Here is a 57,671-nt window from a genome sequence, read left to right as displayed (position 1 = left end):
AATTGCCAATGCACGACTTAAAGAAGCAATTAATATGAAATAAAAAAGCTGCATAGAAAATAGGTTAATGAATATGTGCGCCCACACAAACTGAAAGCACATATTCATTAATCATAAGATCTAAGCAGTAACAGCTGTTTGATATAAAATTCTTTTTCTGTAATAAATTAGATTTTTTATTGCCGAAAATACATTTTTTAGTTGAGTAGAAATACAAAATTATAAACAAGAGTTGTAATAAAACTAAACTCAAAAAATTAAAAAAAACATAGTTGATCAAGCAGGATTTTTGGTCAACTATCTTCATCAGTAATCTAGAAAGTATCATGATAGAAGATGATGAAGAGACATTGAGCTCACAGAATAGTAAACTAAAAAAAAGCATCAATAAATCTGTCTCATTTAATGCGATTAAAAACTTAGCCTTTGATATTTTTTCTACAGAGTCAGACATAGACTGCATTATGGATCGACTATCACAGTTATTTTTGATGAACACTTTAGTGGTGAGAAAAGGGAGAAGAGTTGATCGTCATAAGATATCTGATATTCGTTCACTCAACTACCAGAAAAGAGCTAGAAAACATGTGTTTTAAATTCAAGATATCTTTTCAGTATCATTGCATTAGTACATTCTTTGCAAAATAACCTGCAATTATTACTTTTTTAAATAACTTGCACTTTTCAGACTCCCTTTTCTTAAAAATTCACCCTAGTATTTACCATAATTATCAATCACTTCAAATTTTTTGTCCAATCTTAACTTCTCTTTCCCTTAACTTAATGGCAGTGGGTCTGATCTTACCCCCTCCGTTAAATTAAGTTGGTCTATTATCTGATTCATGTAGTCGAAAACTAATTGTAACTTTATTCCATACTTAGTATTGCTTTCATAGCCACTGTAGCTAGTACCATAACCTTTATACATCTCTTCCATACTGTTAGGTAGAGTAATATAGCTACTGTCCAATAATTTAACACTATTAAATTGCTGTAAGATTTTGCAATCAACTTGCAAGATATTTTTAAAGAGAATCACAGATTCATTATACATCCTTTTCATAAATTCCACTGCTTCTTCAGTAAATCTAAAATCCAAACCTTGTTTTGTTATATCTATCGAGTCCTCGTTTAGTAATTGACACATTGTTTCTACGCTACAATTATCAACTCCTATATTACCCAAGACCATGGCTTTTACGAATGATGAACCTTTTAGCTTTCTCTTTCTTTTTATAAACCTTGTTGTAATTGAGATTTTCTCTGCTTTTTCATTAAAAAATTCTTTGAGCTTTTTTGATAAGCTAGTTATTTTATTCATTGGTTCTCTCACTAAAAGTATATCTGGGAGAACTTATACCTTATTATTCTATCTCTTTCATACCTTTATTTCCTTAACTTGACGCGTATGATCTCAGTTACAGTCTTAAGCTGACAAAACAGTTTCACCATTGGCACTACATATAGATTCAGTAATAGATTTGGTATATCTTTTTTTAGAGTGATGAGAACTGTAGGGTGGACTCTAAGTTTATCTATAGTTAAAAATATCGCATCAGTACAAAAATCAAGGATTATTAGATTTACAATACGACCTTGATTACAAATATAATAAACTCCTTGTTCCACTTTTTCCCACATAAGTCTTGAATCATTCAACTTTGTTTCAAACCAGTCTATGACCTTTTCTGTATTTAAGTATATGGATAAGAGATGAAATCTCTGTTTTTGATAAGTGTTAGGTAAAATATGACGAGAACAGTTTTCACAAATAGCGTCATCACATGCTTCATCAAAGTCTGAATCAATAAAAATCTCATTACTACAACTTGGATCAACTACATTTGGCCAATCAAGACGATCTTCCTCACGAGAACAAACAATATAATACCTTTCTTGAATTTTTATCCATCCAAGATCAAATAAGTATCTTGCTGCTTTAATATGATTTTGGCTTGGATTTACCCAAGAACTATTTGAACTTAAAAGATCAGCAATTTGCTCGTGAAAGAATTTTAAGACCATAAGATTGTTCCATATGTTTCTTCAGGTCCTCTCTTTCTTTTTTATTGAGTGGATGCTCTGAATAATAAACTTCCCCACTTATTTTGAAAGAAAATGTTACCTTTTTGTTTTGGAACATTACTTTAGCTGATTGAATAGATTGTAGTATGTTGCCAATAGCTGGCTTTAAAATATGTAACTCTGGTGCAATAGGATCATATGGCTTTACACTCAAAGTAAGATATGTATTACTATTTTTAAAATAATCTGACTTAAAATTTAACTCAAATATACAAATGTCAGAGTCAGAACCATCTATACATGCTTGAAGAAATTTGTGCACTTGTAATGGAAAGTTCTTATCTTGTATACTTACAAAAGTACATTCGCAGTCAAAATACCCACTTACAATGCTATTTGCTATTTCCACAGCCTTGTTAGTATTTTTAGCACAGAGATTAACCTGAGTGCCATCAAGAGAAAAGTCTAAAATCATCCACTCAGGTTTATGACCATGAACAACTTTGTTTGAATTAAGCAGTAAATCCATGTCACTTCCTCGACGTACAAACATATATATTCGATCTTGATGATGGAAAAAACCCTGCAACTGGTCATCATCCTTAAGTATCTGCTCTACGGCTTCTCGTGACATAAATTCCTTAAATGAAGTATGTATTTGTCTTGGTGATTTCTGTAAAGCAAATGATACGAAACCTTTCTTTTGTACTTTATCAAAGTGATAGACAGATTTTAGAAGTTCACAATTTATGTGAAATAGTAAAAACAATAAGGATCTTTTATCATACTTGGTATTGTTTTTTACCAGGTACGATCTCATTAACTTCTCAGTCAGAGCAAATCTTGCTACTTCACTAACTGTAGCCTCAAGTTTTGTACGATCAAAGTAGCTAATGAGATAATAGTCAAAAAGAGAGTCAGAGTAACTGGTAAGTATCTTACGTTTTTGTTGAGTGGATCTATCGTCATAATTTCCGTCCTGAAAAAGTTGCCCATTTAAATGATTTTTAAAGCAATGCTGAAAAATGATGCTAAGTTGTTTACCAGAAAGGGAATCTAACCAAGATTGACGTACATTAGAATCCTGAAAACGTTCTAGTAAGAGGTTAACAGGAACTTCTAAATCACTCTCCCAGAATTCATTACTTGGATAAACATTCATGATACTTTAAATAAGCTATATCATATATAATATGATAATTTAAGCAAAGATTTTTTGGACATAATTTTTTCAAATCTTGTATATTTATTAGGGAGAATTTGTGTGAACTAGACAGCTACCTTGAATAAGGTATCCATTGGTTTAGTCTAAAATGGTAAAAGTTTTCTTTTAGCTGTTGATAAGAATTCTCCCAACCTATTAGAAAATTCACAGGAAGAAAAACATGCAAAAAGGGGATTTAACTATTTATTGCCGTTATGAACCTCATAGGTTAGCGGGTACATATTTGGCAGATGCTTATGAACAATTATTGAAATATAGAACTAAGGAGGTGAAAGAAAATGACAACGGTAAGCTTGTATGCAAGAGTTTCATCAAGACAACAAGCACAAGAGAATACGATAGAGAGTCAGATTGTAGAATTGGAGCGTCGCATTAGTAGCGATGAACATGAGTTATTAGATGAGCATAGGTTCATCGATAATGGCTACAGTGGATCAAACTTAGAACGTCCTGGCTTAGAGAGTTTACGTGATAGAGTAGCAGAAGGTAAGATTGATAAGATATACATTCATTCACCTGATCGGCTATCACGGAAATTTTCATATCAAATGATCTTACTCGAAGAGTTTAAAAAGGCTGGATCTGAAATAGTATTTTTGAATCATAAGTTTGATGATAATCCTGATTCCCATTTATTTCTACAGATTCAGGGAGCAATAGCAGAGTATGAACGTGCAAAGATTATGGAACGAAACCGTAGAGGTAAACTTCATGCGGCCAAAGCTGGGTGTATAAGTGTGATGGGTAGGGCGCCTTACGGTTATCGCTACATAGCAAAACACGTAGGTGAAGGAAGTGCTAAATTTGAGGTTGATGAAGAAGAGGCAAATATAGTGCGTAAAATATTTAGTTGGGTTGGCCAAGAAAGAGCAAGTATAGGAGAAGTTGTACATGAACTGAATAAGATACCGGTAATAACACGAACAGGAAAAAGGTATTGGAAAAGGAGCACTATTTGGAACATGTTAAAAAATCCTGCTTATATAGGACAAGCAGCTTATGGTAAAACTAGGACATGCTCAAAACCACAAGTAAAAAAGTCAAAAAAAGGAACTTGTGGTAAACTTAAAAGTGGTCGCTTTAACAGTGATAAAGAGAACTGGACTTATATTCCAGTACCAAAAATAATCAATGAAAATTTATTTGATTCAGTGCAAACACAATTAGCTGAAAATAGACAAAGAGCAAGAGTACGACAAAGAAGAGAAACATATTTATTGCAAGGTTTAATGGTATGTCAACGTTGTCAATATACTTATTGTGGTACAAACCACGTTCATAAAAAGTCGACATATTATTACTATCGTTGCTCTGGTACAAACTCTAGCAAATTCAATGGCAATAAAATCTGCGATAATAAATCAATACGCACTGATGTATTAGATGGAGTGATATGGGAAGAAGTCAAGAGTATCTTGAAAAAGCCAGATAGGATTGCAAATGAATATCAACGTAGATTATCAGAGAACAAAAAACCTTTACATAATCAAACACGTGAAAAGCAAGAAAGTAAGCTAAGATTAAGTATCAAAAAATTTATTGATAGCTATGCCAAAGGGTTTATAAGCCAAGAAGAATTTGAACCAAGAATCACAACAATGAAACAGCATTTGAAAGAAATTGAAGAAGAGAAAGAAAGAACGATTGATCAAAAAAAACTACAACAAGAATTGAGCCTTGTTACAGATAGCTTGAAAAACTTTTCCTCAAGCGTTGAGTCAAAGCTTGATCAAGTGGATTGGCAGACTAAACAAAATATTATTAGAATGTTGATTCATCAAATTGAAATCAATCACAATCACTTGTATATAGTATTTCGCATAAAAAATCTTGCACATTTTGATCAAAATAGCCATAATAGAATTATGCAATGTTGTACTAGTAGTCAATATTGTTGGACTGCCGGATAAAACTGTTGCAGAATCCAGAGAGCGCATCAGAGCAGCGTTAAATTCAATCAATCTTCTGTTACCTCCAAAAAGGATTACGGTTAATCTTTCCCCTGCGGATTTGCTTAAAGAAGGTAGTCATTATGACTTAGCTATTGCTGTTGGATTACTTGTTGTAATGAATGTGATACCAGTTGAAAAAGTTCAGTCTTATATAATTATGGGCGAGCTTGCACTAGACAGCAGAGTCATACCAATCTCAGGAGTACTTCCAACAGCAATCAGTGCAAAACAGGTAAATAAAGGAGTAATTTGCCCAAGGGGAAATGGAGTACTTTATGGGTAAAGAATGTTTCTATTCTGGCTATAGAGAAATTAACCGATATTATCAGACATTTTAAGGGTGAGCAGTTAATTCAGCCGGTAACTTTTAACTATAGCGCTGCACCCAAAGAAAAAAATTCAGTTCCAGATATAAAGGATATTAAAGGTCAAGTTGTTGCAAAAAGAGCAGCTGAAATTGCAGCAGCAGGTGGACACAATATGCTTCTTGTTGGACCTCCTGGTACTGGAAAATCAATGCTTGCTAAGCGATTTATAGGGCTATTACCCGATTTGACTGAACAAGAGATGATTGATGTTAATATTATCTCTAGCATAACAAAAGCCGGTAACGAAACATTTAAAGTAACTCGTCCCTTTCGTGAACCTCATCACTCATGCTCGATGTCAGCGATGATAGGAGGAGGGAAAAATGCAAAGCCTGGGGAAATCACCATGGCTCACAATGGTGTGTTATTTCTTGATGAGCTACCTGAATTTCCAAGGCTTGTGCTTGATTCTCTACGTCAACCACTTGAAGATAGAAAAGTTACTATTGCACGTGCAAATGCTCACATTACTTATCCAGCTAATTTTCAACTTATAGCTGCAATGAATCCCTGCAGGTGCGGTTACTTAGGTGATGCAAGTAGATCGTGCAACAAAGCTCCAAAATGCGGCACAGATTATAGAAATAAAATATCAGGACCTTTGCTTGATAGAATAGACATATGCATTGAAATGCCAAACGTTAGCATACTTTCTCCTGAAATCTCTGTGGAGGGAGAAAGTACCGAGGTTATAAGAGGAAGGGTGATAGCAGCGAGAAAAATTCAAACTGAGCGTTATAGTAAATTTAATATTCGTTGCAATGCAGAAGTCAGTGGTGAAGCATTAAATAAATTCACTGAACCAGATCAGGAAGGGTTAGAATTGCTAAAATACGTACTGAAAGAAAATTACATTTCCAATCGAGGCTATACACGTGTATTAAGAGTCGCAAGAACCATTGCAGATCTTGCGAAAAGTGAAGAGGTAAAGAAAGCACACATTGCAGAAGCGCTGAATTACAGAATAAGAATGTATAAATAAATTAATTTACTTGACAGGTAACTCTTTTTTGCCACATACTATCCCCTTAGTGAAATTTTAATATTTTAGGAGTATAGTTATGCCGATAGTAGAAAAAATCAAAAGTAAAGCTCAAGACGTTTATGGTAAGGGTCGTGATTTTGTAAAAGAACATCCGTATAAAACAGCTGCTACTTTTGCAGCAATTGCAGCAGTAGCTTCGCTTACGGCTGCTTATTTCTTAAGTCCAGCTTATGCAACTTTTGTTGGTACAGTTGGAACAAAGGCTGCAACACTTGTTAGTCCTGCTATTACTGCAATGTCTGCATTTGCAGTTGCTCATCCACTTGTTGCTAGTTTGGTAGTTCTTGCTGCATTAGCAGCTTTAATAACTGCACCTGTGTATGCATATAAAAACAGTAATAAGGCAAGTCAAATTGAGGAAGTAAAGCAAAGTGTACTTAATGCTTGTGAAAAAAATAGTGATGGTAATCCTATAATGAGTAATGAGGGTAATCTAACACTTGTTAGTAATAAAGATCCATCAACAATATTGAACGAAGTTGCGAAAGCAGTTAGATTGGTAACAGCACCAGCAAGATAAGTAATTTCAACAAAGAAAAAGGGATAGGCTTCTATCACTGCCATTAAGTTAAGGAAAAGTGATGAACTGTATTATAAAATCAGGTAAGATTCACAAATTAAAAGAAGTAATGACATGAGTAAAAAAAAGAATAATCATGTTTATAAAAAATAAATTGATGAGTTTAAACTTTATAAACGCACACAGAGCATCCTCAAAAGACTTCTCACGAAAAAGAAAGCTGCCCTTCGTTAATGTATTTCTCCTGATTTTTAGAAAGAGTGTAAAGTCATTACAAGTGATGCTTAATGAGTTTGTTCTGCATACAAGAAAAGATTATACAATTACGGCAAGTGCATTTACTCAAGCAAGAAAGAAGCTAAAACATACTGCGTTTTCAGAGTTAAATGATGATATAGTTTCCCTATACTACCAAGATCAGGAATTTAAAACCCACCATGGCTTCAGAGTACTTGCATTTGATGCTTCAATACTGATTCTGCCAAAGAGCGACAAAATAATAGGTGAGTTTAGCTCAAGAGCAGTATGGAATGGAATCCAGAGATTTGAAGACTATACAAGTGCAACCTTTGAAGTTTGCTACGATATGCTAAATAATATTGCAATAAAATCTGTGCTAAGTAGAGGTGACAGCTATGAGGTTGATTTAGCAATCGGTATGCTTGAATCCATAAAATCAGACGATTTGTTAATCTGTGATAGAGGATACGTATCTTATCGATTTCTTGCTGAGCTTACAGGAAGGAAAATCAATTATATAATTCGCTGTTCAAGTTCGTCTTTCAATGAAATAAACGCTATGTTTAAGCCGGAAAGCCCATCTAGTACGGTGGTAGTGTCTACCGCACCTATTAAAGTAGCAAGACAGCTACGAAAGCTAGGATTACCTGATGAGATGAAATTCAGGTTAGTCAAAATAATACTTTCTTCTGGCGAAGTTGAAGTGTTAGTAACATCTCTGTTAGATGAGAAACGTTTTACAGTTGAAGAGTTTGAGAGATTATATTACTTGCGCTGGGGAGTAGAAACATTTTTTTCTAGGCTGAAGGGAAGATTAAATTTAGAGAATTTCACAGGAAAAAGTATTGAAACTATCAAGCAGGATTTTTGGTCAACTATCTTCATCAGTAATCTAGAAAGTATCATGATAGAAGATGATGAAGAGACATTGAGCTCACAGAATAGTAAACTAAAAAAAAGCATCAATAAATCTGTCTCATTTAATGCGATTAAAAACTTAGCCTTTGATATTTTTTCTACAGAGTCAGACATAGACTGCATTATGGATCGACTATCACAGTTATTTTTGATGAACACTTTAGTGGTGAGAAAAGGGAGAAGAGTTGATCGTCATAAGATATCTGATATTCGTTCACTCAACTACCAGAAAAGAGCTAGAAAACATGTGTTTTAAATTCAAGATATCTTTTCAGTATCATTGCATTAGTACATTCTTTGCAAAATAACCTGCAATTATTACTTTTTTAAATAACTTGCACTTTTCAGACTCCCTTTTCTTAAAAATTCACCCTAGTATTTACCATAATTATCAATCACTTCAAATTTTTTGTCCAATCTTAACTTCTCTTTCCCTTAACTTAATGGCAGTGGGTCTGATCTTACCCCCTCCGTTAAATTAAGTTGGTCTATTATCTGATTCATGTAGTCGAAAACTAATTGTAACTTTATTCCATACTTAGTATTGCTTTCATAGCCACTGTAGCTAGTACCATAACCTTTATACATCTCTTCCATACTGTTAGGTAGAGTAATATAGCTACTGTCCAATAATTTAACACTATTAAATTGCTGTAAGATTTTGCAATCAACTTGCAAGATATTTTTAAAGAGAATCACAGATTCATTATACATCCTTTTCATAAATTCCACTGCTTCTTCAGTAAATCTAAAATCCAAACCTTGTTTTGTTATATCTATCGAGTCCTCGTTTAGTAATTGACACATTGTTTCTACGCTACAATTATCAACTCCTATATTACCCAAGACCATGGCTTTTACGAATGATGAACCTTTTAGCTTTCTCTTTCTTTTTATAAACCTTGTTGTAATTGAGATTTTCTCTGCTTTTTCATTAAAAAATTCTTTGAGCTTTTTTGATAAGCTAGTTATTTTATTCATTGGTTCTCTCACTAAAAGTATATCTGGGAGAACTTATACCTTATTATTCTATCTCTTTCATACCTTTATTTCCTTAACTTGACGCGTATGGTTTATTTAACACTCCCCAACATTCTATCGGGATGCCAGTGTCAGCTACTTGCATGACATCCTCTTGCTTCTATAGGTGTCTTTATCTCGTCTACTTTATTTTGCCACACAGATACAATGGTTTCACATGCACTTGGTAGGCTATCTATTTTGACAAAGAAGGACTACCAACACCTTCAGCGTTTGCATCACTTTAAACTTACTTGCTACTTTATCAATAGTCCAAACGAGTGGCGTAACAACGAGCGCAGCAGCCCAAATGACAGCACTAACAGCATAACTCAAAACTGTGTTAACAAATGTAGCTAATGCATTACTATGGTCCCACGCCTTTTTTGACAACATGGATGAATAATCTATCAATGATTCTGTATTATCTTTAAGATCACCAAATCTATCTGTTATTTTTGTTAACCCTTTCGCTGGCCAATATGATAAATATGCCAATGCCAGATATAAAGTTTGTAGAACTACATGAGTTAATGCCCAAACAGCAGTACAAATTATACCTAAACTTCCATTTTTCCTACCACCTAAACAAACTTGACTAGATTTAACACCAGAAACTGCATCCTTCACTGGCCCAATAACACTATTAATATAATGAACGGATTTATAGAAACTATTTTGTGGAACTTCGTTACCTCGGACGCTTTTGGTAGGAACAATTCCATATTTAGCATATCTATTAAAATTCTTAAATAAACTTGACATATTACCCCTCTAAAAATAAAAACATAATTATCTTACCAATATAGCTTGTTTTAGAATAAATGCAATCACTACCTAACTAAATTATCTGTTGCGCAAAAGCACATATTACCATACCATCGAAAATAAAGAGGTCAGCATGAGTTTTACTTTACCTGAGTTGCCATATGATAAAGCAGCTTTAGAACCTTATATATCTGCAAAGACATTGGATTTTCATTATGACAAGCACCATAAGGGATATTTAAATAAACTCAACGAACTGGTTGAAAACACAGATTATCAACATATGGAAATTGAGGAATTAGTAACGAAAGTTCATGGAAATAATAATACAGTTCCTATTTTTAACAATGCAGCACAAGTTTGGAATCACACTTTTTATTGGAATTCAATGAAAAAAAATGGTGGTGGTGAGCCTAAAGATGATGGTCTTCTAGCAAAAAAAATTCAAGATGATATTGGTGGCTTTGACAAATTTTGTGAAGAATTTTCAAATTATGGAGTAAGCCAATTTGGCAGTGGATGGGTGTGGTTAGTGCTTGAAAAAGGAAAACTCAAAATCACTAAAACTCCAAATGCGGATCTACCGCTAATTTATGGCCAGGTGCCACTACTTACTATGGATGTATGGGAGCATGCATACTATTTGGATTGCCAAAATCGCAGAATTGACTACATAAAAGTTTTTCTTGATCATTTGATCAATTGGGATTTTGTAGAAGAGAATTTAAAGAAGAATATATAAGATGAATATACCACAAGTAACAAAACTAGATAATGGTCTGCGCATAATAACTGAGCGAGTGTATGAAGTTGATTCCGTAGCTTTAAATATACGAGTTGGTGTTGGCAGTAGAGCTGAAAGTGCAAGTCAAAATGGAATATCTCATTTCCTAGAGCACATGGCTTTCAAAGGAACAAAGACAAGAACTGCTTTTGAAATTGCAAAAGCTTTTGACGACATAGGTGGAGCCTTCAATGCCTGCACCGGTAGAGAAAGCACCAGTTATTACGCAAAGGTTCTTAAAAAAGATATAAAAACTGGCATTTATATATTAATAGATATATTAATGAATTCTACATTTCCAGAGGATGAATTGGAACGCGAAAAGGGTGTTGTAATACAAGAGATTTTTCAAACTAATGATTCACCGAGCGATATCATTTTTGATAAGTATTTTGAAGCAGCTTATAAAGATCAACCATTTGGTAGGTCAATCTTGGGTACGCAAGATACTGTCAAATCTTTTACTCGAGCTAATCTAGATAACTACATAAATGAGCATTACTTTGGCGAGAACATTATATTTGCTGTTGCAGGAAATGTTGAACATGAGGAAGTTGTTCAATTAATCAAAGACTTTCTCTCAAAGATTCATTCAAGAGAGCTGAAAAAAAGCGAGAATGCAAGTTATACCGGTGGTGAGTATTTAGAACATCGTAAATTAGATCAAGTACATTTATTAATTGGTCTACCTAGTGTTTCTCGTGATGATAATAGATATCACACATTCAAAGTTCTTGATGCCATACTGGGAAGCGGAATGTCATCACGCCTATTCCAGGAAGTAAGAGAAAAGCAGGGGCTTGCTTACTCCATTTACTCATTTAACTCTAGTTATGCTGATACAGGAATGCTTTCGATTTTTGCTGGTACAGATAGCAGTAATCTAGATAAGCTTTTGAAAGCCATAACGACAGAGTTGAAGAAATTGTCCACAGACGATCTGAAGGAAGAAGAAGTAAATAGAGTAAAAGAGCGAGTAAAATCCCAAATTTTAATGTCACGCGAAAGTGTTAGCTCGCGTGCTGAAACGTTAGGACACTACTACGGTAACTATAATAAATACATCAGTAAAAATGAATTAATAGAAAAAATTAGTGCTGTTACTATTTACGATATAAAAAAAGCAGCAGAAGAATTGCTATCTCAGCATGAAAGAATTACTTTAGCTGCGATTGGAGAAATCAAGTCACTGCCAAGTTACGATAAAGTGGTTTCTATGCTTAGTGTACTTTAATTATGTTGCTTATGCTCACTAAAAAGTTCAATGAATGGTTGCAAAATCCTTTCTATAAAAAGTTTGCTCTCTGGTTCATCGCATATACCACTAATCATTTTATTGAAAGTTTTTTCGCTGTTTTGTAAAAATAAATAGCTTTCTACTGATTGCACAATAGACAAGGCAGTTAAAATTCCTCCTATCACTAAACAAGAAGCTATAGCAGGTACAGTACCCACTGCAATTCCAGTTGCGATTAATGATAAACCAGCTAAGAGTGTAAAGGCTGAAACGCAAAACGCTATTTGATGTTTTTCTTTATTTTTAACCATAAATGCCTCACAAAAATTATATTTCTAGTATATCCGTATATATAATGTACTGTCAAGTTTTTAAAGAAGATTAAAAAATGCAACGCACATGTGCAAAATATGAACTAGGTATATAATTCACAATGCAGCGGTATTTCACTAATCCAATTATTTTTTTCCTGATCTAGCCTATCATTCAATATTGCTTGTCTTATTGATTCCATCAACTTATTCATGAAGAAAACATTGTGAATGGTAACGAGTGTATAAGCCAGCAACTCTTTAGCTTTCAGTAGATGGTGTATATAAGCTCTTGAATGTTTTCTGCAGGTAAAACACAAACAGTCATTTTCAATTGGGTTATCATCTAGTTCGAATCGTTGATTTCGCAAATTAATATGCTCTTTGCACTTTGAAGAAATAGAATCTCTATTTTTTACTTTAACAAGCGCGCCACCATGTCTTGCGAGGCGAGTTGGATGCACGCAATCAAATGTATCAACTCCAAGCTCTACTCCACGAAAAATGTCTACAATTCCACCAATACCAAGCAAATGAGTAGGCCTATCTTTTTTTAAATGTTCCATAGTAAAGGAAACTACATCATACATCTGCTCTTTACTTTGACCAAGTGATCCACCTATTGCTTGACCAAAAAATGGCAAATCGTTGATAAAATCACAACTTTCTCTACGCAAATCTTGATACACTCCGCCTTGACTAATTCCATAAAGCACCTGTTTGCCATTATTATTTTTTTCAAATTCATTTAAAGAACGTTCAGCCCATCTATGGCTCATGAGCATCGATTTCCTTGTGTACTCCTTGCTGACGTGAAATGGAGTACATTCATCTAAAACTAAGATTAAATCTGCACCTAATTTTTGTTGAATTTGTATCGACTTTTCAGGAGTTAGACAATAAGTTTTACCATTTATGTAAGAACGAAAAATTGCCCCATCCTCGTTAATTTTGATCAGAGTTTTTTGTTTCTGTCTTACTCCCTTTATCTCTTCTGAAACTGATCCGTGTCCTAAACTAAATATCTGGTATCCACCAGAATCAGTGAGCATTGGCCCACTCCATCCCATCATCTTGTGCAAGCCACCAAGCTTTGCCACAGTAGCCTCTCCCGGTTGGAGCATTAGGTGATAGGTGTTGGAAAGTATTATCTGAGTACCTGCTTCTCTGATTCTCTCGATATCTGCAGCTTTAATAGCAGCTTTGGTTGCACAAAATATAAATGCTGGTGTTTCTATACTTCCATTTGGAGTTTTGATCGTTCCAACTCTTGCAGAACCTGATTGCTTGGTTATCCTAAACGAGAACTTTTCCATCTATTTACTTGAAAGTTCTGCTATGATATTTTCCACTTTTTCAGGAGTGAGGTTTTCATAAAAATCGTTATTGATCTGTACAACAGGGGCATTAACACATGCACCAAGACATTCAACTTCCTTTAAAGTAAATAGATTATCTTTAGTGGTTTCACCGATATTGATTCCAAGCTTCTTTTTAAAGGTACTTAAAACTTCCTCGCTATTGCATAACCAGCAAGGAGTTGTTCTACAAACTTGTATTAGATATTTACCTACTGGCTTTAAATTATACATGGTATAAAAATTTGCCACTTCATACACGCGAATATGTGGAATATGAAGCATGTCAGCAACGTAGCGCATGGCAGATTCAGGAACCCATCCGCATTGTTCTTGTACTAGATACAGTAAAGGCATAACAGCGCTTCCTTCTCTACCTTTAGGATACATCTCTATAGACTTTTTTGCTTTGCTAAGATTGTCTGGTGTAAAACTAAACTGCTCTTCTTTCTCTTTCATCTAATAAGGTTCATGTAAATCTCAACAAATTATACTTGAAGAGTTAACAATTGCAATTAGACTTCTTGCATAATCTAAGACCTACTGTAAACCAAGCTTAGTATAATCCAATTTGACGTACCTTATTATTTTTTTTACTTTGTAATTGATCTACATGAGAAACTTTTTCACCACTTTGTAATCTTTCTCCCTGGAAAATTCCTGCAGGCCTTTCAAAGTACCCACGTTCAATAGCATTGTAAACTGAGTAACCACCAAATAAGCAATTTTTTCCTATTTCTTCTCCACAATCTTTTAATTCTTTCAACCTCTCTTGATCTCTTACTTCTACCTTTATCCAGTTTTTATTTTGCTTATCAGGATATAACCTAACGTCTAACTCTCCCTTAGTGGTAGGGAAAGTCAACACTATATCACTATCGTCCGCAAGATTGGTGTAATTCCTTATACCATTCTTTGTTATAATTGCTACCTCACTTTTACCAATCTTTATTATATCTCTTTCATAGTCTATGTTTCCCTGAGCTCGCCTTAACTCACTAGCTTTTTCTGTGAGCCTTGCAACATTTATTGTGCTATCCTCAGAATATTCTGAATACAAAGTGGTGTTATCCATTTTTGCATTTCTTACCACACCATTAATAACTGCTCCTTTTATAACTTCCATAAAATCTAGAGTGCTATATATATACTCGTAATAAGCTTCTATCATATTCCCTTTGTGCTCTTTAAATTCAGATTCTAGTGTATCAATTACTTTCATATTATCCTTATTATATAACACTGCCCCTATTGATACCAACTTGCATACTATCCTGCTTGCAACTTCAGGATTCTTTCCTAACTCACCAATCCTTTCCATAACACAATCTGTAAAGTTACGCTTCTTATCTTGAGAAAATCGTCTGTTAAATCTTCCTCCTGAGAGAATAGCTTCGTTTACAACTCCTTCCAGTTCATCCATATTTTGAGCTTTAGAAACTTTATCTAAAAATTCTTTTAGCTTTATCTGTCGATTCGGCGGTAAATTACTCCATAAATCCCTAGAACAATACTCCTTCTCATCATAACTTGACCATTGTAAATTGATTGCATCTGCTTTCAAAAGTAATCTTTTTACTTCAAACTTAAGTTGGTTTTTTGCTCTTTCATCAGTACCTGAACGAGCAAAAGAATCAAGATTTTTAGCATGTTGATGCACCTGTAACTCTCCTTCATTACTTCGAAGATTCAAAACCATTCTTAGATCTTGATCATTCCCAAAATCATCTAAGAATTCTTGTAGATCTTCAACAACTGAATCACCTTCTGAGTTGTTTACTATATCCAACAACTTTCTTCTCAAGCCCCCCTGTCTCTTAGTTAAAACGTAACCTGAACCATCTTCGAACCAATCTTTTGTTTCCATTATAGAGCGTAACTTATCACTCAACTTATCTCGCTTATAAGTCACAAAGTACTTTTCAATATGTTCATGATGATTATCACGTGCAACTTGCAGAGGAGTTTTTCCTTGTTTATCACCTTGATCAGAAATAGCTCCTTTCTCTAAGAGTAAAACTACGCCTTCAGAACAACCAACACTAGCAACATGATGCAAAGGCGTTTTTTTTTCATTATCTTCTGCATTAAGGTCAGCTCCCTTTTCTAAGAGAGCAGCTATACTATAAGGTCCAGTAGCATAGTGTAATGGTGTCCTTCCTTTATCATTCTTGATATTAGGGTCAGCTCCTGCTTCTAAAAGCAAACTTACGGCACAATCATATTGTTTTTTTGCCCAAGCCATACTTGATATTATGTGCAATATCGTCAAACTAGACTCTCCCCTTTCACAATTAAGAACAGTTTTTAGATCTTGATTATCTTTATTATTTAATAAAAACTTTTGAAGTTGTCGGTAACTATCTCCTGCACTCAAAGATCTCATTGCACTAAAAATAGATAGCAATTCCTCATCTAACTCTTCTTGACTGTCTGTCAACTCAGTTGTAACAAGCCACGCACACATTAAATTATCAAACGAGCCTTTTGTAGCTTCAGCAATATCTACCAAATGACGCCTATCAGGAAACATGAATAAACTTTTAATCAATTCATATTCATAATCCTGTTGTAGCTCGTTTTCTATTCTACTTTCCTTATTAGAATCTTGCCCAGTAACTTCTGGCATATTTACTCCTCACTTTATAAAACCGAATGTAATTATAACAAATAAAGCTAATGCAAGCTAGCTTTCTACTACTTCTTGTATAGTTATATCACTAACACGTAGCGGGATTATAAACATTAAGAAATTAACTAGATGGAAAAAAGGCAAAAGAATCCCCTAGTAGTGAGTTTTATAATGTAAATTGGCGCCGTAATAATGTGCTAACGCTTATTTTAAGCAGATTTTGGCTGAATGTAGAAAAAATAAAAAAGCCGCTATAATTTTATGTAATTCGCCAATAAATACCCTGAATTTTGTCATTGAGCCTGCAGATCAAAAACAAGTTTTGAATCATAAATACCCTTGATGTCATGGTAAGGGTATTTGGGGGATTTGTAAAGGAATTTCTGTTGTCAACAAGCTGCTAAATTTATTATATGGTTTCAAAGGAAACATATTGTCTATGGGAAATCTGGGTTTATTAGCGTATTATCTTAGAGTACTTAAAAATTAATTTCTTAATTTTAGTTAAAATTTTATTGACGTTACATATAGAAATAATCATAATAGCGTTTTATTAAAATTTTAAATATAATTATGTCTATATTAAGTAGATTGTTTAGAGTTAATACAACTACACTGAAAGTTAAAGAAGCGATAGGTTTTAACCCAGTAAACGTAGGGTTGATTGAAGGAAATGGAGTTACTTATGGACTCAGCTATCAAGATAACGGCAATGGAAGCAGTAGAGTAAAATTACTTATTAGCCCATCATATCAATCAAAAACATACGAGTGTGATACAGGTATCAACGTAGCAAATGAATTCAAGGGCCAATTATCTCCCACACTAATAGAAGATTCAGCTGAAATAGATAAAGTTGGAGTTATCTTTCCTACAGAAGAAACTAACGAAGAAGGAAAAAAATACATAAAAAGTTTAATGTTTAACACTTATAAAATTCAACATTCAACTAATGTTCCCTTAGTTGAATACGTAGGAAAAGTAAAATTATATAAGAACATTGATATAAAGAATCTTGCAAATGAAGACAATAGTTACTTTTTACCAAAAGCAGTAAAAGTTGGTAATGGTAATGTCATTGTAATCGCTCATAACTTAAAGGATCAAGCTTTAGTTTCTTGGTATTTACAATCAGACACAAATGGAAAATTTAGGGCTTTACCTGGAGCAAAACACACCATAGAAAGAAAATTACTCAAATTTGATAATCTAGGACAATTAGTATTGGATGAAAATACGATGCTTTATTCGCAAGTGAGACCAAACGTTCCTGAAAATCAAGAAGTAAGAACAAATATCTTTAAATTCGATATGGCTAAATTAGTTCAGAATCTGAAAGATAGAAAGGGAGCTAATGACTTTTTGCTCAGCAATAAAAATGGTCAAATAAATATAACTTCATCTATTGCCTTTAATCCAGGTGAAATAAATTTTCTACAGTACGTAAAACGAACTGAAGGCGATGATCAGATTGCTTTTCTTGAAAATGATCAATCTTCTAACATGCAAAAGTTACATTTAGCAAGTCTTGTTAATAGTAGATCAAAATCGAACTTTTCTATTTTTGAATGTGAGGATTCTATAGAACAATTGTATGTTAAAGACAATGGCCAGGGGGGTTTTATCGTCACTGCGATAAGTGGAGAAAGTATCATAACTTTTAATAGAGAGAGCTCTGGAAAATCTTCTGAAGCAACGATAATACCGACAAGCAGTATCAAAGCTCTCAGTGATTTTGTTAATATCATTAACGGCCAATTGATGCCTAGTATTATTTCCAGCAGTACTGTGGCTCCTATAACTGTTACAGAGACGGTTGTGACTTCTAAGAAAACGATGACTGCTGCAATTACTAGCACAACAGAAACCGACACTGTAAAGACTACCAAATTAACAACAGAAGCATCAACTATCATTGTACCAACTTCCACAATGAGTAAATCTTCAACAGAGTCAACAACTCAGGCAAGTACAGTAACAGTGGAGTCAACAACAGAAGCATCAACTACCACTGCACCTACTTCTACAACGAGTAGGCCTTCAACAGAGTCAACAATTCAAACAAGTACAGTAACAGTGGGGCCAACAACAGTAGCAAAAACAACTACTACTCCACAAGCGACCACAGTTGCTACAACGTCAACTAGTGCACCGATAGTAACTTCAGAAACTGAGACAAGTACTGTAAAATCTACAGCAGCGACTGTTGAGTCAACTTTTACAGCAAGCAGTACTACGATGAGTAGGCCTTTAACAGAATTAACAACTAAAATAAGTACGGCATCAGAATCAACAACAGTAGCTGAAACTATTGCGACCTCACAAGCGACTATGATTACTACAATGCCAACTAATGTGCCAACAACAAACTCAGAGGCAACTATACAAACAGTGTCCACTATATCAAATACTGGAACAAAGGTAACAACTCCTTTGTTCACTACAACTTTACTTCCTCAAACTACTCTTTCAACACAGCCCACTCAGCTTGCTATAGAGTCTAATAGGGCAGGAATGATAGGTGGGTCTTTGGTTGGAGCGATAATAAGTATTGCTGGAATTGTAGGATTCATAGCATACAAATATGTTAAGGGTCGTAATGCTGCTCTTGTGTTAGAACTAACTAATTTCAATGATAGAAGGCAATCATCTTCAAGTGGCAATAGCGATGAAGAAATTTTTATCGCTAATAACAGAATGAGACATATATCTATGCGAACTATGGATCAATCTGAAACAGTGCTAAACAGTATATCGGTGGAGAGTAGTAGTCGGTCAAGAAGTAGCTCATCGTCTTCAAGCGGTGGACCAGGATCTTGACTGACTGAGCTAGAGTCTAAAAGTGAAAAAAGCTTATCTTGGGATAGCGATGATGTACCGGAATATCACCTTTAGCTATTTGTCTGAATGTTTTTAGTATGTAGACTGTTAGGAAATTTTCTTTTGCTTTTGTGATTTTAATGTTAAAGTATAATTTCTAGGTGAAATAAGTAGCTGCTGTTGTGTGATAAACACAGCAGAGGAAAGTCCGAGCTCCAAGAAAAGGTAGTGACGGGTAACGCCCGCCGGAGGTAACTCCAGTTATAGGGCTACAGAAAATTACCGCCTAAAATATTATTAGGCAAGGGTGAAAAGGTGTGGTAAGAGCGCACCATAACAATGGCAACATTGGTAGTCAAGTAACCAACACTAGGAGCAAGATTAAATAGAAGTAGATTTTATGTTTTTCTCATATCTACTCGGGTAAATCGCATGAAGTAAATGGTAACATTTACTCCAGATAAATAGCTACATAAACAGAACTCGGCTTATATTTCACCTAGGCAATGCATGAATGTCAGCCATACTATGTAAATGTATCAAACATTTCACATATCCTGTACGCTCAATTTGACCACCTATATTCCTTTTACTTCTTGGCTTATCTCTTTTTTTATTTCCTTTTGAACTTAACAAAGCTTTTCCTTTAACTCATCACCCTCTATCTCTACCCTCTATCTCTAAAACCTTATTTTCTTACCTATAACTTTTTAGCTTAGCTTCCAACTTTTCTATTTTTTGCTGCAAGTCTTTGTAAAGTTCTAAAAGACTAACCATGTTACCTCACTTTTACGATTGGTTTTTATCTTATTTCATCTACCTATTTTGTTGCTTCAATGAATGGGTGAATAAAGCATTTCATGCGCTGTCCTTCACTTGTTCTGCTTGATAGTCACTACTGCTTTCGCTTATATTAGCACTAGAGTATTCTTCATCGTCAACATACTCTTTTAGAACATATCCTCTACCCCAAACGGTTTCTATGTGGCTTATTCCATCATTTGCACTTTCAAGTTTTTTACGTAATTTACACATAAAAACATCAACTATTTTGTTGTCTGAAGGTTCGTCCAAGCCATTGTAAAGATGGTTTAAAAACATTTCTTTTGTCAACACTGCTCCTTTACGCAATGCCAGCAATTCTATCATGGAATACTCTTTGTTAGTAAGGTGAACTGTTTTGCCTTTTACCTCAACAATCCTGTGATCAAAATTGATATTCATATTACCAATCTTTATCACTGATTCGGGATGGCCTTTAGTACGTCGGACTATGGCCTTAATTCGAGCTAATAATTCGCTCTTGTGAAATGGCTTGGTTAAGTAATCGTCGGCACCATACCCAAGTCCTTTAGCTTTATGGTTGGCAGCGGAGATACACGAAAGTATTAAAACAGGAACTTTGATTTTTGCACTTCTTAATCTTAACAGTATATCATATCCATCAATATCACCAGGCAGGTGTATATCTAGAATAACTAGATCGTAACAGTCTCCACCCGAGGAAACCATATTATTGTTATAATCTTGTGCAGAAGTAACAACGTCGCAAAAATGTCCATCAGAAGTTAAGGCATTAACTACAGTCCTTGCACTTACTTGATCATCTTCAATTAATAATATACGCATATTTTACACCCCATAAATAATTTATAATTTTAGTAATATATATAACCAAGGAAAGTAACAAATCAAATTTTTATTAATGAATAATAGAAATTACACTTATTAATTAATAGTTAATGTGTCGTTCCAAAATTATACAAATAGATCTAAAATACAATAGATATACTATAATGATACTATTTTTAGTAAATATTGAATAGAAGCTATTTTTATTAAAAGAATACTTAGGTTAATAGATATTTAAACTATTTTATACTTTTATGTTATATTTTTAATTTACTTATTCTACAGTTTTAAATTATAAGTAATACTTTCAGGAATATTGAGTGGTAATATCAGTTTTAGGTGCTGGCGCATGGGGTACAGCAATTGCGATTTCATTAAGTAGTAAGAAAAATGTAATTTTGTGGACTCGCAATAAGGCCATATTTGAATCAATTAAAGAGAAAAGAGAAAGTGACAAGCTACCTGATTGTCCAATTTCTGATAATGTATCAGTAAAATTAGCTATTGAAGATGCAGTTAATGCTTCAGTAATAATTCTAGCTGTTCCCACTCAGTCTCTAAGGGAGATATGTCATCAATTGAATGATTGTAACCTAAAAAAAAATGTAGCAATAATTTTGGCTTGTAAGGGAATAGAAAAATCTACATTAAAATTACCTAGTGAAGTAGTCAATGAAGTTTTACCTAATAATCCTCTTGCTGTTTTTTCTGGTCCTAGCTTTGCTATAGAAGTTGCAAGAAAATTACCATATTCGATGGTTCTTGCATGTCAAAATGAAGTATTAGGTTTAAAATTAGTATCAGAGCTACAGCAAGAAAATATTAAATTGTACCTTAGTAGCGATGTTATAGGAATACAAGTTTGTGCAGCATTAAAGAATGTTTTTGCTATAGCATGTGGGGTTGTTCTAGGTAGGTTTGGGTTTAATGCTCATGCAGCATTAATTACGAAAAGTATGAGTGAAATTAAGGCTTTATACTCAGCAAAAGTTGGTGACGGCAATGTAGATATAAATACACTACTTGGACCAGCATGCTTAGGCGATTTGGTTGTGACATGCACATCATTAAATTCAAGAAATCTATCTTTTGGATCTAAAGTAGCTAATAGTAATGGTTCTAGTGCTCAGCAGATTTTATCAGAAGGTAAGTCGGTAATTGAAGGTTTTAACACTGCTAAGTCTGCATTTGATTTAGCAGAAAAGCTAAAGATAAAAATGCCCATATGTGAAGCGATCTATAGATTGCTATATGAAAATACTTCTATAGAAGATACTATTTCTGTTCTTGTAAATTAGTTTTATATTTCGGTATATTGTGAAATTTTTATATAAATTAATATCAACATGGTGGCTATCTGGCACGGTAAAACACATGCCAGGTACTATAGGCAGCTTGGCTGCTTACCCAATTGTTCCTATATTACTCAATGACAGAATTTTAGGTACAGCAATTATTTTTTTTTTATTCTTAGTTGGATTATGGTCTACAGGCAATTATATACAACATTACAAAGCTCCGCATGATCCAAAAGAGGTAGTAATTGATGAAGTAGTTGGTCAATTGCTGACAGTACTTCTAGTTTCAATATTATTAGAACAAGAAATGAATAGCTCTGTATTGTTGGTGTGCTTTTTCTCCTTTAGGTTTTTTGATATAATAAAAGTGTGGCCTATAAATTTGATTGATAAAAATACAAAAGGTCCTTTAGGTATTATGCTAGATGATGTTGTAGCTGCAATTTTAGCCTTTGTTTTTATAGGAGCCTTTTATTGTTTATTGTTGGTTTATGCAGAATAAAAAAATTTGTTATTCAAGCTTAATTATTCAGAACCTAAAGGATTATATACTTTATGCAACGAATTTGTCCAAGTGGGAAATACATGACGAATTTGATAATGTTATATTTACAGTAAATGGTACCAGAGAATCGTTATTTAATTTTGTGTTTTGTGAAGATCAATGTACTGAGCTTTCCATATGCAGAACTCTAGATTATCTCAAAGCACGAAATATAGAAGCAACATGGATAATAAGTCCACGTATAAAAATAGGGGGTATTTTAGAAAAATGCGAAATAAAACACGTTAGCACACCAAAAAAAGTTTTACTCAATATAAAAGATTATTTTTTGCCTGATGATGCTGTTCCAAATTTGAAGTTCAATGTTGTAAATAGTAGTGAGCTCTTAGAGCAATTAGATTTACACACTTCTAAAATTTTTTATCACAGAATTAGTATTGTTAGCACATTTTTTCGCCAATTATCGAATTATGATGATAAGAGCTCAAGGTTAAGATTTTTTCTTGTAATGCTAAATAACGAAATTGTTGGAACATGCGGTCTTTATATTCAAGACAGCATAGCTGGTTTTTATAGCGATGGAGTTTTACCAATTTACAGGGGTCGTGGAATAGGAACTCAAATGGTTCTAGAAAGAATAAAGATAGCTAGGCAATTTGAATGCAAATACATAGTAGCACATTGCATGAAACCTTCTGTAAACCTTTATAAGAGATTAGGCTTTAGGGTATTGGGCAATCTTCACTTATATACCTCTTCAGTACAATCTCTTTGCTGAGAGGTTATAAATTTTTATATTTGTTTTAGAATACTATGTTTTTTTTGTATGAAATAGTTTTACTACTAATTCTAGTATTCTTCTTTTTCTCATATTCTAAATTAAAAATTAGTAATAAAATTAAGGACTTACAACATCAAAATGTTATCATAAATAATTTAATAGATACTGTAAATGATGGATTTTATATTTGGGACGCAAAAAAACGTATAGAAAAATTTTCTCCCAATTTACTAATTTTGCTTAATACTGTTTTTTATTCATTTAATGAGTTTGTAAATTTTTTTGAGCAATCAGAAAGCTTAATTAAAAGTTTTGCTGAGGCAAAGGAAATAAATAAATCTTTTACTCTAGATTTAAAGTCAAAAGACAGTGAGGTTTATTGCACATGTTATGGTAAAAGCATAATAGATTATTCTAATAATGTGATTGGTGTGTTGTTGTGGATAAGAAATATCTCCGATTATAAGATAAAAGCTAATGAACTTGAGTTAGAAAATAGTAAGCTTATGCGAGAATTGGAGAACTATAAAAAAATTTTTGACTCTTTACCATTTCCAATACTGAAGCACAATAAGAATAAAAAAGTAAGGTTTTATAACTTATTTTATGATAAATATATAGGCAGCTCTAAAAAATTTACTGTTGCGAGTGGCTCCTATAACGTAAAACCAGGAGAGTGTGTAATAACTTACAAGAACGAACCTAAGGTTTTTAATTTTGTTGAAGTTCCAGTGCAAAATTCTAATAGCATAGTAATGTATGGAAAAGATATTAGTGATGAAAAAAAATTACATACTGAGCTAAGCAATTGTTTAGCTGCACAAGAAAGTTTGCTTGAGAAGCTATCGATTGCTGTAGCGATATATAGTAAGAATCAAAAGCTAAAATTTTATAATAATGCTTTTATAAAAACTTTTCAGTTTGATCCAAAATTTTTGGAGTCTTATCCAACTTATCACGAGATTATGCTTCACCTATTTGAATCTAAAAAGCTTTTAGGAAAAGAGGATTTTCAAACTATTAATAATCAAAGACATGAGTTGTTTAAAAGATTACTGGAATCATATGGTGAAACAATACATTTCATGAACGGAAGAACGTTTAGAGTATTAACAATACCCTATGCTTCAGAGGGTCTACTATTTTCTTACGAAGAGTGCCAGAAATAACACTCAAATTCCTTCTCTCTCTACCATAAGCTGTTTTACTTTCGCTATCGCTTTTGCTGGGTTAAGACCTTTCGGGCAGGTTTTTGTACAATTCATTATTGTATGACAACGATACAACTTAAATGGGTCATTTAAAGAAGCAAGTCTTTCTTCTTTCTTATTATCACGACTGTCAGCAATCCATCTATAAGCTTGCAGTAATATCGCTGGCCCTAAAAATTTATCACCATTCCACCAATAGCTTGGGCAACCAGTCGAACAGCAAGCACATAGTATACAATCAGACAGACCATCCAATTTTTTTCTATCTTCAGGAGATTGAAAGTATTCTTTATTTTGTAAGGCAGATTTATCTGTTTGTAACCAAGGTTTAATCGATTTGTATTGCTCATAAAATTGGCTTAGATCTGGAACTAGATCCTTTACTATATACATATGAGGTAGTGGATATATTTTTACTTCACCTTTTATATCATGTATAGATTTAGTGCATGCAAGAGTGTTGGTACCATCAATATTCATTGCACAAGATCCGCATATTCCTTCTCTGCAAGAGCGTCTAAAAGTTAAGGTTGAATCTATTTCATCCTTTATTTTTATTAATACATCAAGTACCATAGGGCCACAATTATCCATATCGATAAAAAATGTGTCTATTCTTGGATTTTTATCATCATCAGCAGACCAACGATAAATTTGAAATCTTCTAATATTTTTTGCTCCAGTAGGAGTAGGATAAATCTTGCCCTTTTTATTAACTTTAGAATTTTTTGGTAAAGAAAACTGAACCATATTGCTTACCTTTTACAGCTAAAACCCCTTTTTTGTAAATAACATATTTTGGTATTATCTACCATACTTTTCCTTTTCAAATTCAAGCAAAGCTAAAATCTTGCTCTCTAAACTTTTCATTATAATTTCTTCATCTTCTTTTTGATGATCATAGCCAAGTAAATGCAGCAATCCATGAACTAACATGTGTGCAGTGTGAGTGAGGATAGATATACAGTACTCATGAGACTCTCTTTCTATTGTATCTACTGCAATTGCTATGTCTCCTAGATCACATTCACTAGATAACTGTTCGCATGGAAATGATAGTACATTAGTTGGCTTATCTATTTCTCTAAACTTAAGATTAAGTTGATGTAGCAAGTTATCATCAGCGAGAGCTATTGATATATTTGGTTTATAATGATCTATTTTTAATTCTTTTAGAGAAGCATTAATAATATTTAATACAAAACTCTGTGGGTCCTTCGTAATACTATGCCACCTCTTATCAAGAATATTTACTTCTAACATGAATAAAGCACCAGAAAGGACATTATCCCATCACTTGACATTGGAACCCAAAAAAGAAGAATTATAGACCATCGTATCATACACACAACTATACGAATATTGTACACTAGAAGTATGTCATCCCAGTGCCCCGACACTGGGATCCAGGAATTCTGATTAGACATTAGGTGAGTGAATATAAAAGCTATATTAAAACACAACATTTTTAATGTGGTTGCATTACAGCTGGATTCCAGTGTCAAGCACTGCTTTGTGTTTGATGAAAAATCGGCTACTTCAAAACAAACACTCATACAGCTGTATGTTGTGTGCTGAGGTAATATTGTTTGGCAACAGGTATTATACATCACTCATCCTTATTATTTCATTCCACTCAGTCTCTAAAACCGGAGAAACTGATAAACGTGATTGTTTTAATATAACCATATTTTTCAAAAGTGGGTTTTGTTTTATACTGTTTAACGTCACTTGGTTACTTAAAGGTTTCAAAAGTTTTACATTCACTAGTCCAAATTTGGAATTATAAACATGATAATACTCCTTTAATACTTCAACTATTCCAAGTATAACTCTCTCTTTACCTGTATGATAAAAAAATGCAAGATCGCCTAATTTCATAGCTCTCATGTAATTTTGAGCTTGATAATTGCATACACCATTCCACTGCGTCACCTGCTCCTTTCCCATTTTTTGCCACGAGTATTCACTTGGCTCTGACTTGAGTAGCCAAAATTGCATTATTTTTTTCTTCTTAAATAAGCTGGTATATCATAAACATTGCTACCCCACTTAACTCTTTCATTTGTTTGCTCAGTTGAAGCATATTCTTTTGTTTCTGATATTGGAATTTGATTATAAGGCCATTTAAAATTTTTTTCCTCTGCTGGGATCTTGTTTTGATTAACAGATGAATTGTTGTTACAGCTATCAATGCCAGTTGCAAGAACAGAAACTCTAACTCTTCCCTCCATCGCCTGATCAAAAGTGGCACCAAATATTATATTTGCATTTTCATCCACTTCTTCACGCACTCTATTTGCTGCAGAATCAACTTCAAATAGAGTCATATCTCCACCACCAGTAATATTAATCAATATTCCTTGCGCACCTTTCATTGATACATTATCAAGCAATGGATTAGATATCGCAGCTTCTGCAGCACTAATTGCCCTATCTTCTCCTTCTGCCTCTCCAGTACCAATCATTGCTTTACCCATCTCACTCATTACTGTTTCTATATCAGCAAAATCAAGATTAATCAGTCCTGGCATGATCATCAAATCAGTTACTCCTCTTATGCCAATATGCAGAACATTATCGGCGAGTTGAAATGCGTCAGCAAATGTAGTTTTCTCGTTAGCAATTCTAAATAAATTTTGATTGGGAATGACAATAAGTGTATCTACGTATTTTTGCAACTCTTCAAGTCCAAGCTCTGCAATGCGCATACGTCGCACACCTTCAAAACCGAACGGCTTAGTTACAACTCCAACAGTCAGTATCTTTTTTTCTTTTGCTCCTTTATCTTTAACTACCGCTCTTGCTTCTCTGGCTGCTTTTGCAATTACCGGTGCAGCACCTGTTCCAGTACCACCACCCATCCCTGCTGTGATAAAGAGCATATGGCTATCTTTTATATGCTCCATAATTTCATCAATTGATTCTTCTGCTGCACCTTTACCAACATCAGGTAAAGCACCAGCACCAAGGCCCTTAGTTAAGTTAATACCAAGTTGAATTTTTTTATCACATAATGACTTCTCTAACGCTTGAGCATCGGTATTTGCTACAACAAAATTTACTCCTTGTAAATTGGATTGAATCATGTTGTTCACAGCATTTCCACCAGCACCACCCACTCCCACAACGGTAATCCTTGGGTGCAATATGGGTAATTCTGGTAAACTAAGGTCGATTGACATTTAAATTTTACTCAAATATTAGTGAATTCACTTGATAACAAGTTACTGCTTTTTTAACAATATGCAAACATTTTTCATTTTGACATACGCAAACAGTAAACAAGATTTACTTATTCTTAACATTATTAATCAGTAGATGTAATAATTATAGACTTTCAAATAACACTGCTTAAGATGCAAAAAAAAATTGTGAAAAAGGGATAGAAGCCTCACTGCCATTAAGTTAAGGGAAAGAGAAGTTAAGATTGGACAAAAAATTTGAAGTGATTGATAATTATGGTAAATACTAGGGTGAATTTTTAAGAAAAGGGAGTCTGAAAAGTGCAAGTTATTTAAAAAAGTAATAATTGCAGGTTATTTTGCAAAGAATGTACTAATGCAATGATACTGAAAAGATATCTTGAATTTAAAACACATGTTTTCTAGCTCTTTTCTGGTAGTTGAGTGAACGAATATCAGATATCTTATGACGATCAACTCTTCTCCCTTTTCTCACCACTAAAGTGTTCATCAAAAATAACTGTGATAGTCGATCCATAATGCAGTCTATGTCTGACTCTGTAGAAAAAATATCAAAGGCTAAGTTTTTAATCGCATTAAATGAGACAGATTTATTGATGCTTTTTTTTAGTTTACTATTCTGTGAGCTCAATGTCTCTTCATCATCTTCTATCATGATACTTTCTAGATTACTGATGAAGATAGTTGACCAAAAATCCTGCTTGATAGTTTCAATACTTTTTCCTGTGAAATTCTCTAAATTTAATCTTCCCTTCAGCCTAGAAAAAAATGTTTCTACTCCCCAGCGCAAGTAATATAATCTCTCAAACTCTTCAACTGTAAAACGTTTCTCATCTAACAGAGATGTTACTAACACTTCAACTTCGCCAGAAGAAAGTATTATTTTGACTAACCTGAATTTCATCTCATCAGGTAATCCTAGCTTTCGTAGCTGTCTTGCTACTTTAATAGGTGCGGTAGACACTACCACCGTACTAGATGGGCTTTCCGGCTTAAACATAGCGTTTATTTCATTGAAAGACGAACTTGAACAGCGAATTATATAATTGATTTTCCTTCCTGTAAGCTCAGCAAGAAATCGATAAGATACGTATCCTCTATCACAGATTAACAAATCGTCTGATTTTATGGATTCAAGCATACCGATTGCTAAATCAACCTCATAGCTGTCACCTCTACTTAGCACAGATTTTATTGCAATATTATTTAGCACATCGTAACAAACTTCAAAGGTTGCACTTGTATAGTCTTCAAATCTCTGGATTCCATTCCATACTGCTCTTGAGCTAAACTCACCTATTATTTTGTCGCTCTTTGGCAGAATCAGTATTGAAGCATCAAATGCAAGTACTCTGAAGCCATGGTGGGTTTTAAATTCCTGATCTTGGTAGTATAGGGAAACTATATCATCATTTAACTCTGAAAACGCAGTATGTTTTAGCTTCTTTCTTGCTTGAGTAAATGCACTTGCCGTAATTGTATAATCTTTTCTTGTATGCAGAACAAACTCATTAAGCATCACTTGTAATGACTTTACACTCTTTCTAAAAATCAGGAGAAATACATTAACGAAGGGCAGCTTTCTTTTTCGTGAGAAGTCTTTTGAGGATGCTCTGTGTGCGTTTATAAAGTTTAAACTCATCAATTTATTTTTTATAAACATGATTATTCTTTTTTTTACTCATGTCATTACTTCTTTTAATTTGTGAATCTTACCTGATTTTATAATACAGTTCATCACTTTTCCTTAACTTAATGGCAGTGGGTCTGATCTTACCCCCTCCGTTAAATTAAGTTGGTCTATTATCTGATTCATGTAGTCGAAAACTAATTGTAACTTTATTCCATACTTAGTATTGCTTTCATAGCCACTGTAGCTAGTACCATAACCTTTATACATCTCTTCCATACTGTTAGGTAGAGTAATATAGCTACTGTCCAATAATTTAACACTATTAAATTGCTGTAAGATTTTGCAATCAACTTGCAAGATATTTTTAAAGAGAATCACAGATTCATTATACATCCTTTTCATAAATTCCACTGCTTCTTCAGTAAATCTAAAATCCAAACCTTGTTTTGTTATATCTATCGAGTCCTCGTTTAGTAATTGACACATTGTTTCTACGCTACAATTATCAACTCCTATATTACCCAAGACCATGGCTTTTACGAATGATGAACCTTTTAGCTTTCTCTTTCTTTTTATAAACCTTGTTGTAATTGAGATTTTCTCTGCTTTTTCATTAAAAAATTCTTTGAGCTTTTTTGATAAGCTAGTTATTTTATTCATTGGTTCTCTCACTAAAAGTATATCTGGGAGAACTTATACCTTATTATTCTATCTCTTTCATACCTTTATTTCCTTAACTTGACGCGTATGATCTCAGTTACAGTCTTAAGCTGACAAAACAGTTTCACCATTGGCACTACATATAGATTCAGTAATAGATTTGGTATATCTTTTTTTAGAGTGATGAGAACTGTAGGGTGGACTCTAAGTTTATCTATAGTTAAAAATATCGCATCAGTACAAAAATCAAGGATTATTAGATTTACAATACGACCTTGATTACAAATATAATAAACTCCTTGTTCCACTTTTTCCCACATAAGTCTTGAATCATTCAACTTTGTTTCAAACCAGTCTATGACCTTTTCTGTATTTAAGTATATGGATAAGAGATGAAATCTCTGTTTTTGATAAGTGTTAGGTAAAATATGACGAGAACAGTTTTCACAAATAGCGTCATCACATGCTTCATCAAAGTCTGAATCAATAAAAATCTCATTACTACAACTTGGATCAACTACATTTGGCCAATCAAGACGATCTTCCTCACGAGAACAAACAATATAATACCTTTCTTGAATTTTTATCCATCCAAGATCAAATAAGTATCTTGCTGCTTTAATATGATTTTGGCTTGGATTTACCCAAGAACTATTTGAACTTAAAAGATCAGCAATTTGCTCGTGAAAGAATTTTAAGACCATAAGATTGTTCCATATGTTTCTTCAGGTCCTCTCTTTCTTTTTTATTGAGTGGATGCTCTGAATAATAAACTTCCCCACTTATTTTGAAAGAAAATGTTACCTTTTTGTTTTGGAACATTACTTTAGCTGATTGAATAGATTGTAGTATGTTGCCAATAGCTGGCTTTAAAATATGTAACTCTGGTGCAATAGGATCATATGGCTTTACACTCAAAGTAAGATATGTATTACTATTTTTAAAATAATCTGACTTAAAATTTAACTCAAATATACAAATGTCAGAGTCAGAACCATCTATACATGCTTGAAGAAATTTGTGCACTTGTAATGGAAAGTTCTTATCTTGTATACTTACAAAAGTACATTCGCAGTCAAAATACCCACTTACAATGCTATTTGCTATTTCCACAGCCTTGTTAGTATTTTTAGCACAGAGATTAACCTGAGTGCCATCAAGAGAAAAGTCTAAAATCATCCACTCAGGTTTATGACCATGAACAACTTTGTTTGAATTAAGCAGTAAATCCATGTCACTTCCTCGACGTACAAACATATATATTCGATCTTGATGATGGAAAAAACCCTGCAACTGGTCATCATCCTTAAGTATCTGCTCTACGGCTTCTCGTGACATAAATTCCTTAAATGAAGTATGTATTTGTCTTGGTGATTTCTGTAAAGCAAATGATACGAAACCTTTCTTTTGTACTTTATCAAAGTGATAGACAGATTTTAGAAGTTCACAATTTATGTGAAATAGTAAAAACAATAAGGATCTTTTATCATACTTGGTATTGTTTTTTACCAGGTACGATCTCATTAACTTCTCAGTCAGAGCAAATCTTGCTACTTCACTAACTGTAGCCTCAAGTTTTGTACGATCAAAGTAGCTAATGAGATAATAGTCAAAAAGAGAGTCAGAGTAACTGGTAAGTATCTTACGTTTTTGTTGAGTGGATCTATCGTCATAATTTCCGTCCTGAAAAAGTTGCCCATTTAAATGATTTTTAAAGCAATGCTGAAAAATGATGCTAAGTTGTTTACCAGAAAGGGAATCTAACCAAGATTGACGTACATTAGAATCCTGAAAACGTTCTAGTAAGAGGTTAACAGGAACTTCTAAATCACTCTCCCAGAATTCATTACTTGGATAAACATTCATGATACTTTAAATAAGCTATATCATATATAATATGATAATTTAAGCAAAGATTTTTTGGACATAATTTTTTCAAATCTTGTATATTTATTAGGGAGAATTTGTGTGAACTAGACAGCTACCTTGAATAAGGTATCCATTGGTTTAGTCTAAAATGGTAAAAGTTTTCTTTTAGCTGTTGATAAGAATTCTCCCAACCTATTAGAAAATTCACAGGAAGAAAAACATGCAAAAAGGGGATTTAACTATTTATTGCCGTTATGAACCTCATAGGTTAGCGGGTACATATTTGGCAGATGCTTATGAACAATTATTGAAATATAGAACTAAGGAGGTGAAAGAAAATGACAACGGTAAGCTTGTATGCAAGAGTTTCATCAAGACAACAAGCACAAGAGAATACGATAGAGAGTCAGATTGTAGAATTGGAGCGTCGCATTAGTAGCGATGAACATGAGTTATTAGATGAGCATAGGTTCATCGATAATGGCTACAGTGGATCAAACTTAGAACGTCCTGGCTTAGAGAGTTTACGTGATAGAGTAGCAGAAGGTAAGATTGATAAGATATACATTCATTCACCTGATCGGCTATCACGGAAATTTTCATATCAAATGATCTTACTCGAAGAGTTTAAAAAGGCTGGATCTGAAATAGTATTTTTGAATCATAAGTTTGATGATAATCCTGATTCCCATTTATTTCTACAGATTCAGGGAGCAATAGCAGAGTATGAACGTGCAAAGATTATGGAACGAAACCGTAGAGGTAAACTTCATGCGGCCAAAGCTGGGTGTATAAGTGTGATGGGTAGGGCGCCTTACGGTTATCGCTACATAGCAAAACACGTAGGTGAAGGAAGTGCTAAATTTGAGGTTGATGAAGAAGAGGCAAATATAGTGCGTAAAATATTTAGTTGGGTTGGCCAAGAAAGAGCAAGTATAGGAGAAGTTGTACATGAACTGAATAAGATACCGGTAATAACACGAACAGGAAAAAGGTATTGGAAAAGGAGCACTATTTGGAACATGTTAAAAAATCCTGCTTATATAGGACAAGCAGCTTATGGTAAAACTAGGACATGCTCAAAACCACAAGTAAAAAAGTCAAAAAAAGGAACTTGTGGTAAACTTAAAAGTGGTCGCTTTAACAGTGATAAAGAGAACTGGACTTATATTCCAGTACCAAAAATAATCAATGAAAATTTATTTGATTCAGTGCAAACACAATTAGCTGAAAATAGACAAAGAGCAAGAGTACGACAAAGAAGAGAAACATATTTATTGCAAGGTTTAATGGTATGTCAACGTTGTCAATATACTTATTGTGGTACAAACCACGTTCATAAAAAGTCGACATATTATTACTATCGTTGCTCTGGTACAAACTCTAGCAAATTCAATGGCAATAAAATCTGCGATAATAAATCAATACGCACTGATGTATTAGATGGAGTGATATGGGAAGAAGTCAAGAGTATCTTGAAAAAGCCAGATAGGATTGCAAATGAATATCAACGTAGATTATCAGAGAACAAAAAACCTTTACATAATCAAACACGTGAAAAGCAAGAAAGTAAGCTAAGATTAAGTATCAAAAAATTTATTGATAGCTATGCCAAAGGGTTTATAAGCCAAGAAGAATTTGAACCAAGAATCACAACAATGAAACAGCATTTGAAAGAAATTGAAGAAGAGAAAGAAAGAACGATTGATCAAAAAAAACTACAACAAGAATTGAGCCTTGTTACAGATAGCTTGAAAAACTTTTCCTCAAGCGTTGAGTCAAAGCTTGATCAAGTGGATTGGCAGACTAAACAAAATATTATTAGAATGTTGATTCATCAAATTGAAATCAATCACAATCACTTGTATATAGTATTTCGCATAAAAAATCTTGCACATTTTGATCAAAATAGCCATAATAGAATTATGCAATGTTGTACTAGTAGTCAATATTGTTGGACTGCCGGATAAAACTGTTGCAGAATCCAGAGAGCGCATCAGAGCAGCGTTAAATTCAATCAATCTTCTGTTACCTCCAAAAAGGATTACGGTTAATCTTTCCCCTGCGGATTTGCTTAAAGAAGGTAGTCATTATGACTTAGCTATTGCTGTTGGATTACTTGTTGTAATGAATGTGATACCAGTTGAAAAAGTTCAGTCTTATATAATTATGGGCGAGCTTGCACTAGACAGCAGAGTCATACCAATCTCAGGAGTACTTCCAACAGCAATCAGTGCAAAACAGGTAAATAAAGGAGTAATTTGCCCAAGGGGAAATGGAGTACTTTATGGGTAAAGAATGTTTCTATTCTGGCTATAGAGAAATTAACCGATATTATCAGACATTTTAAGGGTGAGCAGTTAATTCAGCCGGTAACTTTTAACTATAGCGCTGCACCCAAAGAAAAAAATTCAGTTCCAGATATAAAGGATATTAAAGGTCAAGTTGTTGCAAAAAGAGCAGCTGAAATTGCAGCAGCAGGTGGACACAATATGCTTCTTGTTGGACCTCCTGGTACTGGAAAATCAATGCTTGCTAAGCGATTTATAGGGCTATTACCCGATTTGACTGAACAAGAGATGATTGATGTTAATATTATCTCTAGCATAACAAAAGCCGGTAACGAAACATTTAAAGTAACTCGTCCCTTTCGTGAACCTCATCACTCATGCTCGATGTCAGCGATGATAGGAGGAGGGAAAAATGCAAAGCCTGGGGAAATCACCATGGCTCACAATGGTGTGTTATTTCTTGATGAGCTACCTGAATTTCCAAGGCTTGTGCTTGATTCTCTACGTCAACCACTTGAAGATAGAAAAGTTACTATTGCACGTGCAAATGCTCACATTACTTATCCAGCTAATTTTCAACTTATAGCTGCAATGAATCCCTGCAGGTGCGGTTACTTAGGTGATGCAAGTAGATCGTGCAACAAAGCTCCAAAATGCGGCACAGATTATAGAAATAAAATATCAGGACCTTTGCTTGATAGAATAGACATATGCATTGAAATGCCAAACGTTAGCATACTTTCTCCTGAAATCTCTGTGGAGGGAGAAAGTACCGAGGTTATAAGAGGAAGGGTGATAGCAGCGAGAAAAATTCAAACTGAGCGTTATAGTAAATTTAATATTCGTTGCAATGCAGAAGTCAGTGGTGAAGCATTAAATAAATTCACTGAACCAGATCAGGAAGGGTTAGAATTGCTAAAATACGTACTGAAAGAAAATTACATTTCCAATCGAGGCTATACACGTGTATTAAGAGTCGCAAGAACCATTGCAGATCTTGCGAAAAGTGAAGAGGTAAAGAAAGCACACATTGCAGAAGCGCTGAATTACAGAATAAGAATGTATAAATAAATTAATTTACTTGACAGGTAACTCTTTTTTGCCACATACTATCCCCTTAGTGAAATTTTAATATTTTAGGAGTATAGTTATGCCGATAGTAGAAAAAATCAAAAGTAAAGCTCAAGACGTTTATGGTAAGGGTCGTGATTTTGTAAAAGAACATCCGTATAAAACAGCTGCTACTTTTGCAGCAATTGCAGCAGTAGCTTCGCTTACGGCTGCTTATTTCTTAAGTCCAGCTTATGCAACTTTTGTTGGTACAGTTGGAACAAAGGCTGCAACACTTGTTAGTCCTGCTATTACTGCAATGTCTGCATTTGCAGTTGCTCATCCACTTGTTGCTAGTTTGGTAGTTCTTGCTGCATTAGCAGCTTTAATAACTGCACCTGTGTATGCATATAAAAACAGTAATAAGGCAAGTCAAATTGAGGAAGTAAAGCAAAGTGTACTTAATGCTTGTGAAAAAAATAGTGATGGTAATCCTATAATGAGTAATGAGGGTAATCTAACACTTGTTAGTAATAAAGATCCATCAACAATATTGAACGAAGTTGCGAAAGCAGTTAGATTGGTAACAGCACCAGCAAGATAAGTAATTTCAACAAAGAAAAAGGGATAGGCTTCTATCACTGCCATTAAGTTAAGGAAAAGTGATGAACTGTATTATAAAATCAGGTAAGATTCACAAATTAAAAGAAGTAATGACATGAGTAAAAAAAAGAATAATCATGTTTATAAAAAATAAATTGATGAGTTTAAACTTTATAAACGCACACAGAGCATCCTCAAAAGACTTCTCACGAAAAAGAAAGCTGCCCTTCGTTAATGTATTTCTCCTGATTTTTAGAAAGAGTGTAAAGTCATTACAAGTGATGCTTAATGAGTTTGTTCTGCATACAAGAAAAGATTATACAATTACGGCAAGTGCATTTACTCAAGCAAGAAAGAAGCTAAAACATACTGCGTTTTCAGAGTTAAATGATGATATAGTTTCCCTATACTACCAAGATCAGGAATTTAAAACCCACCATGGCTTCAGAGTACTTGCATTTGATGCTTCAATACTGATTCTGCCAAAGAGCGACAAAATAATAGGTGAGTTTAGCTCAAGAGCAGTATGGAATGGAATCCAGAGATTTGAAGACTATACAAGTGCAACCTTTGAAGTTTGCTACGATATGCTAAATAATATTGCAATAAAATCTGTGCTAAGTAGAGGTGACAGCTATGAGGTTGATTTAGCAATCGGTATGCTTGAATCCATAAAATCAGACGATTTGTTAATCTGTGATAGAGGATACGTATCTTATCGATTTCTTGCTGAGCTTACAGGAAGGAAAATCAATTATATAATTCGCTGTTCAAGTTCGTCTTTCAATGAAATAAACGCTATGTTTAAGCCGGAAAGCCCATCTAGTACGGTGGTAGTGTCTACCGCACCTATTAAAGTAGCAAGACAGCTACGAAAGCTAGGATTACCTGATGAGATGAAATTCAGGTTAGTCAAAATAATACTTTCTTCTGGCGAAGTTGAAGTGTTAGTAACATCTCTGTTAGATGAGAAACGTTTTACAGTTGAAGAGTTTGAGAGATTATATTACTTGCGCTGGGGAGTAGAAACATTTTTTTCTAGGCTGAAGGGAAGATTAAATTTAGAGAATTTCACAGGAAAAAGTATTGAAACTATCAAGCAGGATTTTTGGTCAACTATCTTCATCAGTAATCTAGAAAGTATCATGATAGAAGATGATGAAGAGACATTGAGCTCACAGAATAGTAAACTAAAAAAAAGCATCAATAAATCTGTCTCATTTAATGCGATTAAAAACTTAGCCTTTGATATTTTTTCTACAGAGTCAGACATAGACTGCATTATGGATCGACTATCACAGTTATTTTTGATGAACACTTTAGTGGTGAGAAAAGGGAGAAGAGTTGATCGTCATAAGATATCTGATATTCGTTCACTCAACTACCAGAAAAGAGCTAGAAAACATGTGTTTTAAATTCAAGATATCTTTTCAGTATCATTGCATTAGTACATTCTTTGCAAAATAACCTGCAATTATTACTTTTTTAAATAACTTGCACTTTTCAGACTCCCTTTTCTTAAAAATTCACCCTAGTATTTACCATAATTATCAATCACTTCAAATTTTTTGTCCAATCTTAACTTCTCTTTCCCTTAACTTAATGGCAGTGGGTCTGATCTTACCCCCTCCGTTAAATTAAGTTGGTCTATTATCTGATTCATGTAGTCGAAAACTAATTGTAACTTTATTCCATACTTAGTATTGCTTTCATAGCCACTGTAGCTAGTACCATAACCTTTATACATCTCTTCCATACTGTTAGGTAGAGTAATATAGCTACTGTCCAATAATTTAACACTATTAAATTGCTGTAAGATTTTGCAATCAACTTGCAAGATATTTTTAAAGAGAATCACAGATTCATTATACATCCTTTTCATAAATTCCACTGCTTCTTCAGTAAATCTAAAATCCAAACCTTGTTTTGTTATATCTATCGAGTCCTCGTTTAGTAATTGACACATTGTTTCTACGCTACAATTATCAACTCCTATATTACCCAAGACCATGGCTTTTACGAATGATGAACCTTTTAGCTTTCTCTTTCTTTTTATAAACCTTGTTGTAATTGAGATTTTCTCTGCTTTTTCATTAAAAAATTCTTTGAGCTTTTTTGATAAGCTAGTTATTTTATTCATTGGTTCTCTCACTAAAAGTATATCTGGGAGAACTTATACCTTATTATTCTATCTCTTTCATACCTTTATTTCCTTAACTTGACGCGTATGGTTTATTTAACACTCCCCAACATTCTATCGGGATGCCAGTGTCAGCTACTTGCATGACATCCTCTTGCTTCTATAGGTGTCTTTATCTCGTCTACTTTATTTTGCCACACAGATACAATGGTTTCACATGCACTTGGTAGGCTATCTATTTTGACAAAGAAGGACTACCAACACCTTCAGCGTTTGCATCACTTTAAACTTACTTGCTACTTTATCAATAGTCCAAACGAGTGGCGTAACAACGAGCGCAGCAGCCCAAATGACAGCACTAACAGCATAACTCAAAACTGTGTTAACAAATGTAGCTAATGCATTACTATGGTCCCACGCCTTTTTTGACAACATGGATGAATAATCTATCAATGATTCTGTATTATCTTTAAGATCACCAAATCTATCTGTTATTTTTGTTAACCCTTTCGCTGGCCAATATGATAAATATGCCAATGCCAGATATAAAGTTTGTAGAACTACATGAGTTAATGCCCAAACAGCAGTACAAATTATACCTAAACTTCCATTTTTCCTACCACCTAAACAAACTTGACTAGATTTAACACCAGAAACTGCATCCTTCACTGGCCCAATAACACTATTAATATAATGAACGGATTTATAGAAACTATTTTGTGGAACTTCGTTACCTCGGACGCTTTTGGTAGGAACAATTCCATATTTAGCATATCTATTAAAATTCTTAAATAAACTTGACATATTACCCCTCTAAAAATAAAAACATAATTATCTTACCAATATAGCTTGTTTTAGAATAAATGCAATCACTACCTAACTAAATTATCTGTTGCGCAAAAGCACATATTACCATACCATCGAAAATAAAGAGGTCAGCATGAGTTTTACTTTACCTGAGTTGCCATATGATAAAGCAGCTTTAGAACCTTATATATCTGCAAAGACATTGGATTTTCATTATGACAAGCACCATAAGGGATATTTAAATAAACTCAACGAACTGGTTGAAAACACAGATTATCAACATATGGAAATTGAGGAATTAGTAACGAAAGTTCATGGAAATAATAATACAGTTCCTATTTTTAACAATGCAGCACAAGTTTGGAATCACACTTTTTATTGGAATTCAATGAAAAAAAATGGTGGTGGTGAGCCTAAAGATGATGGTCTTCTAGCAAAAAAAATTCAAGATGATATTGGTGGCTTTGACAAATTTTGTGAAGAATTTTCAAATTATGGAGTAAGCCAATTTGGCAGTGGATGGGTGTGGTTAGTGCTTGAAAAAGGAAAACTCAAAATCACTAAAACTCCAAATGCGGATCTACCGCTAATTTATGGCCAGGTGCCACTACTTACTATGGATGTATGGGAGCATGCATACTATTTGGATTGCCAAAATCGCAGAATTGACTACATAAAAGTTTTTCTTGATCATTTGATCAATTGGGATTTTGTAGAAGAGAATTTAAAGAAGAATATATAAGATGAATATACCACAAGTAACAAAACTAGATAATGGTCTGCGCATAATAACTGAGCGAGTGTATGAAGTTGATTCCGTAGCTTTAAATATACGAGTTGGTGTTGGCAGTAGAGCTGAAAGTGCAAGTCAAAATGGAATATCTCATTTCCTAGAGCACATGGCTTTCAAAGGAACAAAGACAAGAACTGCTTTTGAAATTGCAAAAGCTTTTGACGACATAGGTGGAGCCTTCAATGCCTGCACCGGTAGAGAAAGCACCAGTTATTACGCAAAGGTTCTTAAAAAAGATATAAAAACTGGCATTTATATATTAATAGATATATTAATGAATTCTACATTTCCAGAGGATGAATTGGAACGCGAAAAGGGTGTTGTAATACAAGAGATTTTTCAAACTAATGATTCACCGAGCGATATCATTTTTGATAAGTATTTTGAAGCAGCTTATAAAGATCAACCATTTGGTAGGTCAATCTTGGGTACGCAAGATACTGTCAAATCTTTTACTCGAGCTAATCTAGATAACTACATAAATGAGCATTACTTTGGCGAGAACATTATATTTGCTGTTGCAGGAAATGTTGAACATGAGGAAGTTGTTCAATTAATCAAAGACTTTCTCTCAAAGATTCATTCAAGAGAGCTGAAAAAAAGCGAGAATGCAAGTTATACCGGTGGTGAGTATTTAGAACATCGTAAATTAGATCAAGTACATTTATTAATTGGTCTACCTAGTGTTTCTCGTGATGATAATAGATATCACACATTCAAAGTTCTTGATGCCATACTGGGAAGCGGAATGTCATCACGCCTATTCCAGGAAGTAAGAGAAAAGCAGGGGCTTGCTTACTCCATTTACTCATTTAACTCTAGTTATGCTGATACAGGAATGCTTTCGATTTTTGCTGGTACAGATAGCAGTAATCTAGATAAGCTTTTGAAAGCCATAACGACAGAGTTGAAGAAATTGTCCACAGACGATCTGAAGGAAGAAGAAGTAAATAGAGTAAAAGAGCGAGTAAAATCCCAAATTTTAATGTCACGCGAAAGTGTTAGCTCGCGTGCTGAAACGTTAGGACACTACTACGGTAACTATAATAAATACATCAGTAAAAATGAATTAATAGAAAAAATTAGTGCTGTTACTATTTACGATATAAAAAAAGCAGCAGAAGAATTGCTATCTCAGCATGAAAGAATTACTTTAGCTGCGATTGGAGAAATCAAGTCACTGCCAAGTTACGATAAAGTGGTTTCTATGCTTAGTGTACTTTAATTATGTTGCTTATGCTCACTAAAAAGTTCAATGAATGGTTGCAAAATCCTTTCTATAAAAAGTTTGCTCTCTGGTTCATCGCATATACCACTAATCATTTTATTGAAAGTTTTTTCGCTGTTTTGTAAAAATAAATAGCTTTCTACTGATTGCACAATAGACAAGGCAGTTAAAATTCCTCCTATCACTAAACAAGAAGCTATAGCAGGTACAGTACCCACTGCAATTCCAGTTGCGATTAATGATAAACCAGCTAAGAGTGTAAAGGCTGAAACGCAAAACGCTATTTGATGTTTTTCTTTATTTTTAACCATAAATGCCTCACAAAAATTATATTTCTAGTATATCCGTATATATAATGTACTGTCAAGTTTTTAAAGAAGATTAAAAAATGCAACGCACATGTGCAAAATATGAACTAGGTATATAATTCACAATGCAGCGGTATTTCACTAATCCAATTATTTTTTTCCTGATCTAGCCTATCATTCAATATTGCTTGTCTTATTGATTCCATCAACTTATTCATGAAGAAAACATTGTGAATGGTAACGAGTGTATAAGCCAGCAACTCTTTAGCTTTCAGTAGATGGTGTATATAAGCTCTTGAATGTTTTCTGCAGGTAAAACACAAACAGTCATTTTCAATTGGGTTATCATCTAGTTCGAATCGTTGATTTCGCAAATTAATATGCTCTTTGCACTTTGAAGAAATAGAATCTCTATTTTTTACTTTAACAAGCGCGCCACCATGTCTTGCGAGGCGAGTTGGATGCACGCAATCAAATGTATCAACTCCAAGCTCTACTCCACGAAAAATGTCTACAATTCCACCAATACCAAGCAAATGAGTAGGCCTATCTTTTTTTAAATGTTCCATAGTAAAGGAAACTACATCATACATCTGCTCTTTACTTTGACCAAGTGATCCACCTATTGCTTGACCAAAAAATGGCAAATCGTTGATAAAATCACAACTTTCTCTACGCAAATCTTGATACACTCCGCCTTGACTAATTCCATAAAGCACCTGTTTGCCATTATTATTTTTTTCAAATTCATTTAAAGAACGTTCAGCCCATCTATGGCTCATGAGCATCGATTTCCTTGTGTACTCCTTGCTGACGTGAAATGGAGTACATTCATCTAAAACTAAGATTAAATCTGCACCTAATTTTTGTTGAATTTGTATCGACTTTTCAGGAGTTAGACAATAAGTTTTACCATTTATGTAAGAACGAAAAATTGCCCCATCCTCGTTAATTTTGATCAGAGTTTTTTGTTTCTGTCTTACTCCCTTTATCTCTTCTGAAACTGATCCGTGTCCTAAACTAAATATCTGGTATCCACCAGAATCAGTGAGCATTGGCCCACTCCATCCCATCATCTTGTGCAAGCCACCAAGCTTTGCCACAGTAGCCTCTCCCGGTTGGAGCATTAGGTGATAGGTGTTGGAAAGTATTATCTGAGTACCTGCTTCTCTGATTCTCTCGATATCTGCAGCTTTAATAGCAGCTTTGGTTGCACAAAATATAAATGCTGGTGTTTCTATACTTCCATTTGGAGTTTTGATCGTTCCAACTCTTGCAGAACCTGATTGCTTGGTTATCCTAAACGAGAACTTTTCCATCTATTTACTTGAAAGTTCTGCTATGATATTTTCCACTTTTTCAGGAGTGAGGTTTTCATAAAAATCGTTATTGATCTGTACAACAGGGGCATTAACACATGCACCAAGACATTCAACTTCCTTTAAAGTAAATAGATTATCTTTAGTGGTTTCACCGATATTGATTCCAAGCTTCTTTTTAAAGGTACTTAAAACTTCCTCGCTATTGCATAACCAGCAAGGAGTTGTTCTACAAACTTGTATTAGATATTTACCTACTGGCTTTAAATTATACATGGTATAAAAATTTGCCACTTCATACACGCGAATATGTGGAATATGAAGCATGTCAGCAACGTAGCGCATGGCAGATTCAGGAACCCATCCGCATTGTTCTTGTACTAGATACAGTAAAGGCATAACAGCGCTTCCTTCTCTACCTTTAGGATACATCTCTATAGACTTTTTTGCTTTGCTAAGATTGTCTGGTGTAAAACTAAACTGCTCTTCTTTCTCTTTCATCTAATAAGGTTCATGTAAATCTCAACAAATTATACTTGAAGAGTTAACAATTGCAATTAGACTTCTTGCATAATCTAAGACCTACTGTAAACCAAGCTTAGTATAATCCAATTTGACGTACCTTATTATTTTTTTTACTTTGTAATTGATCTACATGAGAAACTTTTTCACCACTTTGTAATCTTTCTCCCTGGAAAATTCCTGCAGGCCTTTCAAAGTACCCACGTTCAATAGCATTGTAAACTGAGTAACCACCAAATAAGCAATTTTTTCCTATTTCTTCTCCACAATCTTTTAATTCTTTCAACCTCTCTTGATCTCTTACTTCTACCTTTATCCAGTTTTTATTTTGCTTATCAGGATATAACCTAACGTCTAACTCTCCCTTAGTGGTAGGGAAAGTCAACACTATATCACTATCGTCCGCAAGATTGGTGTAATTCCTTATACCATTCTTTGTTATAATTGCTACCTCACTTTTACCAATCTTTATTATATCTCTTTCATAGTCTATGTTTCCCTGAGCTCGCCTTAACTCACTAGCTTTTTCTGTGAGCCTTGCAACATTTATTGTGCTATCCTCAGAATATTCTGAATACAAAGTGGTGTTATCCATTTTTGCATTTCTTACCACACCATTAATAACTGCTCCTTTTATAACTTCCATAAAATCTAGAGTGCTATATATATACTCGTAATAAGCTTCTATCATATTCCCTTTGTGCTCTTTAAATTCAGATTCTAGTGTATCAATTACTTTCATATTATCCTTATTATATAACACTGCCCCTATTGATACCAACTTGCATACTATCCTGCTTGCAACTTCAGGATTCTTTCCTAACTCACCAATCCTTTCCATAACACAATCTGTAAAGTTACGCTTCTTATCTTGAGAAAATCGTCTGTTAAATCTTCCTCCTGAGAGAATAGCTTCGTTTACAACTCCTTCCAGTTCATCCATATTTTGAGCTTTAGAAACTTTATCTAAAAATTCTTTTAGCTTTATCTGTCGATTCGGCGGTAAATTACTCCATAAATCCCTAGAACAATACTCCTTCTCATCATAACTTGACCATTGTAAATTGATTGCATCTGCTTTCAAAAGTAATCTTTTTACTTCAAACTTAAGTTGGTTTTTTGCTCTTTCATCAGTACCTGAACGAGCAAAAGAATCAAGATTTTTAGCATGTTGATGCACCTGTAACTCTCCTTCATTACTTCGAAGATTCAAAACCATTCTTAGATCTTGATCATTCCCAAAATCATCTAAGAATTCTTGTAGATCTTCAACAACTGAATCACCTTCTGAGTTGTTTACTATATCCAACAACTTTCTTCTCAAGCCCCCCTGTCTCTTAGTTAAAACGTAACCTGAACCATCTTCGAACCAATCTTTTGTTTCCATTATAGAGCGTAACTTATCACTCAACTTATCTCGCTTATAAGTCACAAAGTACTTTTCAATATGTTCATGATGATTATCACGTGCAACTTGCAGAGGAGTTTTTCCTTGTTTATCACCTTGATCAGAAATAGCTCCTTTCTCTAAGAGTAAAACTACGCCTTCAGAACAACCAACACTAGCAACATGATGCAAAGGCGTTTTTTTTTCATTATCTTCTGCATTAAGGTCAGCTCCCTTTTCTAAGAGAGCAGCTATACTATAAGGTCCAGTAGCATAGTGTAATGGTGTCCTTCCTTTATCATTCTTGATATTAGGGTCAGCTCCTGCTTCTAAAAGCAAACTTACGGCACAATCATATTGTTTTTTTGCCCAAGCCATACTTGATATTATGTGCAATATCGTCAAACTAGACTCTCCCCTTTCACAATTAAGAACAGTTTTTAGATCTTGATTATCTTTATTATTTAATAAAAACTTTTGAAGTTGTCGGTAACTATCTCCTGCACTCAAAGATCTCATTGCACTAAAAATAGATAGCAATTCCTCATCTAACTCTTCTTGACTGTCTGTCAACTCAGTTGTAACAAGCCACGCACACATTAAATTATCAAACGAGCCTTTTGTAGCTTCAGCAATATCTACCAAATGACGCCTATCAGGAAACATGAATAAACTTTTAATCAATTCATATTCATAATCCTGTTGTAGCTCGTTTTCTATTCTACTTTCCTTATTAGAATCTTGCCCAGTAACTTCTGGCATATTTACTCCTCACTTTATAAAACCGAATGTAATTATAACAAATAAAGCTAATGCAAGCTAGCTTTCTACTACTTCTTGTATAGTTATATCACTAACACGTAGCGGGATTATAAACATTAAGAAATTAACTAGATGGAAAAAAGGCAAAAGAATCCCCTAGTAGTGAGTTTTATAATGTAAATTGGCGCCGTAATAATGTGCTAACGCTTATTTTAAGCAGATTTTGGCTGAATGTAGAAAAAATAAAAAAGCCGCTATAATTTTATGTAATTCGCCAATAAATACCCTGAATTTTGTCATTGAGCCTGCAGATCAAAAACAAGTTTTGAATCATAAATACCCTTGATGTCATGGTAAGGGTATTTGGGGGATTTGTAAAGGAATTTCTGTTGTCAACAAGCTGCTAAATTTATTATATGGTTTCAAAGGAAACATATTGTCTATGGGAAATCTGGGTTTATTAGCGTATTATCTTAGAGTACTTAAAAATTAATTTCTTAATTTTAGTTAAAATTTTATTGACGTTACATATAGAAATAATCATAATAGCGTTTTATTAAAATTTTAAATATAATTATGTCTATATTAAGTAGATTGTTTAGAGTTAATACAACTACACTGAAAGTTAAAGAAGCGATAGGTTTTAACCCAGTAAACGTAGGGTTGATTGAAGGAAATGGAGTTACTTATGGACTCAGCTATCAAGATAACGGCAATGGAAGCAGTAGAGTAAAATTACTTATTAGCCCATCATATCAATCAAAAACATACGAGTGTGATACAGGTATCAACGTAGCAAATGAATTCAAGGGCCAATTATCTCCCACACTAATAGAAGATTCAGCTGAAATAGATAAAGTTGGAGTTATCTTTCCTACAGAAGAAACTAACGAAGAAGGAAAAAAATACATAAAAAGTTTAATGTTTAACACTTATAAAATTCAACATTCAACTAATGTTCCCTTAGTTGAATACGTAGGAAAAGTAAAATTATATAAGAACATTGATATAAAGAATCTTGCAAATGAAGACAATAGTTACTTTTTACCAAAAGCAGTAAAAGTTGGTAATGGTAATGTCATTGTAATCGCTCATAACTTAAAGGATCAAGCTTTAGTTTCTTGGTATTTACAATCAGACACAAATGGAAAATTTAGGGCTTTACCTGGAGCAAAACACACCATAGAAAGAAAATTACTCAAATTTGATAATCTAGGACAATTAGTATTGGATGAAAATACGATGCTTTATTCGCAAGTGAGACCAAACGTTCCTGAAAATCAAGAAGTAAGAACAAATATCTTTAAATTCGATATGGCTAAATTAGTTCAGAATCTGAAAGATAGAAAGGGAGCTAATGACTTTTTGCTCAGCAATAAAAATGGTCAAATAAATATAACTTCATCTATTGCCTTTAATCCAGGTGAAATAAATTTTCTACAGTACGTAAAACGAACTGAAGGCGATGATCAGATTGCTTTTCTTGAAAATGATCAATCTTCTAACATGCAAAAGTTACATTTAGCAAGTCTTGTTAATAGTAGATCAAAATCGAACTTTTCTATTTTTGAATGTGAGGATTCTATAGAACAATTGTATGTTAAAGACAATGGCCAGGGGGGTTTTATCGTCACTGCGATAAGTGGAGAAAGTATCATAACTTTTAATAGAGAGAGCTCTGGAAAATCTTCTGAAGCAACGATAATACCGACAAGCAGTATCAAAGCTCTCAGTGATTTTGTTAATATCATTAACGGCCAATTGATGCCTAGTATTATTTCCAGCAGTACTGTGGCTCCTATAACTGTTACAGAGACGGTTGTGACTTCTAAGAAAACGATGACTGCTGCAATTACTAGCACAACAGAAACCGACACTGTAAAGACTACCAAATTAACAACAGAAGCATCAACTATCATTGTACCAACTTCCACAATGAGTAAATCTTCAACAGAGTCAACAACTCAGGCAAGTACAGTAACAGTGGAGTCAACAACAGAAGCATCAACTACCACTGCACCTACTTCTACAACGAGTAGGCCTTCAACAGAGTCAACAATTCAAACAAGTACAGTAACAGTGGGGCCAACAACAGTAGCAAAAACAACTACTACTCCACAAGCGACCACAGTTGCTACAACGTCAACTAGTGCACCGATAGTAACTTCAGAAACTGAGACAAGTACTGTAAAATCTACAGCAGCGACTGTTGAGTCAACTTTTACAGCAAGCAGTACTACGATGAGTAGGCCTTTAACAGAATTAACAACTAAAATAAGTACGGCATCAGAATCAACAACAGTAGCTGAAACTATTGCGACCTCACAAGCGACTATGATTACTACAATGCCAACTAATGTGCCAACAACAAACTCAGAGGCAACTATACAAACAGTGTCCACTATATCAAATACTGGAACAAAGGTAACAACTCCTTTGTTCACTACAACTTTACTTCCTCAAACTACTCTTTCAACACAGCCCACTCAGCTTGCTATAGAGTCTAATAGGGCAGGAATGATAGGTGGGTCTTTGGTTGGAGCGATAATAAGTATTGCTGGAATTGTAGGATTCATAGCATACAAATATGTTAAGGGTCGTAATGCTGCTCTTGTGTTAGAACTAACTAATTTCAATGATAGAAGGCAATCATCTTCAAGTGGCAATAGCGATGAAGAAATTTTTATCGCTAATAACAGAATGAGACATATATCTATGCGAACTATGGATCAATCTGAAACAGTGCTAAACAGTATATCGGTGGAGAGTAGTAGTCGGTCAAGAAGTAGCTCATCGTCTTCAAGCGGTGGACCAGGATCTTGACTGACTGAGCTAGAGTCTAAAAGTGAAAAAAGCTTATCTTGGGATAGCGATGATGTACCGGAATATCACCTTTAGCTATTTGTCTGAATGTTTTTAGTATGTAGACTGTTAGGAAATTTTCTTTTGCTTTTGTGATTTTAATGTTAAAGTATAATTTCTAGGTGAAATAAGTAGCTGCTGTTGTGTGATAAACACAGCAGAGGAAAGTCCGAGCTCCAAGAAAAGGTAGTGACGGGTAACGCCCGCCGGAGGTAACTCCAGTTATAGGGCTACAGAAAATTACCGCCTAAAATATTATTAGGCAAGGGTGAAAAGGTGTGGTAAGAGCGCACCATAACAATGGCAACATTGGTAGTCAAGTAACCAACACTAGGAGCAAGATTAAATAGAAGTAGATTTTATGTTTTTCTCATATCTACTCGGGTAAATCGCATGAAGTAAATGGTAACATTTACTCCAGATAAATAGCTACATAAACAGAACTCGGCTTATATTTCACCTAGGCAATGCATGAATGTCAGCCATACTATGTAAATGTATCAAACATTTCACATATCCTGTACGCTCAATTTGACCACCTATATTCCTTTTACTTCTTGGCTTATCTCTTTTTTTATTTCCTTTTGAACTTAACAAAGCTTTTCCTTTAACTCATCACCCTCTATCTCTACCCTCTATCTCTAAAACCTTATTTTCTTACCTATAACTTTTTAGCTTAGCTTCCAACTTTTCTATTTTTTGCTGCAAGTCTTTGTAAAGTTCTAAAAGACTAACCATGTTACCTCACTTTTACGATTGGTTTTTATCTTATTTCATCTACCTATTTTGTTGCTTCAATGAATGGGTGAATAAAGCATTTCATGCGCTGTCCTTCACTTGTTCTGCTTGATAGTCACTACTGCTTTCGCTTATATTAGCACTAGAGTATTCTTCATCGTCAACATACTCTTTTAGAACATATCCTCTACCCCAAACGGTTTCTATGTGGCTTATTCCATCATTTGCACTTTCAAGTTTTTTACGTAATTTACACATAAAAACATCAACTATTTTGTTGTCTGAAGGTTCGTCCAAGCCATTGTAAAGATGGTTTAAAAACATTTCTTTTGTCAACACTGCTCCTTTACGCAATGCCAGCAATTCTATCATGGAATACTCTTTGTTAGTAAGGTGAACTGTTTTGCCTTTTACCTCAACAATCCTGTGATCAAAATTGATATTCATATTACCAATCTTTATCACTGATTCGGGATGGCCTTTAGTACGTCGGACTATGGCCTTAATTCGAGCTAATAATTCGCTCTTGTGAAATGGCTTGGTTAAGTAATCGTCGGCACCATACCCAAGTCCTTTAGCTTTATGGTTGGCAGCGGAGATACACGAAAGTATTAAAACAGGAACTTTGATTTTTGCACTTCTTAATCTTAACAGTATATCATATCCATCAATATCACCAGGCAGGTGTATATCTAGAATAACTAGATCGTAACAGTCTCCACCCGAGGAAACCATATTATTGTTATAATCTTGTGCAGAAGTAACAACGTCGCAAAAATGTCCATCAGAAGTTAAGGCATTAACTACAGTCCTTGCACTTACTTGATCATCTTCAATTAATAATATACGCATATTTTACACCCCATAAATAATTTATAATTTTAGTAATATATATAACCAAGGAAAGTAACAAATCAAATTTTTATTAATGAATAATAGAAATTACACTTATTAATTAATAGTTAATGTGTCGTTCCAAAATTATACAAATAGATCTAAAATACAATAGATATACTATAATGATACTATTTTTAGTAAATATTGAATAGAAGCTATTTTTATTAAAAGAATACTTAGGTTAATAGATATTTAAACTATTTTATACTTTTATGTTATATTTTTAATTTACTTATTCTACAGTTTTAAATTATAAGTAATACTTTCAGGAATATTGAGTGGTAATATCAGTTTTAGGTGCTGGCGCATGGGGTACAGCAATTGCGATTTCATTAAGTAGTAAGAAAAATGTAATTTTGTGGACTCGCAATAAGGCCATATTTGAATCAATTAAAGAGAAAAGAGAAAGTGACAAGCTACCTGATTGTCCAATTTCTGATAATGTATCAGTAAAATTAGCTATTGAAGATGCAGTTAATGCTTCAGTAATAATTCTAGCTGTTCCCACTCAGTCTCTAAGGGAGATATGTCATCAATTGAATGATTGTAACCTAAAAAAAAATGTAGCAATAATTTTGGCTTGTAAGGGAATAGAAAAATCTACATTAAAATTACCTAGTGAAGTAGTCAATGAAGTTTTACCTAATAATCCTCTTGCTGTTTTTTCTGGTCCTAGCTTTGCTATAGAAGTTGCAAGAAAATTACCATATTCGATGGTTCTTGCATGTCAAAATGAAGTATTAGGTTTAAAATTAGTATCAGAGCTACAGCAAGAAAATATTAAATTGTACCTTAGTAGCGATGTTATAGGAATACAAGTTTGTGCAGCATTAAAGAATGTTTTTGCTATAGCATGTGGGGTTGTTCTAGGTAGGTTTGGGTTTAATGCTCATGCAGCATTAATTACGAAAAGTATGAGTGAAATTAAGGCTTTATACTCAGCAAAAGTTGGTGACGGCAATGTAGATATAAATACACTACTTGGACCAGCATGCTTAGGCGATTTGGTTGTGACATGCACATCATTAAATTCAAGAAATCTATCTTTTGGATCTAAAGTAGCTAATAGTAATGGTTCTAGTGCTCAGCAGATTTTATCAGAAGGTAAGTCGGTAATTGAAGGTTTTAACACTGCTAAGTCTGCATTTGATTTAGCAGAAAAGCTAAAGATAAAAATGCCCATATGTGAAGCGATCTATAGATTGCTATATGAAAATACTTCTATAGAAGATACTATTTCTGTTCTTGTAAATTAGTTTTATATTTCGGTATATTGTGAAATTTTTATATAAATTAATATCAACATGGTGGCTATCTGGCACGGTAAAACACATGCCAGGTACTATAGGCAGCTTGGCTGCTTACCCAATTGTTCCTATATTACTCAATGACAGAATTTTAGGTACAGCAATTATTTTTTTTTTATTCTTAGTTGGATTATGGTCTACAGGCAATTATATACAACATTACAAAGCTCCGCATGATCCAAAAGAGGTAGTAATTGATGAAGTAGTTGGTCAATTGCTGACAGTACTTCTAGTTTCAATATTATTAGAACAAGAAATGAATAGCTCTGTATTGTTGGTGTGCTTTTTCTCCTTTAGGTTTTTTGATATAATAAAAGTGTGGCCTATAAATTTGATTGATAAAAATACAAAAGGTCCTTTAGGTATTATGCTAGATGATGTTGTAGCTGCAATTTTAGCCTTTGTTTTTATAGGAGCCTTTTATTGTTTATTGTTGGTTTATGCAGAATAAAAAAATTTGTTATTCAAGCTTAATTATTCAGAACCTAAAGGATTATATACTTTATGCAACGAATTTGTCCAAGTGGGAAATACATGACGAATTTGATAATGTTATATTTACAGTAAATGGTACCAGAGAATCGTTATTTAATTTTGTGTTTTGTGAAGATCAATGTACTGAGCTTTCCATATGCAGAACTCTAGATTATCTCAAAGCACGAAATATAGAAGCAACATGGATAATAAGTCCACGTATAAAAATAGGGGGTATTTTAGAAAAATGCGAAATAAAACACGTTAGCACACCAAAAAAAGTTTTACTCAATATAAAAGATTATTTTTTGCCTGATGATGCTGTTCCAAATTTGAAGTTCAATGTTGTAAATAGTAGTGAGCTCTTAGAGCAATTAGATTTACACACTTCTAAAATTTTTTATCACAGAATTAGTATTGTTAGCACATTTTTTCGCCAATTATCGAATTATGATGATAAGAGCTCAAGGTTAAGATTTTTTCTTGTAATGCTAAATAACGAAATTGTTGGAACATGCGGTCTTTATATTCAAGACAGCATAGCTGGTTTTTATAGCGATGGAGTTTTACCAATTTACAGGGGTCGTGGAATAGGAACTCAAATGGTTCTAGAAAGAATAAAGATAGCTAGGCAATTTGAATGCAAATACATAGTAGCACATTGCATGAAACCTTCTGTAAACCTTTATAAGAGATTAGGCTTTAGGGTATTGGGCAATCTTCACTTATATACCTCTTCAGTACAATCTCTTTGCTGAGAGGTTATAAATTTTTATATTTGTTTTAGAATACTATGTTTTTTTTGTATGAAATAGTTTTACTACTAATTCTAGTATTCTTCTTTTTCTCATATTCTAAATTAAAAATTAGTAATAAAATTAAGGACTTACAACATCAAAATGTTATCATAAATAATTTAATAGATACTGTAAATGATGGATTTTATATTTGGGACGCAAAAAAACGTATAGAAAAATTTTCTCCCAATTTACTAATTTTGCTTAATACTGTTTTTTATTCATTTAATGAGTTTGTAAATTTTTTTGAGCAATCAGAAAGCTTAATTAAAAGTTTTGCTGAGGCAAAGGAAATAAATAAATCTTTTACTCTAGATTTAAAGTCAAAAGACAGTGAGGTTTATTGCACATGTTATGGTAAAAGCATAATAGATTATTCTAATAATGTGATTGGTGTGTTGTTGTGGATAAGAAATATCTCCGATTATAAGATAAAAGCTAATGAACTTGAGTTAGAAAATAGTAAGCTTATGCGAGAATTGGAGAACTATAAAAAAATTTTTGACTCTTTACCATTTCCAATACTGAAGCACAATAAGAATAAAAAAGTAAGGTTTTATAACTTATTTTATGATAAATATATAGGCAGCTCTAAAAAATTTACTGTTGCGAGTGGCTCCTATAACGTAAAACCAGGAGAGTGTGTAATAACTTACAAGAACGAACCTAAGGTTTTTAATTTTGTTGAAGTTCCAGTGCAAAATTCTAATAGCATAGTAATGTATGGAAAAGATATTAGTGATGAAAAAAAATTACATACTGAGCTAAGCAATTGTTTAGCTGCACAAGAAAGTTTGCTTGAGAAGCTATCGATTGCTGTAGCGATATATAGTAAGAATCAAAAGCTAAAATTTTATAATAATGCTTTTATAAAAACTTTTCAGTTTGATCCAAAATTTTTGGAGTCTTATCCAACTTATCACGAGATTATGCTTCACCTATTTGAATCTAAAAAGCTTTTAGGAAAAGAGGATTTTCAAACTATTAATAATCAAAGACATGAGTTGTTTAAAAGATTACTGGAATCATATGGTGAAACAATACATTTCATGAACGGAAGAACGTTTAGAGTATTAACAATACCCTATGCTTCAGAGGGTCTACTATTTTCTTACGAAGAGTGCCAGAAATAACACTCAAATTCCTTCTCTCTCTACCATAAGCTGTTTTACTTTCGCTATCGCTTTTGCTGGGTTAAGACCTTTCGGGCAGGTTTTTGTACAATTCATTATTGTATGACAACGATACAACTTAAATGGGTCATTTAAAGAAGCAAGTCTTTCTTCTTTCTTATTATCACGACTGTCAGCAATCCATCTATAAGCTTGCAGTAATATCGCTGGCCCTAAAAATTTATCACCATTCCACCAATAGCTTGGGCAACCAGTCGAACAGCAAGCACATAGTATACAATCAGACAGACCATCCAATTTTTTTCTATCTTCAGGAGATTGAAAGTATTCTTTATTTTGTAAGGCAGATTTATCTGTTTGTAACCAAGGTTTAATCGATTTGTATTGCTCATAAAATTGGCTTAGATCTGGAACTAGATCCTTTACTATATACATATGAGGTAGTGGATATATTTTTACTTCACCTTTTATATCATGTATAGATTTAGTGCATGCAAGAGTGTTGGTACCATCAATATTCATTGCACAAGATCCGCATATTCCTTCTCTGCAAGAGCGTCTAAAAGTTAAGGTTGAATCTATTTCATCCTTTATTTTTATTAATACATCAAGTACCATAGGGCCACAATTATCCATATCGATAAAAAATGTGTCTATTCTTGGATTTTTATCATCATCAGCAGACCAACGATAAATTTGAAATCTTCTAATATTTTTTGCTCCAGTAGGAGTAGGATAAATCTTGCCCTTTTTATTAACTTTAGAATTTTTTGGTAAAGAAAACTGAACCATATTGCTTACCTTTTACAGCTAAAACCCCTTTTTTGTAAATAACATATTTTGGTATTATCTACCATACTTTTCCTTTTCAAATTCAAGCAAAGCTAAAATCTTGCTCTCTAAACTTTTCATTATAATTTCTTCATCTTCTTTTTGATGATCATAGCCAAGTAAATGCAGCAATCCATGAACTAACATGTGTGCAGTGTGAGTGAGGATAGATATACAGTACTCATGAGACTCTCTTTCTATTGTATCTACTGCAATTGCTATGTCTCCTAGATCACATTCACTAGATAACTGTTCGCATGGAAATGATAGTACATTAGTTGGCTTATCTATTTCTCTAAACTTAAGATTAAGTTGATGTAGCAAGTTATCATCAGCGAGAGCTATTGATATATTTGGTTTATAATGATCTATTTTTAATTCTTTTAGAGAAGCATTAATAATATTTAATACAAAACTCTGTGGGTCCTTCGTAATACTATGCCACCTCTTATCAAGAATATTTACTTCTAACATGAATAAAGCACCAGAAAGGACATTATCCCATCACTTGACATTGGAACCCAAAAAAGAAGAATTATAGACCATCGTATCATACACACAACTATACGAATATTGTACACTAGAAGTATGTCATCCCAGTGCCCCGACACTGGGATCCAGGAATTCTGATTAGACATTAGGTGAGTGAATATAAAAGCTATATTAAAACACAACATTTTTAATGTGGTTGCATTACAGCTGGATTCCAGTGTCAAGCACTGCTTTGTGTTTGATGAAAAATCGGCTACTTCAAAACAAACACTCATACAGCTGTATGTTGTGTGCTGAGGTAATATTGTTTGGCAACAGGTATTATACATCACTCATCCTTATTATTTCATTCCACTCAGTCTCTAAAACCGGAGAAACTGATAAACGTGATTGTTTTAATATAACCATATTTTTCAAAAGTGGGTTTTGTTTTATACTGTTTAACGTCACTTGGTTACTTAAAGGTTTCAAAAGTTTTACATTCACTAGTCCAAATTTGGAATTATAAACATGATAATACTCCTTTAATACTTCAACTATTCCAAGTATAACTCTCTCTTTACCTGTATGATAAAAAAATGCAAGATCGCCTAATTTCATAGCTCTCATGTAATTTTGAGCTTGATAATTGCATACACCATTCCACTGCGTCACCTGCTCCTTTCCCATTTTTTGCCACGAGTATTCACTTGGCTCTGACTTGAGTAGCCAAAATTGCATTATTTTTTTCTTCTTAAATAAGCTGGTATATCATAAACATTGCTACCCCACTTAACTCTTTCATTTGTTTGCTCAGTTGAAGCATATTCTTTTGTTTCTGATATTGGAATTTGATTATAAGGCCATTTAAAATTTTTTTCCTCTGCTGGGATCTTGTTTTGATTAACAGATGAATTGTTGTTACAGCTATCAATGCCAGTTGCAAGAACAGAAACTCTAACTCTTCCCTCCATCGCCTGATCAAAAGTGGCACCAAATATTATATTTGCATTTTCATCCACTTCTTCACGCACTCTATTTGCTGCAGAATCAACTTCAAATAGAGTCATATCTCCACCACCAGTAATATTAATCAATATTCCTTGCGCACCTTTCATTGATACATTATCAAGCAATGGATTAGATATCGCAGCTTCTGCAGCACTAATTGCCCTATCTTCTCCTTCTGCCTCTCCAGTACCAATCATTGCTTTACCCATCTCACTCATTACTGTTTCTATATCAGCAAAATCAAGATTAATCAGTCCTGGCATGATCATCAAATCAGTTACTCCTCTTATGCCAATATGCAGAACATTATCGGCGAGTTGAAATGCGTCAGCAAATGTAGTTTTCTCGTTAGCAATTCTAAATAAATTTTGATTGGGAATGACAATAAGTGTATCTACGTATTTTTGCAACTCTTCAAGTCCAAGCTCTGCAATGCGCATACGTCGCACACCTTCAAAACCGAACGGCTTAGTTACAACTCCAACAGTCAGTATCTTTTTTTCTTTTGCTCCTTTATCTTTAACTACCGCTCTTGCTTCTCTGGCTGCTTTTGCAATTACCGGTGCAGCACCTGTTCCAGTACCACCACCCATCCCTGCTGTGATAAAGAGCATATGGCTATCTTTTATATGCTCCATAATTTCATCAATTGATTCTTCTGCTGCACCTTTACCAACATCAGGTAAAGCACCAGCACCAAGGCCCTTAGTTAAGTTAATACCAAGTTGAATTTTTTTATCACATAATGACTTCTCTAACGCTTGAGCATCGGTATTTGCTACAACAAAATTTACTCCTTGTAAATTGGATTGAATCATGTTGTTCACAGCATTTCCACCAGCACCACCCACTCCCACAACGGTAATCCTTGGGTGCAATATGGGTAATTCTGGTAAACTAAGGTCGATTGACATTTAAATTTTACTCAAATATTAGTGAATTCACTTGATAACAAGTTACTGCTTTTTTAACAATATGCAAACATTTTTCATTTTGACATACGCAAACAGTAAACAAGATTTACTTATTCTTAACATTATTAATCAGTAGATGTAATAATTATAGACTTTCAAATAACACTGCTTAAGATGCAAAAAAAAATTGTGAAAAAGGGATAGAAGCCTCACTGCCATTAAGTTAAGGGAAAGAGAAGTTAAGATTGGACAAAAAATTTGAAGTGATTGATAATTATGGTAAATACTAGGGTGAATTTTTAAGAAAAGGGAGTCTGAAAAGTGCAAGTTATTTAAAAAAGTAATAATTGCAGGTTATTTTGCAAAGAATGTACTAATGCAATGATACTGAAAAGATATCTTGAATTTAAAACACATGTTTTCTAGCTCTTTTCTGGTAGTTGAGTGAACGAATATCAGATATCTTATGACGATCAACTCTTCTCCCTTTTCTCACCACTAAAGTGTTCATCAAAAATAACTGTGATAGTCGATCCATAATGCAGTCTATGTCTGACTCTGTAGAAAAAATATCAAAGGCTAAGTTTTTAATCGCATTAAATGAGACAGATTTATTGATGCTTTTTTTTAGTTTACTATTCTGTGAGCTCAATGTCTCTTCATCATCTTCTATCATGATACTTTCTAGATTACTGATGAAGATAGTTGACCAAAAATCCTGCTTGATAGTTTCAATACTTTTTCCTGTGAAATTCTCTAAATTTAATCTTCCCTTCAGCCTAGAAAAAAATGTTTCTACTCCCCAGCGCAAGTAATATAATCTCTCAAACTCTTCAACTGTAAAACGTTTCTCATCTAACAGAGATGTTACTAACACTTCAACTTCGCCAGAAGAAAGTATTATTTTGACTAACCTGAATTTCATCTCATCAGGTAATCCTAGCTTTCGTAGCTGTCTTGCTACTTTAATAGGTGCGGTAGACACTACCACCGTACTAGATGGGCTTT

The 57,671-nt window shown here is 33.8% G+C and carries 49 protein-coding genes, 2 other RNA genes and 7 pseudogenes (2 of these 58 cut by a window edge); 26 read left to right on the top strand and 32 right to left on the bottom strand.

The window, feature by feature from the left end; all coding sequences use genetic code 11:
* Together ABWU45_RS01150 and ABWU45_RS01145 are read left to right on the top strand one after the other, a co-directional pair.
* On the top strand, window positions 1-43 hold the 3' portion of the coding sequence (locus ABWU45_RS01150; protein WP_353277894.1) for an IS110 family transposase. 902 nt of this gene lie to the left of the window's left edge; the window shows 43 of its 945 coding nt (coding positions 903-945); its start codon lies off the left edge, out of view; its stop codon occupies window positions 41-43.
* A gap of 232 nt (window positions 44-275) precedes the next feature.
* A pseudogene (locus ABWU45_RS01145) lies at window positions 276-596 on the top strand (IS4 family transposase); the annotation flags it as partial.
* A 197-nt stretch (window positions 597-793) separates the two neighbouring features.
* Here the strand turns inward: ABWU45_RS01145 and ABWU45_RS01140 are convergent.
* The 3 genes and pseudogenes from ABWU45_RS01140 to ABWU45_RS01130 form a co-directional block, all read right to left on the bottom strand.
* Window positions 794-1,333 (bottom strand): annotated as a pseudogene (locus tag ABWU45_RS01140) (IS4 family transposase); the annotation flags it as partial.
* A 53-nt stretch (window positions 1,334-1,386) separates the two neighbouring features.
* Window positions 1,387-2,025: a hypothetical protein gene (locus ABWU45_RS01135; protein WP_353277993.1), complete on the bottom strand. Its 639-nt coding sequence runs from the start codon at window positions 2,023-2,025 to the stop codon at window positions 1,387-1,389.
* Complete coding sequence (locus ABWU45_RS01130; RefSeq protein WP_353277991.1) at window positions 1,991-3,187, bottom strand: hypothetical protein; 1,197 nt, start codon at window positions 3,185-3,187, stop codon at window positions 1,991-1,993. Before ABWU45_RS01130 ends, ABWU45_RS01135 begins: the two co-directional genes overlap by 35 nt.
* A gap of 341 nt (window positions 3,188-3,528) precedes the next feature.
* On the opposite strand from ABWU45_RS01130, the gene ABWU45_RS01125 reads away from it, so the two are divergent.
* The 4 genes and pseudogenes from ABWU45_RS01125 to ABWU45_RS01110 all read left to right on the top strand — a co-directional run bounded on the left by ABWU45_RS01125 (window position 3,529) and on the right by ABWU45_RS01110 (window position 8,549).
* Window positions 3,529-5,160, top strand: coding sequence for a recombinase family protein (locus tag ABWU45_RS01125; RefSeq protein ID WP_353278055.1), 1,632 nt, complete (start codon window positions 3,529-3,531; stop codon window positions 5,158-5,160).
* Window positions 5,078-6,552: pseudogene (locus ABWU45_RS01120) on the top strand (YifB family Mg chelatase-like AAA ATPase). The gene ABWU45_RS01125 and the pseudogene ABWU45_RS01120 overlap by 83 nt, the downstream one beginning before the upstream one ends.
* A 79-nt stretch (window positions 6,553-6,631) precedes the next feature.
* Window positions 6,632-7,135, top strand: coding sequence for a hypothetical protein (locus tag ABWU45_RS01115; RefSeq protein ID WP_353278056.1), 504 nt, complete (start codon window positions 6,632-6,634; stop codon window positions 7,133-7,135).
* A 136-nt stretch (window positions 7,136-7,271) separates the two neighbouring features.
* Entirely contained in the window at window positions 7,272-8,549 is a 1,278-nt protein-coding gene (locus tag ABWU45_RS01110; protein ID WP_353277926.1) for an IS4 family transposase, read from the top strand.
* A gap of 197 nt (window positions 8,550-8,746) precedes the next feature.
* Here the strand turns inward: ABWU45_RS01110 and ABWU45_RS01105 are convergent.
* Both ABWU45_RS01105 and ABWU45_RS01100 read right to left on the bottom strand, forming a co-directional pair.
* A pseudogene (locus ABWU45_RS01105) lies at window positions 8,747-9,286 on the bottom strand (IS4 family transposase); the annotation flags it as partial.
* 219 nt (window positions 9,287-9,505) lie between these two features.
* Window positions 9,506-10,078 (bottom strand): hypothetical protein, encoded by a 573-nt coding sequence (locus ABWU45_RS01100; protein WP_353278675.1) that lies wholly within the window; start codon window positions 10,076-10,078, stop codon window positions 9,506-9,508.
* Window positions 10,079-10,214: 136 nt separating this feature from the next.
* On the opposite strand from ABWU45_RS01100, the gene ABWU45_RS01095 reads away from it, so the two are divergent.
* Together ABWU45_RS01095 and ABWU45_RS01090 are read left to right on the top strand one after the other, a co-directional pair.
* Window positions 10,215-10,823, top strand: coding sequence for a superoxide dismutase (locus ABWU45_RS01095; RefSeq protein ID WP_353278674.1), 609 nt, complete (start codon window positions 10,215-10,217; stop codon window positions 10,821-10,823).
* Between the two features lies 1 nt (window position 10,824).
* The gene (locus ABWU45_RS01090) at window positions 10,825-12,099 is read left to right on the top strand and encodes a M16 family metallopeptidase (protein WP_353278673.1); all 1,275 of its coding nucleotides are present in this window, start codon (window positions 10,825-10,827) and stop codon (window positions 12,097-12,099) included.
* On the opposite strand, the gene ABWU45_RS01085 is transcribed toward ABWU45_RS01090, so the two are convergent.
* From ABWU45_RS01085 to ABWU45_RS01070, 4 genes are all read right to left on the bottom strand, one after another.
* Window positions 12,096-12,413, bottom strand: a complete 318-nt coding sequence (locus tag ABWU45_RS01085) for a hypothetical protein (protein WP_010402415.1) — start codon at window positions 12,411-12,413, stop codon at window positions 12,096-12,098. The genes ABWU45_RS01090 and ABWU45_RS01085 overlap by 4 nt on opposite strands.
* 104 nt (window positions 12,414-12,517) lie before the next feature.
* Window positions 12,518-13,729 (bottom strand): tRNA guanosine(34) transglycosylase Tgt, encoded by a 1,212-nt coding sequence (tgt, locus tag ABWU45_RS01080; protein WP_353278671.1) that lies wholly within the window; start codon window positions 13,727-13,729, stop codon window positions 12,518-12,520.
* The gene (gene nuoE / locus ABWU45_RS01075) at window positions 13,730-14,230 is read right to left on the bottom strand and encodes an NADH-quinone oxidoreductase subunit NuoE (protein ID WP_010402402.1); all 501 of its coding nucleotides are present in this window, start codon (window positions 14,228-14,230) and stop codon (window positions 13,730-13,732) included. It lies immediately after the preceding gene.
* A 97-nt stretch (window positions 14,231-14,327) separates the two neighbouring features.
* Window positions 14,328-16,400: an ankyrin repeat domain-containing protein gene (locus ABWU45_RS01070; protein ID WP_341810955.1), complete on the bottom strand. Its 2,073-nt coding sequence runs from the start codon at window positions 16,398-16,400 to the stop codon at window positions 14,328-14,330.
* Window positions 16,401-16,976: 576 nt separating this feature from the next.
* On the opposite strand from ABWU45_RS01070, the gene ABWU45_RS01065 reads away from it, so the two are divergent.
* Both ABWU45_RS01065 and rnpB (ABWU45_RS01060) read left to right on the top strand, forming a co-directional pair.
* Window positions 16,977-19,223 (top strand): hypothetical protein, encoded by a 2,247-nt coding sequence (locus tag ABWU45_RS01065; RefSeq protein WP_353278669.1) that lies wholly within the window; start codon window positions 16,977-16,979, stop codon window positions 19,221-19,223.
* A 157-nt stretch (window positions 19,224-19,380) separates the two neighbouring features.
* Window positions 19,381-19,730, top strand: an RNA gene (gene rnpB / locus ABWU45_RS01060) — RNase P RNA component class A.
* Here rnpB (ABWU45_RS01060) and ABWU45_RS01055 read toward each other — a convergent pair.
* Window positions 19,719-19,859: a hypothetical protein gene (locus ABWU45_RS01055; RefSeq protein WP_353278668.1), complete on the bottom strand. Its 141-nt coding sequence runs from the start codon at window positions 19,857-19,859 to the stop codon at window positions 19,719-19,721. The genes rnpB (ABWU45_RS01060) and ABWU45_RS01055 overlap by 12 nt on opposite strands.
* A gap of 222 nt (window positions 19,860-20,081) precedes the next feature.
* On the bottom strand, window positions 20,082-20,852 hold the full coding sequence (locus ABWU45_RS01050; protein ID WP_264682989.1) for a response regulator transcription factor: 771 nt from the start codon (window positions 20,850-20,852) through the stop codon (window positions 20,082-20,084).
* A 323-nt stretch (window positions 20,853-21,175) separates the two neighbouring features.
* On the opposite strand from ABWU45_RS01050, the gene ABWU45_RS01045 reads away from it, so the two are divergent.
* From ABWU45_RS01045 to ABWU45_RS01030, 4 genes are read left to right on the top strand one after another with little or no spacing between them, the layout of a single operon-like run.
* Entirely contained in the window at window positions 21,176-22,153 is a 978-nt protein-coding gene (locus ABWU45_RS01045) for an NAD(P)H-dependent glycerol-3-phosphate dehydrogenase (RefSeq protein WP_064085646.1), read from the top strand.
* A 19-nt stretch (window positions 22,154-22,172) separates the two neighbouring features.
* A complete protein-coding gene (locus tag ABWU45_RS01040) occupies window positions 22,173-22,655 on the top strand; it encodes a phosphatidylglycerophosphatase A (RefSeq protein WP_029237689.1) in 483 nt (160 codons plus the stop codon).
* On the top strand, window positions 22,645-23,436 hold the full coding sequence (locus ABWU45_RS01035; protein WP_064085647.1) for a GNAT family N-acetyltransferase: 792 nt from the start codon (window positions 22,645-22,647) through the stop codon (window positions 23,434-23,436). Before ABWU45_RS01040 ends, ABWU45_RS01035 begins: the two co-directional genes overlap by 11 nt.
* A gap of 35 nt (window positions 23,437-23,471) precedes the next feature.
* Complete coding sequence (locus ABWU45_RS01030; protein ID WP_265042071.1) at window positions 23,472-24,608, top strand: hypothetical protein; 1,137 nt, start codon at window positions 23,472-23,474, stop codon at window positions 24,606-24,608.
* A gap of 3 nt (window positions 24,609-24,611) precedes the next feature.
* Here ABWU45_RS01030 and ABWU45_RS01025 read toward each other — a convergent pair whose 3' ends face one another.
* The 8 genes and pseudogenes from ABWU45_RS01025 to ABWU45_RS00985 all read right to left on the bottom strand — a co-directional run bounded on the left by ABWU45_RS01025 (window position 24,612) and on the right by ABWU45_RS00985 (window position 32,015).
* Window positions 24,612-25,400: a succinate dehydrogenase iron-sulfur subunit gene (locus ABWU45_RS01025; RefSeq protein ID WP_007302009.1), complete on the bottom strand. Its 789-nt coding sequence runs from the start codon at window positions 25,398-25,400 to the stop codon at window positions 24,612-24,614.
* A gap of 54 nt (window positions 25,401-25,454) precedes the next feature.
* Complete coding sequence (ybeY, locus tag ABWU45_RS01020; protein ID WP_015587883.1) at window positions 25,455-25,913, bottom strand: rRNA maturation RNase YbeY; 459 nt, start codon at window positions 25,911-25,913, stop codon at window positions 25,455-25,457.
* A 339-nt stretch (window positions 25,914-26,252) separates the two neighbouring features.
* On the bottom strand, window positions 26,253-26,651 hold the full coding sequence (locus tag ABWU45_RS01010; protein ID WP_264330442.1) for an EVE domain-containing protein: 399 nt from the start codon (window positions 26,649-26,651) through the stop codon (window positions 26,253-26,255).
* Window positions 26,651-27,835 (bottom strand): cell division protein FtsZ, encoded by a 1,185-nt coding sequence (ftsZ, locus tag ABWU45_RS01005; protein WP_353278666.1) that lies wholly within the window; start codon window positions 27,833-27,835, stop codon window positions 26,651-26,653. Before ftsZ (ABWU45_RS01005) ends, ABWU45_RS01010 begins: the two co-directional genes overlap by 1 nt.
* Before the next feature lie 406 nt (window positions 27,836-28,241).
* Complete coding sequence (locus ABWU45_RS01000; RefSeq protein WP_353277994.1) at window positions 28,242-29,519, bottom strand: IS4 family transposase; 1,278 nt, start codon at window positions 29,517-29,519, stop codon at window positions 28,242-28,244.
* Window positions 29,520-29,621: 102 nt separating this feature from the next.
* Window positions 29,622-30,161 (bottom strand): annotated as a pseudogene (locus ABWU45_RS00995) (IS4 family transposase); the annotation flags it as partial.
* 53 nt (window positions 30,162-30,214) lie between these two features.
* Window positions 30,215-30,853 (bottom strand): hypothetical protein, encoded by a 639-nt coding sequence (locus tag ABWU45_RS00990; protein ID WP_353277993.1) that lies wholly within the window; start codon window positions 30,851-30,853, stop codon window positions 30,215-30,217.
* Window positions 30,819-32,015 (bottom strand): hypothetical protein, encoded by a 1,197-nt coding sequence (locus tag ABWU45_RS00985; protein WP_353277991.1) that lies wholly within the window; start codon window positions 32,013-32,015, stop codon window positions 30,819-30,821. The genes ABWU45_RS00990 and ABWU45_RS00985 overlap by 35 nt, the downstream gene beginning before the upstream one ends.
* A gap of 341 nt (window positions 32,016-32,356) precedes the next feature.
* Here ABWU45_RS00985 and ABWU45_RS00980 point away from each other — a divergent pair, with 341 nt between their 5' ends.
* The 4 genes and pseudogenes from ABWU45_RS00980 to ABWU45_RS00965 all read left to right on the top strand — a co-directional run bounded on the left by ABWU45_RS00980 (window position 32,357) and on the right by ABWU45_RS00965 (window position 37,377).
* Window positions 32,357-33,988, top strand: a complete 1,632-nt coding sequence (locus ABWU45_RS00980) for a recombinase family protein (protein ID WP_353278055.1) — start codon at window positions 32,357-32,359, stop codon at window positions 33,986-33,988.
* Window positions 33,906-35,380: pseudogene (locus tag ABWU45_RS00975) on the top strand (YifB family Mg chelatase-like AAA ATPase). Before ABWU45_RS00980 ends, ABWU45_RS00975 begins: the two are co-directional and overlap by 83 nt.
* Window positions 35,381-35,459: 79 nt before the next feature.
* On the top strand, window positions 35,460-35,963 hold the full coding sequence (locus ABWU45_RS00970) for a hypothetical protein (RefSeq protein WP_353278056.1): 504 nt from the start codon (window positions 35,460-35,462) through the stop codon (window positions 35,961-35,963).
* Between the two features lie 136 nt (window positions 35,964-36,099).
* Entirely contained in the window at window positions 36,100-37,377 is a 1,278-nt protein-coding gene (locus ABWU45_RS00965; protein WP_353277926.1) for an IS4 family transposase, read from the top strand.
* Window positions 37,378-37,574: 197 nt separating this feature from the next.
* Here the strand turns inward: ABWU45_RS00965 and ABWU45_RS00960 are convergent.
* Together ABWU45_RS00960 and ABWU45_RS00955 are read right to left on the bottom strand one after the other, a co-directional pair.
* Window positions 37,575-38,114: pseudogene (locus ABWU45_RS00960) on the bottom strand (IS4 family transposase); the annotation flags it as partial.
* 219 nt (window positions 38,115-38,333) lie between these two features.
* Window positions 38,334-38,906, bottom strand: coding sequence for a hypothetical protein (locus tag ABWU45_RS00955; protein WP_353278675.1), 573 nt, complete (start codon window positions 38,904-38,906; stop codon window positions 38,334-38,336).
* Window positions 38,907-39,042: 136 nt separating this feature from the next.
* Between ABWU45_RS00955 and ABWU45_RS00950 the strand changes: the two genes are divergently transcribed.
* Together ABWU45_RS00950 and ABWU45_RS00945 are read left to right on the top strand one after the other, a co-directional pair.
* Window positions 39,043-39,651: a superoxide dismutase gene (locus tag ABWU45_RS00950; RefSeq protein WP_353278674.1), complete on the top strand. Its 609-nt coding sequence runs from the start codon at window positions 39,043-39,045 to the stop codon at window positions 39,649-39,651.
* A 1-nt stretch (window position 39,652) separates the two neighbouring features.
* Window positions 39,653-40,927 (top strand): M16 family metallopeptidase, encoded by a 1,275-nt coding sequence (locus tag ABWU45_RS00945; protein ID WP_353278673.1) that lies wholly within the window; start codon window positions 39,653-39,655, stop codon window positions 40,925-40,927.
* Here the strand turns inward: ABWU45_RS00945 and ABWU45_RS00940 are convergent.
* The 4 genes from ABWU45_RS00940 to ABWU45_RS00925 all read right to left on the bottom strand — a co-directional run bounded on the left by ABWU45_RS00940 (window position 40,924) and on the right by ABWU45_RS00925 (window position 45,228).
* Window positions 40,924-41,241, bottom strand: a complete 318-nt coding sequence (locus tag ABWU45_RS00940) for a hypothetical protein (protein WP_010402415.1) — start codon at window positions 41,239-41,241, stop codon at window positions 40,924-40,926. The two genes, ABWU45_RS00945 and ABWU45_RS00940, sit on opposite strands and share 4 nt — an antisense overlap.
* Before the next feature lie 104 nt (window positions 41,242-41,345).
* Window positions 41,346-42,557 carry a tRNA guanosine(34) transglycosylase Tgt gene (tgt, locus tag ABWU45_RS00935; RefSeq protein WP_353278671.1) on the bottom strand — a complete coding sequence of 404 codons (1,212 nt, stop codon included), beginning with the start codon at window positions 42,555-42,557 and terminating at the stop codon, window positions 41,346-41,348.
* Window positions 42,558-43,058, bottom strand: coding sequence for an NADH-quinone oxidoreductase subunit NuoE (nuoE, locus tag ABWU45_RS00930; protein ID WP_010402402.1), 501 nt, complete (start codon window positions 43,056-43,058; stop codon window positions 42,558-42,560). It lies immediately after the preceding gene.
* Between the two features lie 97 nt (window positions 43,059-43,155).
* Window positions 43,156-45,228: an ankyrin repeat domain-containing protein gene (locus ABWU45_RS00925; RefSeq protein ID WP_341810955.1), complete on the bottom strand. Its 2,073-nt coding sequence runs from the start codon at window positions 45,226-45,228 to the stop codon at window positions 43,156-43,158.
* 576 nt (window positions 45,229-45,804) lie between these two features.
* Between ABWU45_RS00925 and ABWU45_RS00920 the strand changes: the two genes are divergently transcribed.
* Entirely contained in the window at window positions 45,805-48,051 is a 2,247-nt protein-coding gene (locus ABWU45_RS00920) for a hypothetical protein (protein WP_353278669.1), read from the top strand.
* A 157-nt stretch (window positions 48,052-48,208) separates the two neighbouring features.
* Window positions 48,209-48,558, top strand: an RNA gene (gene rnpB, locus ABWU45_RS00915) — RNase P RNA component class A.
* On the opposite strand, the gene ABWU45_RS00910 is transcribed toward rnpB (ABWU45_RS00915), so the two are convergent.
* Together ABWU45_RS00910 and ABWU45_RS00905 are read right to left on the bottom strand one after the other, a co-directional pair.
* On the bottom strand, window positions 48,547-48,687 hold the full coding sequence (locus ABWU45_RS00910; protein WP_353278668.1) for a hypothetical protein: 141 nt from the start codon (window positions 48,685-48,687) through the stop codon (window positions 48,547-48,549). The genes rnpB (ABWU45_RS00915) and ABWU45_RS00910 overlap by 12 nt on opposite strands.
* A 222-nt stretch (window positions 48,688-48,909) precedes the next feature.
* Window positions 48,910-49,680, bottom strand: a complete 771-nt coding sequence (locus ABWU45_RS00905) for a response regulator transcription factor (protein ID WP_264682989.1) — start codon at window positions 49,678-49,680, stop codon at window positions 48,910-48,912.
* Window positions 49,681-50,003: 323 nt separating this feature from the next.
* Here ABWU45_RS00905 and ABWU45_RS00900 point away from each other — a divergent pair, with 323 nt between their 5' ends.
* The 4 genes from ABWU45_RS00900 to ABWU45_RS00885 are packed head-to-tail and all read left to right on the top strand — an operon-like array spanning window position 50,004 to window position 53,436.
* On the top strand, window positions 50,004-50,981 hold the full coding sequence (locus tag ABWU45_RS00900) for an NAD(P)H-dependent glycerol-3-phosphate dehydrogenase (RefSeq protein ID WP_064085646.1): 978 nt from the start codon (window positions 50,004-50,006) through the stop codon (window positions 50,979-50,981).
* A gap of 19 nt (window positions 50,982-51,000) precedes the next feature.
* Window positions 51,001-51,483 carry a phosphatidylglycerophosphatase A gene (locus ABWU45_RS00895; protein ID WP_029237689.1) on the top strand — a complete coding sequence of 161 codons (483 nt, stop codon included), beginning with the start codon at window positions 51,001-51,003 and terminating at the stop codon, window positions 51,481-51,483.
* The gene (locus ABWU45_RS00890; RefSeq protein WP_064085647.1) at window positions 51,473-52,264 is read left to right on the top strand and encodes a GNAT family N-acetyltransferase; all 792 of its coding nucleotides are present in this window, start codon (window positions 51,473-51,475) and stop codon (window positions 52,262-52,264) included. Before ABWU45_RS00895 ends, ABWU45_RS00890 begins: the two co-directional genes overlap by 11 nt.
* Before the next feature lie 35 nt (window positions 52,265-52,299).
* Entirely contained in the window at window positions 52,300-53,436 is a 1,137-nt protein-coding gene (locus ABWU45_RS00885) for a hypothetical protein (protein WP_265042071.1), read from the top strand.
* Between the two features lie 3 nt (window positions 53,437-53,439).
* Here the strand turns inward: ABWU45_RS00885 and ABWU45_RS00880 are convergent, their stop codons facing one another.
* From ABWU45_RS00880 to ABWU45_RS00855, 5 genes are all read right to left on the bottom strand, one after another.
* Window positions 53,440-54,228 carry a succinate dehydrogenase iron-sulfur subunit gene (locus ABWU45_RS00880; protein WP_007302009.1) on the bottom strand — a complete coding sequence of 263 codons (789 nt, stop codon included), beginning with the start codon at window positions 54,226-54,228 and terminating at the stop codon, window positions 53,440-53,442.
* 54 nt (window positions 54,229-54,282) lie between these two features.
* Window positions 54,283-54,741, bottom strand: a complete 459-nt coding sequence (gene ybeY / locus ABWU45_RS00875; RefSeq protein ID WP_015587883.1) for an rRNA maturation RNase YbeY — start codon at window positions 54,739-54,741, stop codon at window positions 54,283-54,285.
* A gap of 339 nt (window positions 54,742-55,080) precedes the next feature.
* Complete coding sequence (locus ABWU45_RS00865; RefSeq protein WP_264330442.1) at window positions 55,081-55,479, bottom strand: EVE domain-containing protein; 399 nt, start codon at window positions 55,477-55,479, stop codon at window positions 55,081-55,083.
* Complete coding sequence (gene ftsZ / locus ABWU45_RS00860) at window positions 55,479-56,663, bottom strand: cell division protein FtsZ (protein WP_353278666.1); 1,185 nt, start codon at window positions 56,661-56,663, stop codon at window positions 55,479-55,481. The genes ABWU45_RS00865 and ftsZ (ABWU45_RS00860) overlap by 1 nt, the downstream gene beginning before the upstream one ends.
* 406 nt (window positions 56,664-57,069) lie before the next feature.
* Window positions 57,070-57,671 carry the 3' end of an IS4 family transposase gene (locus ABWU45_RS00855; protein WP_353277994.1) on the bottom strand. 676 nt of this gene lie beyond the right edge of the window, so 602 of the gene's 1,278 nt are visible here — the last part of the coding sequence; its start codon lies off the right edge, out of view; it ends in the stop codon at window positions 57,070-57,072.

This window comes from Wolbachia endosymbiont (group B) of Longitarsus flavicornis (assembly GCF_964028135.1).
Taxonomy (GTDB): domain Bacteria; phylum Pseudomonadota; class Alphaproteobacteria; order Rickettsiales; family Anaplasmataceae; genus Wolbachia.
This window is presented reverse-complemented; position numbering and strand designations above follow the sequence as displayed.

Coding starts and splice junctions, on each gene's coding strand:
- ABWU45_RS01135 (WP_353277993.1), bottom strand. CDS start 2,025: ATGGTCTTAAAATTCTTTCACGAGCAAATTGCTGATCTTTTAAGTTCA.
- ABWU45_RS01130 (WP_353277991.1), bottom strand. CDS start 3,187: ATGAATGTTTATCCAAGTAATGAATTCTGGGAGAGTGATTTAGAAGTT.
- ABWU45_RS01125 (WP_353278055.1), top strand. CDS start 3,529: ATGACAACGGTAAGCTTGTATGCAAGAGTTTCATCAAGACAACAAGCA.
- ABWU45_RS01115 (WP_353278056.1), top strand. CDS start 6,632: ATGCCGATAGTAGAAAAAATCAAAAGTAAAGCTCAAGACGTTTATGGT.
- ABWU45_RS01110 (WP_353277926.1), top strand. CDS start 7,272: ATGTTTATAAAAAATAAATTGATGAGTTTAAACTTTATAAACGCACAC.
- ABWU45_RS01100 (WP_353278675.1), bottom strand. CDS start 10,078: ATGTCAAGTTTATTTAAGAATTTTAATAGATATGCTAAATATGGAATT.
- ABWU45_RS01095 (WP_353278674.1), top strand. CDS start 10,215: ATGAGTTTTACTTTACCTGAGTTGCCATATGATAAAGCAGCTTTAGAA.
- ABWU45_RS01090 (WP_353278673.1), top strand. CDS start 10,825: ATGAATATACCACAAGTAACAAAACTAGATAATGGTCTGCGCATAATA.
- ABWU45_RS01085 (WP_010402415.1), bottom strand. CDS start 12,413: ATGGTTAAAAATAAAGAAAAACATCAAATAGCGTTTTGCGTTTCAGCC.
- tgt (WP_353278671.1), bottom strand. CDS start 13,729: ATGGAAAAGTTCTCGTTTAGGATAACCAAGCAATCAGGTTCTGCAAGA.
- nuoE (WP_010402402.1), bottom strand. CDS start 14,230: ATGAAAGAGAAAGAAGAGCAGTTTAGTTTTACACCAGACAATCTTAGC.
- ABWU45_RS01070 (WP_341810955.1), bottom strand. CDS start 16,400: ATGCCAGAAGTTACTGGGCAAGATTCTAATAAGGAAAGTAGAATAGAA.
- ABWU45_RS01065 (WP_353278669.1), top strand. CDS start 16,977: ATGTCTATATTAAGTAGATTGTTTAGAGTTAATACAACTACACTGAAA.
- ABWU45_RS01050 (WP_264682989.1), bottom strand. CDS start 20,852: ATGCGTATATTATTAATTGAAGATGATCAAGTAAGTGCAAGGACTGTA.
- ABWU45_RS01035 (WP_064085647.1), top strand. CDS start 22,645: ATGCAGAATAAAAAAATTTGTTATTCAAGCTTAATTATTCAGAACCTA.
- ABWU45_RS01030 (WP_265042071.1), top strand. CDS start 23,472: ATGTTTTTTTTGTATGAAATAGTTTTACTACTAATTCTAGTATTCTTC.
- ABWU45_RS01025 (WP_007302009.1), bottom strand. CDS start 25,400: ATGGTTCAGTTTTCTTTACCAAAAAATTCTAAAGTTAATAAAAAGGGC.
- ybeY (WP_015587883.1), bottom strand. CDS start 25,913: ATGTTAGAAGTAAATATTCTTGATAAGAGGTGGCATAGTATTACGAAG.
- ABWU45_RS01010 (WP_264330442.1), bottom strand. CDS start 26,651: ATGCAATTTTGGCTACTCAAGTCAGAGCCAAGTGAATACTCGTGGCAA.
- ftsZ (WP_353278666.1), bottom strand. CDS start 27,835: ATGTCAATCGACCTTAGTTTACCAGAATTACCCATATTGCACCCAAGG.
- ABWU45_RS01000 (WP_353277994.1), bottom strand. CDS start 29,519: ATGTTTATAAAAAATAAATTGATGAGTTTAAACTTTATAAACGCACAC.
- ABWU45_RS00990 (WP_353277993.1), bottom strand. CDS start 30,853: ATGGTCTTAAAATTCTTTCACGAGCAAATTGCTGATCTTTTAAGTTCA.
- ABWU45_RS00985 (WP_353277991.1), bottom strand. CDS start 32,015: ATGAATGTTTATCCAAGTAATGAATTCTGGGAGAGTGATTTAGAAGTT.
- ABWU45_RS00980 (WP_353278055.1), top strand. CDS start 32,357: ATGACAACGGTAAGCTTGTATGCAAGAGTTTCATCAAGACAACAAGCA.
- ABWU45_RS00970 (WP_353278056.1), top strand. CDS start 35,460: ATGCCGATAGTAGAAAAAATCAAAAGTAAAGCTCAAGACGTTTATGGT.
- ABWU45_RS00965 (WP_353277926.1), top strand. CDS start 36,100: ATGTTTATAAAAAATAAATTGATGAGTTTAAACTTTATAAACGCACAC.
- ABWU45_RS00955 (WP_353278675.1), bottom strand. CDS start 38,906: ATGTCAAGTTTATTTAAGAATTTTAATAGATATGCTAAATATGGAATT.
- ABWU45_RS00950 (WP_353278674.1), top strand. CDS start 39,043: ATGAGTTTTACTTTACCTGAGTTGCCATATGATAAAGCAGCTTTAGAA.
- ABWU45_RS00945 (WP_353278673.1), top strand. CDS start 39,653: ATGAATATACCACAAGTAACAAAACTAGATAATGGTCTGCGCATAATA.
- ABWU45_RS00940 (WP_010402415.1), bottom strand. CDS start 41,241: ATGGTTAAAAATAAAGAAAAACATCAAATAGCGTTTTGCGTTTCAGCC.
- tgt (WP_353278671.1), bottom strand. CDS start 42,557: ATGGAAAAGTTCTCGTTTAGGATAACCAAGCAATCAGGTTCTGCAAGA.
- nuoE (WP_010402402.1), bottom strand. CDS start 43,058: ATGAAAGAGAAAGAAGAGCAGTTTAGTTTTACACCAGACAATCTTAGC.
- ABWU45_RS00925 (WP_341810955.1), bottom strand. CDS start 45,228: ATGCCAGAAGTTACTGGGCAAGATTCTAATAAGGAAAGTAGAATAGAA.
- ABWU45_RS00920 (WP_353278669.1), top strand. CDS start 45,805: ATGTCTATATTAAGTAGATTGTTTAGAGTTAATACAACTACACTGAAA.
- ABWU45_RS00905 (WP_264682989.1), bottom strand. CDS start 49,680: ATGCGTATATTATTAATTGAAGATGATCAAGTAAGTGCAAGGACTGTA.
- ABWU45_RS00890 (WP_064085647.1), top strand. CDS start 51,473: ATGCAGAATAAAAAAATTTGTTATTCAAGCTTAATTATTCAGAACCTA.
- ABWU45_RS00885 (WP_265042071.1), top strand. CDS start 52,300: ATGTTTTTTTTGTATGAAATAGTTTTACTACTAATTCTAGTATTCTTC.
- ABWU45_RS00880 (WP_007302009.1), bottom strand. CDS start 54,228: ATGGTTCAGTTTTCTTTACCAAAAAATTCTAAAGTTAATAAAAAGGGC.
- ybeY (WP_015587883.1), bottom strand. CDS start 54,741: ATGTTAGAAGTAAATATTCTTGATAAGAGGTGGCATAGTATTACGAAG.
- ABWU45_RS00865 (WP_264330442.1), bottom strand. CDS start 55,479: ATGCAATTTTGGCTACTCAAGTCAGAGCCAAGTGAATACTCGTGGCAA.
- ftsZ (WP_353278666.1), bottom strand. CDS start 56,663: ATGTCAATCGACCTTAGTTTACCAGAATTACCCATATTGCACCCAAGG.